Source organism: Bradyrhizobium sp. SZCCHNR1093, from assembly GCF_032381175.1.
Classification (GTDB): domain Bacteria; phylum Pseudomonadota; class Alphaproteobacteria; order Rhizobiales; family Xanthobacteraceae; genus Bradyrhizobium.
This window is the reverse complement of record NZ_JAUHJJ010000012.1, coordinates 1-55,414: the sequence shown is the minus strand read 5'-3', so window position 1 is coordinate 55,414 and position 55,414 is coordinate 1. Positions and strand designations below refer to the sequence as shown.

At 66.6% G+C, this 55,414-nt stretch carries 53 protein-coding genes, 1 tRNA gene and 1 pseudogene (1 of these 55 cut by a window edge); 24 read left to right on the top strand and 31 right to left on the bottom strand.

Annotated features, from left to right (window positions below; genetic code table 11):
* Nucleotides 1-711, bottom strand: the 5' portion of a protein-coding gene (gene leuS, locus QX070_RS28130; RefSeq protein ID WP_315740407.1) for a leucine--tRNA ligase. It extends 1,914 nt beyond the left edge of the window; the window shows 711 of its 2,625 coding nt (coding positions 1-711); the start codon lies at nt 709-711; its stop codon lies beyond the left edge, outside the window.
* Nucleotides 712-1,035: 324 nt separating this feature from the next.
* On the opposite strand from leuS, the gene QX070_RS28125 reads away from it, so the two are divergent.
* Nucleotides 1,036-2,022 carry a GGDEF domain-containing protein gene (locus QX070_RS28125; protein ID WP_315740505.1) on the top strand — a complete coding sequence of 329 codons (987 nt, stop codon included), beginning with the start codon at nt 1,036-1,038 and terminating at the stop codon, nt 2,020-2,022.
* 23 nt (nt 2,023-2,045) lie between these two features.
* Here the strand turns inward: QX070_RS28125 and QX070_RS28120 are convergent, their stop codons facing one another.
* Entirely contained in the window at nt 2,046-3,743 is a 1,698-nt protein-coding gene (locus tag QX070_RS28120; RefSeq protein ID WP_315740406.1) for a diguanylate cyclase domain-containing protein, read from the bottom strand.
* 112 nt (nt 3,744-3,855) lie between these two features.
* On the opposite strand from QX070_RS28120, the gene QX070_RS28115 reads away from it, so the two are divergent.
* A complete protein-coding gene (locus tag QX070_RS28115) occupies nt 3,856-4,539 on the top strand; it encodes a YggS family pyridoxal phosphate-dependent enzyme (RefSeq protein ID WP_315740405.1) in 684 nt (227 codons plus the stop codon).
* Between the two features lie 26 nt (nt 4,540-4,565).
* Here QX070_RS28115 and QX070_RS28110 read toward each other — a convergent pair whose 3' ends face one another.
* Nucleotides 4,566-5,351: a 2-keto-4-pentenoate hydratase gene (locus QX070_RS28110; protein ID WP_315740404.1), complete on the bottom strand. Its 786-nt coding sequence runs from the start codon at nt 5,349-5,351 to the stop codon at nt 4,566-4,568.
* 20 nt (nt 5,352-5,371) lie between these two features.
* Nucleotides 5,372-5,893 carry a L,D-transpeptidase gene (locus tag QX070_RS28105; RefSeq protein ID WP_315740403.1) on the bottom strand — a complete coding sequence of 174 codons (522 nt, stop codon included), beginning with the start codon at nt 5,891-5,893 and terminating at the stop codon, nt 5,372-5,374.
* 274 nt (nt 5,894-6,167) lie between these two features.
* Between QX070_RS28105 and QX070_RS28100 the strand changes: the two genes are divergently transcribed.
* Nucleotides 6,168-6,854, top strand: a complete 687-nt coding sequence (locus tag QX070_RS28100) for a response regulator transcription factor (protein ID WP_315716813.1) — start codon at nt 6,168-6,170, stop codon at nt 6,852-6,854.
* A 66-nt stretch (nt 6,855-6,920) separates the two neighbouring features.
* Nucleotides 6,921-7,364, top strand: a complete 444-nt coding sequence (locus QX070_RS28095) for a cyclic nucleotide-binding domain-containing protein (protein ID WP_315740402.1) — start codon at nt 6,921-6,923, stop codon at nt 7,362-7,364.
* Between the two features lie 33 nt (nt 7,365-7,397).
* Here QX070_RS28095 and QX070_RS28090 read toward each other — a convergent pair whose 3' ends face one another.
* The 4 genes from QX070_RS28090 to rsmI form a co-directional block, all read right to left on the bottom strand.
* The gene (locus tag QX070_RS28090) at nt 7,398-8,216 is read right to left on the bottom strand and encodes an exodeoxyribonuclease III (protein ID WP_315740401.1); all 819 of its coding nucleotides are present in this window, start codon (nt 8,214-8,216) and stop codon (nt 7,398-7,400) included.
* A 115-nt stretch (nt 8,217-8,331) separates the two neighbouring features.
* A complete protein-coding gene (gshB, locus tag QX070_RS28085) occupies nt 8,332-9,273 on the bottom strand; it encodes a glutathione synthase (protein ID WP_315740400.1) in 942 nt (313 codons plus the stop codon).
* Nucleotides 9,274-9,306: 33 nt separating this feature from the next.
* Nucleotides 9,307-9,717, bottom strand: a complete 411-nt coding sequence (locus QX070_RS28080) for a YraN family protein (protein WP_315740399.1) — start codon at nt 9,715-9,717, stop codon at nt 9,307-9,309.
* Nucleotides 9,704-10,663, bottom strand: a complete 960-nt coding sequence (gene rsmI / locus QX070_RS28075) for a 16S rRNA (cytidine(1402)-2'-O)-methyltransferase (protein ID WP_315740398.1) — start codon at nt 10,661-10,663, stop codon at nt 9,704-9,706. Before rsmI ends, QX070_RS28080 begins: the two co-directional genes overlap by 14 nt.
* 304 nt (nt 10,664-10,967) lie before the next feature.
* Here rsmI and QX070_RS28070 point away from each other — a divergent pair, with 304 nt between their 5' ends.
* Nucleotides 10,968-12,176, top strand: a complete 1,209-nt coding sequence (locus QX070_RS28070) for a penicillin-binding protein activator (protein ID WP_315740397.1) — start codon at nt 10,968-10,970, stop codon at nt 12,174-12,176.
* 13 nt (nt 12,177-12,189) lie between these two features.
* Here the strand turns inward: QX070_RS28070 and hemW are convergent, their stop codons facing one another.
* Genes hemW through rph form a run of 3 tightly spaced genes read right to left on the bottom strand, consistent with a single transcriptional unit; the run spans nt 12,190 to nt 14,688 of the window.
* Complete coding sequence (gene hemW, locus QX070_RS28065) at nt 12,190-13,347, bottom strand: radical SAM family heme chaperone HemW (protein WP_315740396.1); 1,158 nt, start codon at nt 13,345-13,347, stop codon at nt 12,190-12,192.
* The gene (rdgB, locus tag QX070_RS28060) at nt 13,334-13,978 is read right to left on the bottom strand and encodes an RdgB/HAM1 family non-canonical purine NTP pyrophosphatase (RefSeq protein ID WP_315740395.1); all 645 of its coding nucleotides are present in this window, start codon (nt 13,976-13,978) and stop codon (nt 13,334-13,336) included. The genes hemW and rdgB overlap by 14 nt, the downstream gene beginning before the upstream one ends.
* Nucleotides 13,975-14,688: a ribonuclease PH gene (gene rph / locus QX070_RS28055; RefSeq protein ID WP_315740394.1), complete on the bottom strand. Its 714-nt coding sequence runs from the start codon at nt 14,686-14,688 to the stop codon at nt 13,975-13,977. Before rph ends, rdgB begins: the two co-directional genes overlap by 4 nt.
* 184 nt (nt 14,689-14,872) lie before the next feature.
* Between rph and hrcA the strand changes: the two genes are divergently transcribed.
* Nucleotides 14,873-15,961: a heat-inducible transcriptional repressor HrcA gene (gene hrcA, locus QX070_RS28050; protein WP_315740393.1), complete on the top strand. Its 1,089-nt coding sequence runs from the start codon at nt 14,873-14,875 to the stop codon at nt 15,959-15,961.
* A 132-nt stretch (nt 15,962-16,093) separates the two neighbouring features.
* Entirely contained in the window at nt 16,094-16,714 is a 621-nt protein-coding gene (grpE, locus tag QX070_RS28045) for a nucleotide exchange factor GrpE (protein WP_315740392.1), read from the top strand.
* A 164-nt stretch (nt 16,715-16,878) separates the two neighbouring features.
* On the opposite strand, the gene QX070_RS28040 is transcribed toward grpE, so the two are convergent.
* Nucleotides 16,879-17,814 (bottom strand): hypothetical protein, encoded by a 936-nt coding sequence (locus QX070_RS28040; RefSeq protein ID WP_315740391.1) that lies wholly within the window; start codon nt 17,812-17,814, stop codon nt 16,879-16,881.
* A gap of 208 nt (nt 17,815-18,022) precedes the next feature.
* Nucleotides 18,023-19,531, bottom strand: coding sequence for a hypothetical protein (locus QX070_RS28035; protein WP_315740390.1), 1,509 nt, complete (start codon nt 19,529-19,531; stop codon nt 18,023-18,025).
* 421 nt (nt 19,532-19,952) lie between these two features.
* On the opposite strand from QX070_RS28035, the gene dnaK reads away from it, so the two are divergent.
* From dnaK to QX070_RS27995, 8 genes are all read left to right on the top strand, one after another.
* Nucleotides 19,953-21,848, top strand: a complete 1,896-nt coding sequence (gene dnaK, locus QX070_RS28030) for a molecular chaperone DnaK (protein WP_315740389.1) — start codon at nt 19,953-19,955, stop codon at nt 21,846-21,848.
* Nucleotides 21,849-21,992: 144 nt separating this feature from the next.
* Nucleotides 21,993-23,123: a molecular chaperone DnaJ gene (gene dnaJ, locus QX070_RS28025; protein ID WP_315740388.1), complete on the top strand. Its 1,131-nt coding sequence runs from the start codon at nt 21,993-21,995 to the stop codon at nt 23,121-23,123.
* Between the two features lie 236 nt (nt 23,124-23,359).
* Complete coding sequence (locus QX070_RS28020; RefSeq protein ID WP_315740387.1) at nt 23,360-23,962, top strand: class I SAM-dependent methyltransferase; 603 nt, start codon at nt 23,360-23,362, stop codon at nt 23,960-23,962.
* A gap of 45 nt (nt 23,963-24,007) precedes the next feature.
* A complete protein-coding gene (locus QX070_RS28015; RefSeq protein ID WP_315740504.1) occupies nt 24,008-24,586 on the top strand; it encodes an NAD(P)H-dependent oxidoreductase in 579 nt (192 codons plus the stop codon).
* A 6-nt stretch (nt 24,587-24,592) separates the two neighbouring features.
* Nucleotides 24,593-25,324, top strand: a complete 732-nt coding sequence (gene pyrF / locus QX070_RS28010) for an orotidine-5'-phosphate decarboxylase (RefSeq protein ID WP_315740386.1) — start codon at nt 24,593-24,595, stop codon at nt 25,322-25,324.
* A 33-nt stretch (nt 25,325-25,357) separates the two neighbouring features.
* On the top strand, nt 25,358-25,660 hold the full coding sequence (locus QX070_RS28005; RefSeq protein WP_315740385.1) for a DUF1330 domain-containing protein: 303 nt from the start codon (nt 25,358-25,360) through the stop codon (nt 25,658-25,660).
* Between the two features lie 94 nt (nt 25,661-25,754).
* Nucleotides 25,755-26,573 (top strand): 4-hydroxy-tetrahydrodipicolinate reductase, encoded by an 819-nt coding sequence (gene dapB, locus QX070_RS28000; protein ID WP_315740384.1) that lies wholly within the window; start codon nt 25,755-25,757, stop codon nt 26,571-26,573.
* 24 nt (nt 26,574-26,597) lie between these two features.
* Nucleotides 26,598-27,221 carry a 2,3-bisphosphoglycerate-dependent phosphoglycerate mutase gene (locus QX070_RS27995; RefSeq protein WP_315740383.1) on the top strand — a complete coding sequence of 208 codons (624 nt, stop codon included), beginning with the start codon at nt 26,598-26,600 and terminating at the stop codon, nt 27,219-27,221.
* Nucleotides 27,222-27,529: 308 nt separating this feature from the next.
* Here QX070_RS27995 and QX070_RS27990 read toward each other — a convergent pair whose 3' ends face one another.
* The 4 genes and pseudogenes from QX070_RS27990 to QX070_RS27975 all read right to left on the bottom strand — a co-directional run bounded on the left by QX070_RS27990 (nt 27,530) and on the right by QX070_RS27975 (nt 30,553).
* Entirely contained in the window at nt 27,530-27,952 is a 423-nt protein-coding gene (locus tag QX070_RS27990) for a hypothetical protein (protein ID WP_315740382.1), read from the bottom strand.
* Between the two features lie 443 nt (nt 27,953-28,395).
* A complete protein-coding gene (locus QX070_RS27985) occupies nt 28,396-29,295 on the bottom strand; it encodes a bifunctional helix-turn-helix domain-containing protein/methylated-DNA--[protein]-cysteine S-methyltransferase (RefSeq protein ID WP_315740381.1) in 900 nt (299 codons plus the stop codon).
* 229 nt (nt 29,296-29,524) lie between these two features.
* Nucleotides 29,525-29,861: pseudogene (locus QX070_RS27980) on the bottom strand (GIY-YIG nuclease family protein).
* Nucleotides 29,862-30,019: 158 nt separating this feature from the next.
* Nucleotides 30,020-30,553, bottom strand: coding sequence for a DUF2244 domain-containing protein (locus tag QX070_RS27975; RefSeq protein WP_315740380.1), 534 nt, complete (start codon nt 30,551-30,553; stop codon nt 30,020-30,022).
* Nucleotides 30,554-30,575: 22 nt separating this feature from the next.
* Between QX070_RS27975 and nth the strand changes: the two genes are divergently transcribed.
* The 4 genes from nth to QX070_RS27955 all read left to right on the top strand — a co-directional run bounded on the left by nth (nt 30,576) and on the right by QX070_RS27955 (nt 34,781).
* On the top strand, nt 30,576-31,400 hold the full coding sequence (gene nth, locus QX070_RS27970; RefSeq protein WP_315740379.1) for an endonuclease III: 825 nt from the start codon (nt 30,576-30,578) through the stop codon (nt 31,398-31,400).
* A 209-nt stretch (nt 31,401-31,609) separates the two neighbouring features.
* Complete coding sequence (locus tag QX070_RS27965) at nt 31,610-32,662, top strand: type III polyketide synthase (RefSeq protein WP_315740378.1); 1,053 nt, start codon at nt 31,610-31,612, stop codon at nt 32,660-32,662.
* Nucleotides 32,659-33,165 (top strand): isoprenylcysteine carboxyl methyltransferase family protein, encoded by a 507-nt coding sequence (locus QX070_RS27960; protein WP_315740377.1) that lies wholly within the window; start codon nt 32,659-32,661, stop codon nt 33,163-33,165. The genes QX070_RS27965 and QX070_RS27960 overlap by 4 nt, the downstream gene beginning before the upstream one ends.
* Complete coding sequence (locus QX070_RS27955) at nt 33,162-34,781, top strand: DHA2 family efflux MFS transporter permease subunit (RefSeq protein ID WP_315740376.1); 1,620 nt, start codon at nt 33,162-33,164, stop codon at nt 34,779-34,781. Before QX070_RS27960 ends, QX070_RS27955 begins: the two co-directional genes overlap by 4 nt.
* Here QX070_RS27955 and QX070_RS27950 read toward each other — a convergent pair.
* Together QX070_RS27950 and QX070_RS27945 are read right to left on the bottom strand one after the other, a co-directional pair.
* Nucleotides 34,719-35,471, bottom strand: coding sequence for a sulfate transporter family protein (locus QX070_RS27950; protein WP_315740375.1), 753 nt, complete (start codon nt 35,469-35,471; stop codon nt 34,719-34,721). The two genes, QX070_RS27955 and QX070_RS27950, sit on opposite strands and share 63 nt — an antisense overlap.
* A gap of 76 nt (nt 35,472-35,547) precedes the next feature.
* Nucleotides 35,548-38,241: a heavy metal translocating P-type ATPase gene (locus QX070_RS27945; RefSeq protein WP_315740374.1), complete on the bottom strand. Its 2,694-nt coding sequence runs from the start codon at nt 38,239-38,241 to the stop codon at nt 35,548-35,550.
* 46 nt (nt 38,242-38,287) lie between these two features.
* Between QX070_RS27945 and QX070_RS27940 the strand changes: the two genes are divergently transcribed.
* Nucleotides 38,288-38,563 (top strand): metal-sensitive transcriptional regulator, encoded by a 276-nt coding sequence (locus QX070_RS27940; protein WP_315716843.1) that lies wholly within the window; start codon nt 38,288-38,290, stop codon nt 38,561-38,563.
* 16 nt (nt 38,564-38,579) lie between these two features.
* On the opposite strand, the gene QX070_RS27935 is transcribed toward QX070_RS27940, so the two are convergent.
* Complete coding sequence (locus QX070_RS27935) at nt 38,580-39,557, bottom strand: YiiX/YebB-like N1pC/P60 family cysteine hydrolase (protein WP_315740373.1); 978 nt, start codon at nt 39,555-39,557, stop codon at nt 38,580-38,582.
* Nucleotides 39,558-39,749: 192 nt separating this feature from the next.
* Between QX070_RS27935 and QX070_RS27930 the strand changes: the two genes are divergently transcribed.
* Nucleotides 39,750-41,162 (top strand): flavin monoamine oxidase family protein, encoded by a 1,413-nt coding sequence (locus QX070_RS27930; protein WP_315740372.1) that lies wholly within the window; start codon nt 39,750-39,752, stop codon nt 41,160-41,162.
* A gap of 139 nt (nt 41,163-41,301) precedes the next feature.
* Here QX070_RS27930 and QX070_RS27925 read toward each other — a convergent pair whose 3' ends face one another.
* The 8 genes from QX070_RS27925 to infC form a co-directional block, all read right to left on the bottom strand.
* Nucleotides 41,302-42,246 (bottom strand): MBL fold metallo-hydrolase, encoded by a 945-nt coding sequence (locus QX070_RS27925; protein WP_315740371.1) that lies wholly within the window; start codon nt 42,244-42,246, stop codon nt 41,302-41,304.
* A 33-nt stretch (nt 42,247-42,279) separates the two neighbouring features.
* On the bottom strand, nt 42,280-43,056 hold the full coding sequence (locus QX070_RS27920; RefSeq protein ID WP_315740370.1) for a sulfite exporter TauE/SafE family protein: 777 nt from the start codon (nt 43,054-43,056) through the stop codon (nt 42,280-42,282).
* Nucleotides 43,053-45,461 carry a phenylalanine--tRNA ligase subunit beta gene (gene pheT, locus QX070_RS27915; protein ID WP_315740369.1) on the bottom strand — a complete coding sequence of 803 codons (2,409 nt, stop codon included), beginning with the start codon at nt 45,459-45,461 and terminating at the stop codon, nt 43,053-43,055. The genes QX070_RS27920 and pheT overlap by 4 nt, the downstream gene beginning before the upstream one ends.
* Entirely contained in the window at nt 45,458-45,958 is a 501-nt protein-coding gene (locus QX070_RS27910; protein WP_315740368.1) for an endonuclease domain-containing protein, read from the bottom strand. Before QX070_RS27910 ends, pheT begins: the two co-directional genes overlap by 4 nt.
* Before the next feature lie 155 nt (nt 45,959-46,113).
* Nucleotides 46,114-47,196, bottom strand: a complete 1,083-nt coding sequence (gene pheS / locus QX070_RS27905) for a phenylalanine--tRNA ligase subunit alpha (RefSeq protein WP_315740367.1) — start codon at nt 47,194-47,196, stop codon at nt 46,114-46,116.
* 143 nt (nt 47,197-47,339) lie between these two features.
* Nucleotides 47,340-47,699 carry a 50S ribosomal protein L20 gene (gene rplT / locus QX070_RS27900; RefSeq protein ID WP_012040570.1) on the bottom strand — a complete coding sequence of 120 codons (360 nt, stop codon included), beginning with the start codon at nt 47,697-47,699 and terminating at the stop codon, nt 47,340-47,342.
* Nucleotides 47,700-47,776: 77 nt separating this feature from the next.
* Nucleotides 47,777-47,977, bottom strand: coding sequence for a 50S ribosomal protein L35 (gene rpmI / locus QX070_RS27895; RefSeq protein WP_008539890.1), 201 nt, complete (start codon nt 47,975-47,977; stop codon nt 47,777-47,779).
* Nucleotides 47,978-48,430: 453 nt separating this feature from the next.
* Complete coding sequence (gene infC, locus QX070_RS27890) at nt 48,431-48,970, bottom strand: translation initiation factor IF-3 (protein ID WP_315740503.1); 540 nt, start codon at nt 48,968-48,970, stop codon at nt 48,431-48,433.
* A gap of 327 nt (nt 48,971-49,297) precedes the next feature.
* Here infC and QX070_RS27885 point away from each other — a divergent pair, with 327 nt between their 5' ends.
* Entirely contained in the window at nt 49,298-50,083 is a 786-nt protein-coding gene (locus tag QX070_RS27885) for an alpha/beta hydrolase (RefSeq protein ID WP_315740366.1), read from the top strand.
* 11 nt (nt 50,084-50,094) lie between these two features.
* Here the strand turns inward: QX070_RS27885 and queG are convergent, their stop codons facing one another.
* Together queG and QX070_RS27875 are read right to left on the bottom strand one after the other, a co-directional pair.
* On the bottom strand, nt 50,095-51,279 hold the full coding sequence (gene queG, locus QX070_RS27880) for a tRNA epoxyqueuosine(34) reductase QueG (RefSeq protein WP_315740502.1): 1,185 nt from the start codon (nt 51,277-51,279) through the stop codon (nt 50,095-50,097).
* Nucleotides 51,228-51,920 (bottom strand): glutathione S-transferase family protein, encoded by a 693-nt coding sequence (locus tag QX070_RS27875; RefSeq protein WP_315740365.1) that lies wholly within the window; start codon nt 51,918-51,920, stop codon nt 51,228-51,230. Before QX070_RS27875 ends, queG begins: the two co-directional genes overlap by 52 nt.
* 357 nt (nt 51,921-52,277) lie before the next feature.
* Here QX070_RS27875 and QX070_RS27870 point away from each other — a divergent pair, with 357 nt between their 5' ends.
* The gene (locus QX070_RS27870) at nt 52,278-53,084 is read left to right on the top strand and encodes an undecaprenyl-diphosphate phosphatase (RefSeq protein WP_315740364.1); all 807 of its coding nucleotides are present in this window, start codon (nt 52,278-52,280) and stop codon (nt 53,082-53,084) included.
* Between the two features lie 124 nt (nt 53,085-53,208).
* On the opposite strand, the gene QX070_RS27865 is transcribed toward QX070_RS27870, so the two are convergent.
* Complete coding sequence (locus QX070_RS27865; protein WP_315740363.1) at nt 53,209-54,177, bottom strand: complex I NDUFA9 subunit family protein; 969 nt, start codon at nt 54,175-54,177, stop codon at nt 53,209-53,211.
* A 222-nt stretch (nt 54,178-54,399) separates the two neighbouring features.
* Here QX070_RS27865 and QX070_RS27860 point away from each other — a divergent pair.
* Nucleotides 54,400-54,486, top strand: a tRNA-Leu gene (locus tag QX070_RS27860).
* Nucleotides 54,487-55,414: the final 928 nt, after the last annotated feature.

The following is a 55,414-nucleotide window of genomic DNA, read 5'->3' as shown; positions in this document are numbered from 1 at the left end:
CAGCGCAAAACGGATCAGCAGGCCTTCCGAGCGGCCGATCCAGTTGCGCTGCATCAGCCGCACCTTGTCGGGCCAGCGGTCGAGACCATCGAGCGCGTCCAGCAGCTCCTGCGAGTACTTCGTGATCTTGAACACCCACTGGTTCATCTCACGCTGTTCGACCACCGCACCGGAGCGCCAGCCGCGACCGTCGATGACCTGCTCGTTGGCGAGCACGGTCATGTCGACCGGATCCCAGTTCACCTTGCGCTTCTCGCGCTCGACCAGCCCCGCCTGCATGAAGTCGAGGAACATCTTCTGCTGGTGCTTGTAGTAGGACGGATCGCAGGTGGCGAACTCGCGCGCCCAGTCGAGCGACAGCCCGATCGAGCGCAGCTGCTTCTTCATCGCGGCGATGTTGTCGTAGGTCCACGCCTTCGGCGCCACCTTGCGCTCGATCGCGGCGTTCTCCGCCGGCAGGCCGAACGCATCCCAGCCCATCGGGTGCAGGACGTTGAAACCCTTGGCGCGCATAAAGCGGGCCAGCACGTCACCGAGCGTATAATTACGGACGTGGCCGATATGGATGCGTCCCGACGGATAGGGAAACATCTCGAGCACGTAGTATTTCGGACGCGGATCGTCGTTCTTCGTGGCGAAGATCGCCTTCTCGTCCCACTGGCGCTGCCAGCGCGGCTCGGCTTCACGGGCGTTGTAGCGTTCGGATGTCATGGAATCGCTTATAATTTTCGAGGATTCGCGTCGTTTGAAGACGGCGGACTAGGCCACAAAAGCGGCAGCCCGGTCAATGGGGCGACAGATGATGATACCATTTTGGGCATCTGCTAAGCGACGGTAATCGTGAGTTTTTTTGCGGGCTCTGCCGGCAGTGTCGAAGGTCCGATTGAGGCACGGTTAAGACTTGAATGGGAGACTGAGTGCATACATCCAGGCATCCGCCCGCATCTGGGGTCACTCCACATCGTGTCCGGCGCTACGTTCGACGAGCTTGACTTCGAGTACGCGACGACGGTCGCGGAAAAGGCCATGAAATCCATGGCTCAACAGCGCGTGCCACCGACGCCTAACAACTTCCATCTGTGGTTCAAGTACTCCCTGGGCTCGGCGTCGGACCTCAAGCGCGCCGTCGACATCCTGGTCAGCAACAAGCGCAAGTTCGACAAGACCACCAACCAGGCGCTGTTCGACACGTACATCGGCCAGCAGGGTACGGAAGCGGCCGTCGTCCACAAAGTCTCGCAGCAGTTGCATGGCGTGATGGACTCCGCCAAAAGTTATCTGACCGCCGCGATCGCCGACAACCGCACGCACATGGCGGCGATCGATGGCGTTGCCGAACGCAGCGAGCAGGGCGTCGATCCGAAGATCCTGATCGAGAACCTGGTCAGCGAGCTCGCCCAGGCGACCGCGCGTGCTGCGAAACTCGAAGTGAGCTTTGCCGAAAAGTCACGCGAGCTCGACACCATCAGGGACTCGCTCAACAAGTCCGAGCAGCGCGCGCGCACCGACACGCTGACCGGATTGCCGAACCGCCGCGCGCTCGAAGAGTTCTTCCGCCACGCGCAGATCGAGGCGATGGAGCGCGACGAGCCGCTCAGCATTCTCCTGATCGACGTCGACCACTTCAAGAAGTTCAACGACAATTACGGCCATGGCGTCGGCGATCAGGTGCTTCGCCTTGTCGCCAAAGCCTTGCGCGAGCGCGTCCGCGACAACGATCTTCCGGCGCGCTATGGCGGCGAGGAACTGATCGCGGTGCTGCCGCAGACCGACCTCGAAGGTTGCACTGTCATCGCGGAGCGGATCCGACGCACCATCGCCGACTGTCAGTTCACGCGTCGCTCGACCGGCGAGGTGTTGCCGCAGATCACGGTGTCGATCGGCGTCGGCCAGTTCCAGTTCGGCGAATCGATGGCTGATCTCATCGACCGTTGCGACCGCGCGTTGTATCTTGCCAAGAAGCTCGGTCGCAACCGCGTCGTCACCGAGCTCGAGCTCGACCGCAAGCTCGCGGTCGGCTGACTGCGGGCCGCGGCCGCAGCGCCCTATCCGGCGCGCACCACGCCGCTCCTGTCGTCAGCGAAATCCGCGAAGCCATGTGCAACCACCGTGTTGCGGCCGCGATGCTTGGCCGCATAGAGCGCGGCGTCGGCGGCTTCGATCAGATCGGAAGGCATCAGCGATTCGTTCGGCCGCGTCGAGGCGACGCCGACGCTCACGGTGACGCATTGATGCGCCGAGGTCGCATGCGGCAGCTCGAGCTCCAGCACCGCGGCGCGCACCTGCTCGCCGATCGCGAGCGCCTCTCTGGCACCCATGCCCGGCAACAACAGGCAGAACTCCTCACCGCCATAGCGGCCGGCGAAAGCCGTCATCGCGCCGGCGATCTGCGACAGCGTCTCGCCGAGACGTGACAGGCAGGCGTCACCCTCGGGGTGACCATAGGTGTCGTTGTAGAGCTTGAAGTGGTCGACATCGATCATCAGCAGCGACAGCTCGGTGCCGGCCTGCTGCGCGCGGCTCCATTCGACGTCGATGCGGTTCTGGAAGCCGCGGCGGTTGGCGAGCCCCGAGAGCATGTCGATCGACGCCATCACCGTCAGCCGGTCATTCGCGGCGACCAGCTCGCGCTCGCGCTGGCCGAGCTTGGCGGCCATCGCATTGAAGGACTTTGCCAGCGGCACGAACTCCGACGGCAGATGCTTGGTGGTAACGCGCGCCGACCAGTGGCCATGGCCGAAGCGCTTGGCAGTCGCGGCGAGCATGCTGACGGGCTTCACGATCAGCTTCTCGGCGGCGATCAGCGCGCCGAGCAGCACGATCAGGCACACAAGGCCGGCCTGCAGATAGGCGTTGCGGATCTCGCGGTCGATGGCGGCGGTGACGCGGGTCTCATCGATGCTGACGATCAGCCGCGAGCCGGTGTCGGCGATCCGGGTGAAGGTGATCGCGCGCTTGGATCCATCCGCCGCCGTGAAGCCCATCGTCTCGGTCGGCTTCCCCGAACTCAGCGCGGTCTCGGCAACGGCCGACAACAACGGCACGCTGTCGAGCGGCCGGCCGATCAGCTCGGTGCGGTCGACGGGCGCTGCCAGCACGGTTCCTTCGCTGTCGACCAGCACCGCCGTGATGCCGGGGCGGCCGCCAAGATTGTTCATGATCTTGGACATCCATTCCAGGTTCACGCTCGCCAGCATCACCGCGTCCGGCTCGCCGGTGATGGCGCCGACCGGATAGGCGGCCATGACGATCGGCACGTGCGACGGTTTCGACAGCAGGTAGTCGCTGAACACGAAATCGCGTGATTCCTGGGCGCCACGGAAATACGGCCGGTCGCTGAAATCGAGCCCGACATATTGGTTGTTGGTCGAGCACTGGATGCGGCCGTCGCGGCCGGCGATCATCAGGGTGCGGATCCAGGGCAGGGTCGCCGGCAGGCTGGCGCGCATCATGTCGCAACTGCGGCTCACGCCGGTGCTCGACGCCCGGACATAGGCGGTCGACTTCAGCACCGTCTCCACCGACATGATGACCTCGCGCTGCATGTCGGCGCTTTGCCGGGCGAGGCCGAAGAATTCCTCCGATGCGAGCGCGATCTGCCTTGTCCTGGCGCTTTCCAGGGAGCGCGCGCGTTCCAGCATCAGCGGCGCCACCAGGATCAGGGCGAGCAGCGCCAGCCGGGCGCGGATCCCCATCAACCGGTTCAGCTTCACTCTATTGCGATTGAAGCGGATGCTTGGCATTTCTTTCCCCTACCCCGGCCGTGCAGGGTAAGGAGAAGGGCTCAAGAACCCTTTCTCGAACTCTGTAAAATTGCAGCCAAACCCGCAAATCTACCGACCGACGGACGCCATCGTGCCTGAATTGAACGCCTCATCCCCGTCCTCGCCGTCTGCGCTCGCCGCCGTCGAGCAGGAGATTCTGCGCGCTTGCCGCGATGCCGAGCGCGATCGCGCCTCGGTCACGCTGATCGCCGTGTCGAAGACCTTCGATGCCGAGGCAATCGAGCCGGTGATCGCGGCCGGACAGCGCGTGTTCGGTGAAAATCGCGTTCAGGAAGCCAAAGCCAAGTGGCCGCCGCTGATGGCCGCGCATCCGGGGCTCGCACTGCACCTGATCGGGCCGCTGCAATCCAACAAGGCCAAGGAGGCGGTGGCGCTGTTCGACGCCATCCATTCGGTGGACCGGCCAAGCCTGTGCGTGGCGCTTGCCAAGGAGATTTCCGCCCAGGGCCGGCATCCGCAGCTGTTCGTCCAGATCAATACCGGCGAGGAGCCGCAGAAGGCGGGAATCGCGCCCGGCGACGCCGACGCCTTCATCGCCGCCTGCCGCACGGATTACGGGCTCGCGATTTCAGGGCTGATGTGCATTCCGCCGGTCGACGAAACACCGGGGCCGCATTTCGCGCTGACCGCCAAGATCGCCGCCCGCAACGGTCTCGCGCATCTGTCGATGGGCATGAGCGCCGATTTCGCCACCGCCATCCAGTTCGGCGCCACGCATGTCCGGGTCGGCTCGGCGATCTTCGGGCATCGCTGAAGAAGGGGCGCGGTCGCGGCCGGTCCCTACTCGAACCGCACCGATACCTGCCCCAGGTCGCCGAAATCGGCCTCCATGTGGTCCCCGCTGCCGATCGGCAGCGGCGGATGACAGGTGCCGGTCGTGACCACCTGCCCTGCCCGCGCGGGCACGCCGAGCGCGCTGAGCTCGTTGACCAGCCAGGCCAGCGCTATCAGCGGATCACCGAGCACGTTGCGGCCGTGGCCGATGAAGGTCTCGCCACGCAGCGCGATGCGCGGCCGCTCCGCGATCAGGTCGCGGCTGCGCCAGTCGGCGGTGGCGGCCTCGCCCAGCACGAACAGATGCGCGCAGGCATTGTCGGCGATCAGTTGCGCCTCGCCGGCGCTGACGAAGTCGGCGAACCGCGAATCGGGAATTTCGATCGCGGGGTGCAGGGTGTCGACCGCGGCCAGCACCTCCGCGACATCATAAGGTGTCGGTCTGGGCGGCAGATCGCGTCCGAGGCGGAAGGCGAATTCCGGCTCGGCGACCCGCATCGCGTTGCCGGCCATCGACGCGGTGCCGCCGACCGGCAGCACCGTTTCGACCAGGATCCGCCCGGCCATCGGACCGGCGACATTGATATGGCGCTGGCCGGCCTCGCTGGTCGCCGCAATCTTCCAGCCAAATAATGGCTTGGGCGAGTGGCGCTCGAGCTCGGCCTGGATGGCATAGCCCTCGGCGCGGTCCCTTGGACGCAGCTCCGGCGGCAGCGCTGCCAGCTTCCGGCCTTCGTTCCAATGCTGACGCAGAAGGCCCGCGGCGCTGGCTGGCTGATCCGGTGCGCGCATGCCGTCCTCCCCTTCTCTTGTTATTGGATGACGATCCTGGTCCGCGGGCCGATCCTTTGCAACAGACGCAGCATCGCTGGGCGGGTCATGGCCACGCAGCCTGCGGTCGGGCCGAAGTTCGGCCGCGCCAGATGCAGGAACACGGCACTGCCGCGGCCCGCGATCCGCGGCCGCGTGTTGTGGTCGATCTCGATGATGAAATCGTACAGATGGTCCTGGCGCGCCAGCCGGTCTCCGGGCCGGTCGCCGCGCAGCCGGATCGCCTGATTGTAATGCCGGTCGGCCGGGTCCTCGCACCAGGCATCCTCCGGACCGATCGGCCGAACCGGCAGGACCGTGTGTGGGCGCGGGTGACGGTCGGCCCGCCACCACAACCGCCGCGGCCGGAACACGCCTCGTGGCGTACCACCATCGCCTTCGCGCTTGTTGGCCAGGATGCCGCCGCGGCCGAGCGCCACCGGGATGACCTGGCCCCAGACATGGAGCCAGCCGCGCTGCCGCGACCCCGCCGTGGTGCGAATCGAGATCAGCGATGCTGGCATGCCACGCGTCCTCCTCGATAACGACATGAAACAACGTGCCTTTTCATTGCCCTTTATTGCCCGGTAATTGCCTTAATGTCGGCAAATGGTCCGCCGCGAGGGTCGAACGGGACAATCATCTCAATCCCTGCCCAATTCTGAAGTAGAGTCCGGGCGCTTGTGAATCGGTAACAGCCCCCTACTTCAAGACGGAACAGGGCTGATGAGCCTGTTTGCCCACCGTTTGACGGCGCCACCCATCCGATCCCGCCGGCGCCACCTAGAGGATTGTACAATGGCCAATGCCCGCAAGATCCTGATCGTGGATGACGACACCGATCTGCGCGATGCCCTGATGGAGCAGCTCTCGCTGCATGACGAGTTCGAAGCCCAGGCCGTCGATACCGGCGCCAAAGGCGCCACCGCCGCAAAGGCCAATTCACCCGACCTGGTTCTGATGGACGTCGGCCTGCCCGACACCGATGGCCGCGAAGTGGTGCGGTCCCTGCGCAAGGGCGGCTTCAAGGCGCCGATCATCATGCTGACCGGGCACGATACCGATTCCGATACGATTCTCGGGCTCGAATCCGGCGCCAACGACTATGTCGCCAAGCCCTTCCGCTTCGCCGTGCTGCTGGCCCGCATCCGCGCCCAGCTTCGCCAGCACGAGGCCAGCGAGGACGCGGTGTTCTCGGTCGGTCCCTACAGCTTCCGGCCGGGCTCGAAGATGCTGACGGGCGCCAACGCCCGCAAGGTCCGCCTGACGGAGAAGGAAACGGCGATCCTGCGCTTCCTGTACCGCGCCGGCCAGCAGCCGGTGTCGCGCGAGACCCTGCTCCAAGAGGTCTGGGGCTACAATTCCGGCGTCACCACCCACACGCTGGAAACGCACATTTACCGTCTGCGGCAGAAGATCGAGAAAGATGCCGCGAATCCAGAGATTCTGGTGACGGAGGCCGGTGGCTACAAGTTGGTACCGTGATAGGTTCGGGGATGGCGGTCTCGCCATTTATGATATTGGTTCCATTCCGCCTTCCCCGGGCCCTTGATGTCGATCGAAGACGATATTGCGCTGCTGGAGCGCGTCCCAACATTGCGCCTGCTGGGAAGCGACTCACTTCGCATGATCGCCATCGGCTCCGAGCAGCGTAACATCCAGAGCGGCGAGACCCTGTTCCGCGAAGGTGACACCGCCGATTGCGGCTATGTCGTCCAGCGCGGGTCATTGCGCATCAGCGACGAGGTCGGTGCCGAGATCGTCGCCACGCCGACCATGCTGATCGGCGAGCTGGCGCTGCTGGTCGAGATGCGGCGCCCGGCGACCGCGACGGCCCTGGAATATTCGACCGTGGTGCGGATTTCGCGCAGCCTGTTTCAGCGTGTGCTCGAGAGCGACGCCATGGCTGCGCGCCGGCTGCGCGACGAGTTCGCCCACCGCGCCAGCCGAATCGCCAATGACATCATGGCGGCCGGGACCAAGCTGACGTCGTGATCTTCGTGACCGGGCGGGTCAGCTTCGCTTTCGCTACGACACGTCCAGCGTCACCGTGACCGGCACATGATCCGACGGCCGCTCCCAGCTGCGGGCGTCGCGCAGGATCCTGAAGTCGCTGACCCGGTCCTTCAGTGCGCGTGACACCCAGATGTGGTCGAGCCTTCGGCCGCGATCACCGACGGTCCAGTCGGCGGCACGGTAGCTCCACCAAGTGTAGACCTTCTCCGACATCGGGATGCGCTCGCGGGCGACGTCGACCCATTCGCCATGGGTCTGCGCCGCCAACAGCTTCTCGCATTCGACCGGCGTGTGCGACACCACCTTCAGGAGCTGCTTGTGCGACCAGACATCGTGCTCATGCGGCGCGACGTTGAGATCGCCGACCAGGATGTGCCGGTCGTCGCCGCGCGGATGCAGTGGCTCGCACGCCTTCATCTCGTCGAGGAATTGCAGCTTGTGCTCGAATTTCGGGTTGAGCGCGGGGTCGGGAATGTCGCCGCCTGCGGGCACGTAGAAATTGTGCAGCACCAGCGGCTGCGCGAGCTGCGCCTTCTCGCCGAACGCCACCGTGATGTGGCGCGAATCCACCTTGTCGCAGAAGGTGCGGACGTTGGTCTCCTCGAACGGCCATTTCGAGATCACGGCGACGCCGTGATAGCCCTTCTGCCCGTTCAGCGCGACGTGCTCATAGCCGAGCCGCTTGAAACGCTTCAGCGGGAAAGCGTCGTCGATGCACTTGGTCTCCTGCAGGCACAGCACATCGGGCCTGACCTGCTTGATGAGCTTGGCGACGAGGTCGATGCGCAGGCGCACCGAATTGATGTTCCAGGTGGTCAGGACGAGACGCATGAGACCCGCGTCATATCATGAAATGCGTCGATGTCGGCGATTCCGCTCCGCTTCTGACGCATCGGAATGACCGCGTTGGCTGGCCTTATCCCCAGCCATGTGGGACGGTGCCTGATCAGCGCCGCTTGCTCTCGATGACGTCCCATACGCGGGCGGCGATGTCGGGGCCCCCGAGCCGCGAGATCGCGCGGATGCCGGTCGGCGACGTCACGTTGATCTCGGTGAGGTTGCCATCGATGACGTCGATGCCGACCAGCAGCAGGCCGCGCGCGCGCAATTCCGGACCCAGCGTGTCGCAGATCTCGCGCTCACGGGCGCTGAGATCGGTGGCCTGCGCGGCGCCGCCGCGCACCATGTTGGAGCGCAGATCGTCCGCCGCCGGCACGCGGTTGACGGCGCCGGCGAACTCGCCGTCGACCAGGATGATGCGCTTGTCGCCATGCTTCACTTCGGGGAGGAAGCGCTGGATCACCCAGGGCTCCTTGAACGTCACCGAGAACATGTCGAACAGCGAGCCGAAATTCATGTCCTGCGGCATGACGCGGAACACTGCCGCGCCGCCATGGCCATGCAGCGGCTTCATCACGACAGCGCCGTGCTGATCGCGGAAGGCGTTGATCTCGTCGAGATCGCGCGAGATCAAGGTCGGCGGCATCAATTTCGGGAAGTTCATCACGAACAGCTTTTCCGGCGCGTTGCGCACGCTGGCGGGATCGTTGATCACCAGCGTCTTCGGATGGATGCGCTCGAGGAAATGCGTCGAGGTGATGTAGGCGAGATCGAACGGCGGATCCTGGCGCAGCAGCACGACGTCGAACGAGGTCAGCGCCGTCGGCTTGGGCTCGCCGAGCGTGAAGTGGTCGCCGACCTGGTCGCGCACGGTCAGCGCCTGCACCGGCGCGTACAGCTCCTCGCCGCGCAGCGACAGCCTGTCCGGCGTGTAGTAGCACAGGCCATGTCCGCGCCGCTGTGCTTCGAGCAGCATCGCAAAGGTCGAGTCGCCGCGGATGTTGATGCGCGCGATCGGATCCATCTGGACGGCGACATTCAGTTTCATGGGCAGGTCCCTGCTCTCTGCAGTCAGTTCATGTCAGGTGCTGGCGTCGAAGGCCGCCATCAGATGGCGCGGCAGGCTGCGCGGCGCAACCAGAATCGCATCGAAGCGCAGCTCGAATTCGGCATGGTCCGGATGCGCCATCAACCAGGCCTGCGCGGCATCGATGATGCGCTGCTGCTGGCGAGGCGTCACGGCATAGGCCGCATCGTCGAGCGAGGCGCGCGCCTTGACCTCGACGAAGGCGACCAGGCTGCGCTTGCGCACTATGATGTCGATCTCGCCATGGGGCGTGCGGAAGCGTTTGGCGAGGATGCGGTAGCCCTTGGCGATCAGCAGTGCTGCGGCACGGGCTTCCGCCGACAATCCAGTGCGGAAGGCGGCGACGCGCTCGGGTGCCGCCGTCTTCGCCGGCTTGTCTGGGGAGGCACGCTCAGTCTTTGCCATCGGCCTCCCCCGACCGCGCGCCCTTCGAGAGCTCGAGCGCGCGCGCATACACCTCGCGTCGCGGCCGGCGCGACAGCTCGACGGCATGCATTACGGCGTCCTTGACGCTCGATCGCTGCAACAGATCCCTGAGCACGGCGTCCAGCGCGTCCTGGGTCAGCACCTCGGCATCGCGCGGCGGCGGACCGATCACCAGCACGAATTCGCCGCGCGTTTCGAGATCGCCGGCCCGTGCAGCGAGATCGCCGATTGCCCCGCGCAGCACCTCCTCGTGCAGCTTGGTGAGCTCGCGGCAGATCGCGGCCTGACGCCCAGCCATGGCATCGGCGAGATCGGCCAGCGTCTCCTGCACCCGGCTGCCCGCCTCGAACAGAACCAGCGTCGCCTCGATCCGCGCGAGCTCCGACAGCCGCGTGCGCCGCGCCTGCTGCTTGGCCGGCAGGAATCCCTCGAAGAAGAAGCGGTCGGTCGGCAACGCCGCCACGCTCAGCGCCGCGAGCACGGCGGAAGGTCCCGGCAGCGCGGTGACGGCGTGTCCGGCCTCACAGGCCTCGCGCACCAGCTTGTAGCCGGGATCGGAGATCAGCGGCGTGCCGGCGTCCGACACCAGCGCGATGGCTGCGCCTTGGGCCAGACGTTGCAGGATCCGCGGCCTGACCGCTTCGGCATTGTGCTCATGATAGGCTGCGAGTTCCGCGCCCAGTCCGTAGCGCTCGGTCAGGCGCCGCGTGATTCGCGTGTCCTCGCAGAAGATGATGTCGGCGCCGGCCAGGGTTTCCAGTGCACGCAGCGTGATGTCGCCGAGATTGCCGATCGGCGTCGCCACCAGATGCAATCCAGGCCGTGCCTTGGGCGCCACGACGATTTGACCCGCCACCAGGTAGGTCGACGTGGTGGAAGATTTGCCGTCGTCTAGCGACGTCTTGGGGATTGCCTTCGCGCCCATCGAGGTAATTTAAAGGGCATGCCGCGGGATTGCCACAGGGGAACAGCCGCGCAGCAATTTTGAAGTTCCGATCGGCATTGGGCGCGTGGCCGTTCATCGAACCTTCAAGTCCGAAACTGCACGTCAATGGGGATGTGTACGAGCAGGGGATAGGCCGTGCAAAACGTCGAATTGATCGGCTTTGTGGCGGTGACAGCCTTTTGTTTTGCTTAACTATTCGTCGACAATATGAGTGAATCAGCACGGCTTGGCGGACGTGCGTTTGGGGAACTTCTGGCCGGTCTTGGCCGAACGAAGAGATGCCATGGTGGGCCCGCGTCATCCCAACTCTCTCGGTCCGGGACCCCATGGGGTCGCCCGGCGAACGGCGCTGGGCCTGATCGTCGGCGCGCCGCTGCTGTCGGCGTGCTCCAACGTCCAGCAGGGCTTCAATCCGTTCGAGCAGCCGACGGCGCCGGCGGGACCGCCGCAGCAGCCGGCGGTTGCCGGTAACGGCCAGGTGAAGGTCGGGCTGATTCTGCCGCTGTCGGCGTCGGGCAATGCCGGCGTGGCTGCGCAATCGATGAAGAACGCGGCCGAGATGGCGCTCGCCGAGTTTCAGAACCCCAACATCCAGCTCCTGATCAAGGACGACGCCGGCAGCCCGCAAGGGGCGCAGCAGGGTGCGCAACAGGCCTGCGACGAAGGCGCCGAGATCATTCTCGGTCCGCTGTTCGCGGGCTCGGTACCGGCGACCGCCCAGGTGGCGCGCGCGCGCAACATCTCGGTCATCGCCTTCTCGACCGATTCGAGCGTGGCTGGGCGCGGCGTCTATCTGCTCAGCTTCCTGCCGGAGTCCGACGCCAGCCGCATCGTCGAATATTCCGCCAGCGTCGGCAAACGCTCGTTCGCGGCGCTGCTGCCCGACAATGCCTATGGAACCGTCGTCGAGGGTGCGTTCAAGACCGCGGTCAGCCGCCGTGGCGGACGCATCGTGGCGTTCGAGAAATATTCCAGCGACCGCGCCGGGCCTGCGCGCACGGTGGCGCAGGCGCTCGGCGGCGCCGATGCGCTGCTGCTGGCCGACGACGGCGAATCGGTCGCGGCGACGGCCGATGCGCTGACCGCTGCCGGCGCCAATCTGCGCAACATTCAGTTGCTCGGCACGGGGCTGTGGGACAATCCGCGCGTTTATGCCAGCGCCAGCCTGCAGGGTGGCCTCTATGCTGCGCCGGATCCCTCCGGCTTCCGCGCCTTCGCCGGTCGCTACCGGACGCGGTTCGGTGGCGATCCCGTGCGCACGGCAACCCTCGCCTACGATGCGGTGGCGCTCGTGGCCGCTTTGGCGCGCACCCAGGGCAACCAGCGCTTCGCGCCCGATGTCCTGACCAATGCATCGGGCTTTGCCGGCATCGATGGGCTGTTCCGGTTCCGCAGCGACGGCACCAATGAGCGCGGGCTTGCCGTGATGCGCGTCGGTTCGGGTGGCGGACAGACGGTCGCCGGCGCGCCGAAGAGCTTCAGCGCGACGTGAGTCGCAGCATCCTTCAGGCGGCGAGATCGGCGACGACCGCGTCGAGCACCGGAAAGCCATCCTGAGTCACGCGCAGCCGTCCATCCGGATCGACCGCGATGGCGCCCTCCTCGCGCAGCAGCGCGATGCGGCGCGGATCGAGCGCACGGCCGGAGATCGCGGCATACCGCCTGGGGTCGATGCCTTCGGCCAAACGCAGCCCCATCAGCAGGAATTCGTCGGCGCGCTCCTCGCGGTTGAGCTCGTCGTCGGTCATCACACCATGACCGTTGGACTCCACCCGCATCAGCCAGGCCTCCGGCCGCTTGTCGGTCGCGGTCGCATGCCTGATGCCGCCGATGTCGAGACGACCATGGGCGCCGGGGCCGATGCCGGCATATTCGTGGCCGCGCCAATAGATCAGATTGTGCCGGCACTCCGCGCCCGGGCGGGCATGATTGGAGATCTCATAGGCCGGCAGTCCGTGACGGCCACAGATCTCCTGCGTGACGTCGTACAAGGTGCGGGCCAGGCCTTCATCCGGCGTCTTCAGCTTGCCTGCGGCGTGCAGGCCGAAGAACGGCGTGCCTTCCTCGATCGTCAGTTGATACAGCGACAGGTGCTCAGCCGCCTCACCGATCGCGCGCGTCAGCTCCTCGGTCCACATCGCCGGCGTCTGGTCGGGCCGGGCGTAGATCAGATCGAACGAATAACGCTCGAACGCATTGCGCGCGATCGCCACCGCCTTCATCGCCTCCTCGGCGGTGTGCAGGCGTCCCAGCATCTTGAGCGACGCATCGTCCATCGCCTGGACGCCGAGCGAGACCCGGTTGACGCCGGCGGCGCGATAGCCGGCAAAGCGTGTCGCCTCGACGCTGGTCGGATTGGCTTCGAGCGACACCTCGACATCGCCAGCGACGTGCCAGTGCTTGCCGATCGCGTCGAGAATGGCGCCGACCGTCTGCGGCTGCATCAGCGACGGCGTGCCGCCGCCGAGAAAAATCGACGTGACGGTGCGCGGCCCGATGCGGGCGGCCGTGGTCGCGATCTCCTGCGCGAAGGCGCGGGCGAAGCGGTCCTGATCGATGGCGGCATGCCGGACGTGGCTGTTGAAGTCGCAATACGGACATTTCGACAGGCAGAACGGCCAGTGCACATAGACGCCGAACGCTTCGCTGTCAGCGCTGGTCAAGGCAGATCTCCGCGAGCTTCACGAAGGCGCGCGCCCGGTGCGACAGGCCGAGCCCGAGCGGCGGCAGGCCATGCTTCTCGATGCTGGTCATCTCGCCGAAGGTCCGGTCGTGCCCCTCGGGCAGGAACATCGGGTCGTAGCCGAAGCCCGCCGTGCCGCGCGGCGGCCAGACCAGGGCGCCGTCGACCCGCGCCTCGACCTCCTCGACATGACCGTCCGGCCACGCCACGCACAGCGCCGAGACGAAATGCGCGGTGCGCTTGTCGGCACTCCTCGCGTCCCGCTCCTGCAGCAGGCGCTCGATCCGCGCCATCGCGCTGGTGAAATCCTTGTCCGGTCCGGCCCAGCGCGCCGAATAGATCCCCGGCGCCCCATCGAGCGCATGAACCACGATGCCGGAATCGTCGGCAAAGGCAGGAAGCTGCGCGGCCTTGGCCGCGGCGACCGCCTTGATGCGGGCGTTGGCCTGGAAGGTCTCGCCGGTCTCGTCCGGCTCGTCCAGGCCGAGATCGCCGGCCGACACCGCCTCGACGCCATGGGGAGCGAGCAGCTCGCGCATCTCGGCAAGCTTGCCGGGATTGTGGGTCGCGATGACGAGGCGCCCGGTGAGCTTGCGATGACCGCTACTCACGCGACCGCCATCTTCTGCAGGTCGACCAGTCGCGCCACGCCCTTGCGGGCCAGTGCCATCAGCGCCAGGAGCTCGGCCTCGGTGAACGGCGTCTTCTCCGCCGTGCCCTGCACCTCGATGATGCGGCCGTCGCCGGTCATGACGAAATTGGCGTCGGTCTCCGCCTCGGAATCCTCGGCGTAGTCGAGATCCAGCACCGGCGTGCCGTTGTAGATGCCGCAGGAGATCGCGGCGACGTTGGTGCGCAGCACCTCGGTCTTGATCATGTTGCGCGACTTCATCCACTTGATGCAGTCGGCCAGCGCCACCCAGGCGCCGGTGATCGACGCCGTGCGCGTGCCGCCGTCGGCCTGCAGCACGTCGCAATCGACCGTGATCTGGCGCTCGCCGAGCGCTTCCAGGTCGATCGCGGTGCGCAGCGAGCGGCCGATCAGACGCTGGATCTCGACGGTGCGACCGGTCTGCTTGCCGGCGGAGGCCTCGCGCCGGGTCCGTTCCAGCGTGGCGCGCGGCAGCATGCCGTATTCGGCCGTGATCCAGCCGCGCCCCTGGCCCTTGAGCCAGGGCGGCAGCCGGTCTTCCAGCGTGGCGGTGACCAGCACATGGGTGTCGCCGAACTTCACCAGGCAGGAGCCCTCGGCGTATTTGACGACGCCGCGTTCCAGGCTCACGGCCCGCAGTTCATCCGGTGCACGGCGGCTCGGCCGCATGATTCTCTCCGTGAAAGCGCGCGAAAGACCGACTTTGACCGGCCTTGTAGGAGCCGCGACCGGCAGCGGCAAGGGCTTATCAAGGGTTTATCATGGCCTCGTCGCGCCCGAGAGCGCGCGACGACCGGCTTGCCACCGAGCCGCCGCATGGACACATTATAGGCAGCTGCGAGGAGAGCATCTGGTGGCCCACCACGATCCGATCAACCTGATGACACCGCCGGCCGGTCTGGCGCAGCTCAACGAGCGCTCGCGCGAGATCTTCCGGCAGATCGTCGAAAGCTATCTGGCGACCGGCGAGCCGGTCGGCTCGCGCAACATTTCGCGGCTGATCGCGGTTCCGCTGTCGCCGGCCTCGGTGCGCAACGTCATGGCCGATCTCGAGCAGCTCGGCCTGATCTACGCGCCGCACACCTCGGCCGGCCGGCTGCCGACCGAGGCCGGCCTGCGTTTCTTCGTGGACGCCCTGATGCAGGTCGGCGACATGACCGAGGCTGAGCAGCAATCGATCCAGAGCCAGCTCGCCGCGGTCGGGCGGGCGCAATCGGTCGAGGCCGCCCTGGACGAGGCGCTGACCCGGCTGTCGGGTCTGACCCGTGCCGCTGCCGTGGTGCTGACCGCAAAATCCAACACCCGGCTGAAGCACATCGAGTTCGTGCGGCTCGAGCCCGAGCGTGCGCTGGTCGTGCTGGTGGGCGAGGACGGGCAGGTCGAGAACCGGGTTCTGGTTCTGCCGCCGGGCGTGCCGTCCTCGGCGCTGACCGAGGCGTCGAATTTCCTCAATGCCCGCATCAGAGGCCGGACGCTGGCGGAAGCACGGCTCGAGCTCGAGACGGCGCTGGCGCATGATCGCGCCGAGCTCGACCTGCTGACGCAGAAGGTGATCGCCGCCGGTGTCGCGAGCTGGTCCGGAGGGGACAGCGACGAGCGGCAGCTCATCGTGCGCGGCCACGCCAACCTGCTCGAGGACCTGCATGCGCTCGAAGATCTCGAGCGCGTGCGGCGGCTGTTCGACGATCTCGAGACCAAGCGCGGCGTCGTCGATCTGCTTGGACGGGCAGAGAGCGCGGAAGGTGTCCGCATCTTCATCGGCTCGGAGAACAAGCTGTTCTCGCTGTCGGGCTCGTCGACGATCGTGTCGCCCTATTCCGACGCCACGGGTCGCATCGTCGGCGTGCTCGGTGTCATCGGTCCGACCCGGCTCAACTATGCCCGGGTGATCCCGACGGTCGATTATGCCGCGCGTCTGGTCAGCCGGCTGCTGGGTGGCTGACGCGTGGCATGGTTAACCCGCGGACAGCGCCTCCGGGCGCGATGGTCAGGCTGCGCTTGATTTTCGACGCCCAAAGCACGATATCCCGCCCCATACCCCCAAAACCCGTCAGCCGAACTTGCGAGTCTGTCCATGACCGATCCCGACCTGCACAAGAATGATCCGGAAAACCCGGCGCAGGCCAGCGACCCCGTCGTCTCCAAGCCCTACATCATGCCCGACGATCCTGAGACCGGCTCGGCCGAGGCCCTTGCCAAGGAGGCGGCCGACGCGCGCGACAAGATGCTGCGCACGCTGGCGGAGATGGAGAACCTGCGCAAGCGGACGGCCCGTGAAGTCGCCGATGCACGCATGTACGGCATCACCGGCTTCGCGCGCGACGTGCTCGACATCGCCGACAATCTGCAGCGCGCGCTCGATGCCGTGCCGGCCGAGACACGCGCCAATGCCGATGCAGGCCTCAAATCGTTGATCGAGGGCGTCGAGCTCACCGAGCGCTCGCTGCTCAACACGCTGGAGAAGAACGGCGTCAAGAAGTTCGATCCGACGGGACAGAAGTTCGACCCCAACTTCCAGCAGGCGATGTACGAGGTCCCGGATTCGTCGGTGCCGTCGGGCACCGTGGTGCAGGTCGTGCAGGCCGGCTTCATGATCGGCGAGCGCATCCTGCGTCCCGCGCTGGTCGGCGTGTCCAAGGGTGGCGCGAAGGCTGCGCCCGCGCCGAGCAACGATCAGTCGAACAGCGCCGCGTGACGGCCAGCATAGGCAGGTCTTCTCCTGCCGTCCTGTCAGTCCAACGAAGAAGCCACGGGCGGTGATGCCCGTGGCTTCTTGTTTGTCGGCGCGAGTTTGTAGTTCGTGTCGCGGCAAGTGGACCGCGGCCGATGAGACCGCGGCGTCCGGATACCGAGTTGGGCTTAGCCTCTCGGCTGGATGCCGTCGCGGACGGCGCGGAAGCGCGGGAAGGCTACCGACCACTGATCGCGCGGCGCGCTGCCGATGATCCGCAGCGTATTCGGCCCGCCGAAGCGCAGCCATTGCACCACGGTCACCGGCGTATTGTCCTTGCCGCTGGTGGCTTCGAGCCGGGTCTCGTAGGCCGGCTGGCCGTCGATGCGGATCGGCTCGGACATCGTGATGCGCGCTTCGCGGACGCCCGGAATGGTGGTGGCCGCCTGCTGGGCGACACGCGCGCGGTCGCCCGCCTCCGGGGCCACCCCGGCCACGAGCCCGATCACCACGAAGGGCGCGGCTTCGAAGCCCTTGTCCTCTTCGCCGTCGGCCAGGATCAAGGCACCCGGCCCGAGCGTGCGGATGGTTTTGAACCCGGAGAGCTCGGTCACCTTGAACGGCATCATCGCGAGCTGCTCGTCGACGGGAACGTCCTTGCGGACGACGGCGGAGGCGAACATCTGACGCACGGCATCGTCGGTGTAGATCCGGCTCGCGGTCTCCGGGATCTGCACGGCCACGTAGCCGGAGAAGCCGTTGCCGGGCAGGATCATCGAGTAGCGCCGCACCGGCGTGGCGCCATCCCGACCGTTCTCAACCGTGTAGTAGGCGGTGCCGGCGGCGGTCTCGATGCTCTCCGGCTTGACGCTGCCGGTCCCGGCGGGATTGGCGGTAAACGCATTCTTCACCTCGCCATAGGCGGCCGCCGGCAGTTCGGTCAGCAGCACCTTGACGCTCTGGTCCTCGGTTTCGAAGCCGGAAAACGTCTTGGCCTTGGCGAGCCCCACCAGCGGCGCGAGCCCGATGCGGACGCCGGGCGGAAATATGGCTTCGGCGGCCATGGCGGAGTGCAGCAGCGACATCAGCAGGGTAGCCGCGGCGAAGAGTCGAACGATCATCATCAAACATTGCCTCGTTGACCGAGGCCTCGCGCCGAGGCGGTGGGGGGTCCTCGCCAGCGTGGTCGTCGGCGGCACGCTTTTAGCGGCTTTGCGCCCCCCGCAACAGGCCGGGCGCGCGGTTTTGATCGCCTGCGGCGATCAGCGCGCCCTGCGGGTCGCATTTCCCAGGTCATTTCGCCTCGAAAGGCGGGCTGATGACGGTGCCGTGCTAGCCGCGCTTCAGGATTTCGACGCCATCGACGGTCTGCACCAGCACATAGGGCGCGAGCAGAGCCCTGATCTCGGGGTCGGAACGCGCCCAGTCGCCCCAGTCGCTGTTCTGATTGTCGATCAGGACGACGTCGGGCGGTTGCCTCCGGAAGTCGGCGATGATCCCGGCGCGTTCACGTTCCACATAGGGCGCGAGCCTCTGCGCAGTTTGTGAATCGATGGTTCCGTCTTGTTGCGACCGGCGAACGATTTCCCGGACCCAGAACGCCTCCTGGCGCGAGATCCAGGTGCCATCAAGGGTCCGCACCATGGGGTGCCCGATGACCGCCGCCGCGCTGAGCACCAGCATGCTCGGGCGCGGCCCGAGCCGGGCCACCTGGGCTTCGATCTGCTGGACGTCGACACTACCATTGAACCAGAAGCAGGTCTGCACGAAGAGCACGGCGCCGGCGAGAGCGGTGGCGGCACGCGGCCAGCGTCGCGCGTCGCGGCTGGCGTCGATCGCCGACACGGCAAGGCCGGCGGCAAGCAGCGCCAGCGCCACCATCGGATAGGCATGGTAGCCCCAGCCCTTTTGCTGCGCGACGAATGACACCAGGAACCCGAGTGATGCGGCCAATGTGGTGAACGATGCGGCGTCGCGCTCGTGCTGCGTGCGCTGAAGAATGAGGACGATGACTGCTGCAGCCAGCCACAGGCCCATCGGCAGGGTCACGAGGATGGTCGGCACGGGCGCCTTCAGAAGCAGATAGACGTCGCGGACCAGCGGATAGATGACCGTGAAATATTCGGGAAAGAACAGATAGATGCACGCCGCGTTGATCAGCACCAGGGCCGCGGCGATCCAGTTCTCCAGCGCGAACAGCACGCGCCAGTCGCGCGCCTGAGCCGCGGCGGCGAGTATGCAGAAGCCGACGCTGAAGGCGAAATAAGGCTTGAAGCTCATCGTGAGACCGGCGCTGAGACCGGCGATGAGCATGGCCGCCGGGGCCACCCGCTCGCGCCTGGCGCGCAGGATGTACACCGCGATCGCCGGCAATATCGTGATCAGGGCCAGATGTTCCCGCTGGCCGAAATCATACATCGGCGCGATCAGAAGCAGGGCGGTCGTCCACGCCGCCAGCCTGCCGTCGGCGAGGCGATGGCGCAGGGCCGATGTCCGCAGCAGCAGCCATACCAGCGTCAGGGATGCCGCGGTCAGCACGAAGATCAGGATATTCGTCGCCAGCTCGGGCCTGAGATGGATCGCACGCGCCAGCGCGACGGCCAGCAGATAGACCGACCCAGCCATCGGCGGGTTCGTCTCGAGGATGTCGACGTAGAGCCGCTGTCCATCGAGCATGCGCTCGCTGACGAGGAGCCACCAGCTGACATCGACATTGAGGGGAAGGACGTACCGCAGCCACGCCGCTGCAACCACGATGGCACAGATCAGCAGTCCCGGGAACGTGGCTTGGCCGGCTTCGCGCGCGCGCTGCGGAAAGCCCCAATCGGAGTCGATGACCATGCCTCATTCCCGTCCCAGGAGTGCGGCAGGCTAGGGCCCGTGGGTTAACAACGCATTTCGGTCATTGGGGCAGATCAGCGGTACCGGATGTGTCGCACTTGCCCGCGATCGCACCCTCCTATTTCGCACGGGGCCATTCGACGTGCCGGCAGGTGGATTCGCGCAGTCGCCTCCGGTCCGAGCCGCCGTTTCGCGTCGCCGCCAATTCCGATGGGCCGCTCTGATGTCTCCATGAGGTCGTTCGGCGACGGCCGTGATTTTCGTTGGGTCGAACCCCTGGTCCGGTCCTTGCGGGCCAGTCCCCCCCTCCTATATGACGCTCATCGTCGCAATATCGCGAGCATTTGATCTGAGGGGGTTTTGGATGGGGGCGCCGTCAGGGCCCCACCCAACCTGCCGCAAAAAGAAGGAATATGAGACCATGGGAAAGGTCATCGGGATCGATCTCGGCACCACGAATTCGTGCGTGGCCGTCATGGACGGCAAATCGTCGAAAGTCATCGAGAACGCCGAGGGCATGCGCACGACGCCGTCGATCGTCGCGTTCAGTGACGATGGCGAACGCCTGGTCGGCCAGCCGGCCAAGCGCCAGGCCGTGACCAACCCCGAGCGCACCTTCTTCGCGGTCAAGCGACTGATCGGCCGCCGCTACGACGACCCGATGGTCGAGAAGGACAAGAAGCTCGTCCCCTACAAGATCGTCAAAGCCGGCAACGGCGACGCCTGGGTCGAGGCCGACGGCAAGACCTATTCGCCCTCGCAGGTCTCCGCCTTCATCCTGCAGAAGATGAAGGAGACCGCGGAAGCCCATCTCGGCCAGAAGGTCGATCAGGCCGTCATCACCGTCCCCGCCTACTTCAACGACGCCCAGCGCCAGGCCACCAAGGACGCGGGCAAGATCGCGGGCCTCGAGGTTCTGCGCATCATCAACGAGCCGACCGCGGCTGCGCTCGCCTACGGCCTCGACAAGACGAAGGCCGGCACCATCGCCGTGTACGACCTCGGCGGCGGCACCTTCGACGTCTCGATCCTGGAGATCGGCGACGGCGTGTTCGAGGTGAAGTCGACCAACGGCGACACCTTCCTCGGCGGTGAAGACTTCGACATGCGTCTGGTCAGCTACCTCGCTGACGAATTCCAGAAGGAGCAGGGCATCAACCTGCGCAACGACAAGCTCGCCCTGCAGCGCCTCAAGGAAGCTGCCGAGAAGGCCAAGATCGAGCTGTCGTCGACCACGCAGACCGAGATCAACCTGCCCTTCATCACCGCGGACCAGTCCGGTCCGAAGCATCTGACGATGAAGCTGACCCGTGCCAAGTTCGAGGCGCTGGTGGCCGACCTCGTCGAGAAGACCATCGAGCCGTGCCGCAAGGCGCTGAAGGATGCCGGCCTGACCGCCGGCGAGATCGGCGAAGTGGTGCTGGTCGGCGGCATGACCCGCATGCCGAAGATCCAGGAGATGGTGAAGCAGTTCTTTGGCAAGGAGCCGCATAAGGGCGTCAACCCCGACGAGGTGGTGGCGATCGGTGCGGCGATTCAGGCCGGCGTGCTGCAGGGCGACGTCAAGGACGTGCTGCTGCTCGACGTGACGCCGCTGTCCCTCGGCATCGAAACCTTGGGCGGCGTGTTCACCCGCATCATCGACCGCAACACCACGATCCCGACCAAGAAGAGCCAGGTGTTCTCGACCGCCGAGGACAATCAGAACGCGGTCACCATCCGGGTCTTCCAGGGTGAGCGCGAGATGGCGGCCGACAACAAGATGCTCGGTCAGTTCGACCTGATGGGCATTCCGCCGGCCCCGCGCGGCATGCCGCAGATCGAGGTGACGTTCGACATCGACGCGAACGGCATCGTCAACGTCTCGGCCAAGGACAAGGCCACCGGCAAGGAGCAGCAGATCCGCATCCAGGCCTCGGGTGGTCTGTCGGAAGCCGACATCGACAAGATGGTCAAGGACGCCGAGGCCAATGCCGCGGCGGACAAGAAGCGCCGCGAGGCGGTCGACGCCAAGAACCATGCGGACGCGCTGGTGCACTCCACCGAGAAGGCGCTGGCCGAGCATGGCTCGAAGGTCGCCGACACCGAGCGCCGCGCCATCGAGGATGCCGTCAGCGATCTCAAGGAAGCGCTGAAGGGCGACGATGCCGAGGCGATCAAGGCCAAGACCAACACGCTGGCCCAGGCGTCGATGAAGCTCGGCGAGGCCATGTACAAGCAGCAGGCCGAGACCGATGCGGCCCGCGACGCCGCCAAGGATGACGTGGTCGACGCGGAGTTCACCGAGGTCGACGACGACAAGAAGAAATCTGCTTAACTGAGGCAGAGGTAGTGACCATGACCCCCATGCCAAAGAGCGCACTTTGCGGCTCGTTGGATGGGGGTCATTTTCATTGACCGGAACGCGCGCGGCGATCGCGCCAGCCGTTCCTATTGGGCGAAGTTCGGGCGGGTTTGATTGATGTCCACCAAGCGCTGCTACTACGAGACCCTGGAAGTCGAGCGCGACGCCGACGAGACCAAGCTCAAGGCCGCCTTCCGCAAGCTGGCCATGAAGTGGCATCCGGACAAGAATCCGGGCGATGCCTCCAGCGAAGTGAAATTCAAGGAAATCAACGAGGCCTACGAGGTGCTGCGCGACGCCGACAAGCGCGCCGCCTACGACCGCTATGGCCACGCCGCCTTCGAGCAGGGCGGCATGGGTGGCGCGCACGGCTTCGGCGCCGGCTTTGCCTCCTCGTTCTCTGACATCTTCGAGGACCTGTTCGGCATGGCCGGGCAGCGACGCGGCGGCACCGGGCGCGAGCGCGGCGCCGATCTGCGCTACAACATGGAAATCACCTTGGAAGAGGCGTTCCAGGGCAAGACGGCGCAGATCGAGATTCCGGTCTCGGTGACCTGCGAATCCTGCTCCGGCACCGGCGCCAAGGCCGGCACCAAGCCGAAGACCTGCTCGATGTGCGGCGGCGCCGGCCGCGTGCGGCAGGCGCAGGGCTTCTTCACCCTGGAGCGGACCTGCCCCGGCTGTCACGGCCGTGGCCAGATGATCGAGGACCCCTGTCCGTCCTGCTCCGGCTCCGGCCGCGTCACCCGTGACCGCACGCTGTCCGTCAACATTCCCCAGGGCGTCGAGGACGGCACCCGCATTCGTCTTGCCGGCGAGGGCGAGGCGGGGTTGCGCGGCGGACCACCCGGCGATCTCTACATCTTCCTGTCGCTGACCCAGCACGAGTTCTTCCAGCGCGACGGCGCCGACCTGCATTGTCGGGTGCCGATCTCAATGGTGACGGCGGCGCTTGGCGGCGAGTTCGAGGTGCCGACGATCGACAAGGGCAAGACCAAGGTTAAGATTCCCGCCGGTGCGCAGTCCGGGCGCCGGTTCCGGATCGCGGCCAAGGGCATGCCGGTGCTGCGCTCGCGCCAGACCGGCGACATGTATGTCCAGATCGTGGTCGAGACGCCGCAGAACCTGACCAAGAAGCAGCAAGAGCTGCTGGCCGAGTTCGAGAAGCTGTCCTCGGGAGCGACCCAGCCCGAGGCGGCTGGCTTCTTCACCAAGGTCAAGGATTTCTTCGGCAAGGCGGCGAGCTGAGCCGTGAGTTCAAGCAAGCACGGCCGGGTGGTTTCGCCGAATGACTTCGGGATTCATGTGTCGAGCCAATTTGCTGCTTTGCACATGCAAAAAATTATCGAATGCAACTGTAAGAGCGCGGACCCGCCAGCCTTAATCGTACGTTACGGTTCGGCTTGACCGCCCCGCCTGCGCCCTATACGTCTTTGTGACTCTTTTCTGACATCGCCGTGAAGACGGTCCCGTCTGGTACTGAGATGCCCTTGCAAACGTCCGTGCGTGCGTCGAAAAAGCCTCTCCGTCTGGACGACGAAGTGCGCTTCCTCCGCTCATGGATCGAAAAGCCGCTGCACATGGGCGCCGTCATGCCGTCGAGTCGGCTGCTGGCCCGCACGATGGCGCAGTACGTCGATCCGCACGGGACAGGCCCCGTCATCGAGCTCGGACCGGGCACCGGCGCGATCACCAATGCGCTGGTCGAACATGGGATCGATCAGAAGCGGCTGGTGCTGGTCGAGTACAATCCGAGTTTCTGCGCCCTGCTGCGCGATCGCTACCCGCAGGCCAAGGTGGTCCAGGGCGACGCCTATCGCCTTCGTGACACGCTCTGGAACGTGCTGGGCGCCCCGGCCTCCGCCGTCGTCTCCGGCCTGCCGCTCGTGACCAAGCCGATGCTGACCCGCATGAAGCTGATCCGCGATGCGTTCGCGGCCATGTCGCCGAATGCGCCGTTCGTGCAGTTCACCTATTCCGTCGTGCCGCCGATTCCGAAGTCGCTGCCCGGCGTCACCACGCAGGCGTCCGAGCGCATCTGGATGAACCTTCCGCCGGCGCGCGTCTGGGTGTATCGCAAGCCCTGACCGGCGGCCGCGATCCTTCGTGGCGGGTCGTTGACCGACCTCACGATGTCCGCGCTGAAGATCCTCATCATCCCCGGTTCGACGCGGGTCGGCTCGCACAACGCGAAGCTCGCCGCGGCAGCCGCCTATCAGTTCGTGCAGGCCGGCGCCGAAATCACCCGCATCTCGCTCGCCGACTTCCCGCTGCCGATCTACGACGCCGACCTCGAGGCGCAATCGGGCATTCCATTTCACGCCGTGAATCTGACGCGCATGATCGGCGTTCATCATGCCGTGCTGCTGGTGACGCCGGAATACAACGCCTCGGTGCCGCCGCTGCTGAGCAACGCCATCACCTGGATCTCGCGCGTCGACGAGCCGCCGGGCAGCCGCGGCGCGGTGTTCCGCAGCCGGCCGTTTGCGATCGCCGCCGCCTCCGAGAACCGCTTCGGCGGCGTGCGTGCACTCTCGGCGTTGCGGCTGATGCTGACTGCCTGCAACGCGACGGTGATCCCGGGCCAGCTTGCGCTGGCCTGCGCCGACAAGGCCTACAACGACATGGACCGGCTCAAACTGCCCGCCGACATCACGGCGCTCGACGCCCTGGTGCGGGAGCTGATCGTTGTCGCGCAACATACGATGTGAGGTGACATGCCGACCGAGATTGCTCCCCGCGACCGCCTGATCGTGGCGCTCGATTTGCCGAGCGTGGCGGATGCCGAAGCCATGATCATCAGGCTCGGCGACGCCGTGACATTCTACAAGATCGGCATGGAGCTGACCTATGCCGGCGGCCTCGGCCTCGCCGAACGGCTTGCGGCCGAGGGCAAGCACGTGTTCATGGACCTCAAGCTGCACGACATCCCGACCACCGTCGAGCGCGCCACCCGCCAGATCGCCAGGCTCGGCGCGCGCTTCCTCACCGTGCACGGCTTCTCCCAGAGCATGAAGGCCGCGCTCGCCGGCGCCGCCGGCTCCAGCCTCGAGCTGCTCGCCGTCACCGTGATGACGTCCTACGACGATGCCGACCTCGCCGCCGCCGGCTACGCCATGGGCGTCAAGGAGCTCGTGGCGCACCGCGCCAGGCAGGCCAAGGAGATCGGCATCCACGGCCTGATCCTGTCGCCCGAGGAGACCCAGCTGGTCCGGCCGCTGGTCGGCCCCGACATGCAGCTCGTGACTCCCGGGATCCGCCCGGCGGGATCAGACGTTGGCGACCAGAAGCGCATCATGACCCCGGCGCTGGCGATCGCCGGCGGCGCCGACCGCCTCGTCGTCGGCCGCCCGGTCACCGCCGCCGCCGATCCGGCAGCGGCCGCCGAGAGCATCGTCGCCGACATCGCCAGCGCCGTCGCGCTGGTCGGTAAGACCAACCGAGCTTGAGCAAGAGGGCCAGAGAGCAAGGAGACGACAGGGATGCCCAAGGCCTATTGGATCGCGCGGATCGACGTGCACAACATGGACGGCTACAAGGACTACGTCGCGCAGAACGGCGCCGTGTTCCACCAGTACGGCGCCAAATTCCTGGTCCGTGGCGGCCAGTACGAGACCAAGGAAGGCACCTCGCGCTCGCGCAACGTCGTGATCGAGTTCAAGGACTACGCCACCGCGCTGGCGTGTTACAATTCTGCCGAATACCAGCGGCTGGTGGCGATGCGCGCGCCGTATTCGCAAGGCGACCTGGTGATCATCGAGGGCTATGACGGACCGCAGCCCTGATCGCCGCCCGCCCCGGCCACCCGCGACTTGGCCTCGCTCGGTTGCCGCCGCTATCAGCCCCGGCTATAGCCCTTGAAGGGGCGGAGGAGTTGACATGTCAAAGATGCGCTTGATCGTTGCCGGAGCCGGCGGCCGCATGGGCCGCGCCTTGGTGCGTGCGATCGCCGAGACCGACGGCGCCGTGCTGGCGGGCGCGCTTGAAGCCCCCGGCTCGGAGCTGATCGGCAAGGACTCCGGCGCCCTCGCCGGCCTGCCTGCCAACGGCATCACACTGTCGGGCGACCTCTGGGCCATGTCCGCCGAGGCCGACGGCATCCTCGACTTCACCGTCCCGGCCGCGACCATCGCCAACGTCGCGATCGCCGCCGAGCGCGGCATCGTCCACGTCGTCGGCACCACCGGCCTGTCCGCGTCCGACGACGCCGTCATCAAGAGCGTCACCAAGCGCGCCGTCGTCGTGCAGTCCGGCAATATGAGCCTCGGCGTCAACCTGCTGGCGGCGCTGGTGAAGCAGGTGGCGAAGTCGCTCGATGCCGGCTTCGACATCGAGATCCTCGAGATGCATCACAAGCACAAGGTCGACGCGCCCTCGGGCACCGCGCTGATGCTCGGCCGCGCCGCCGCCGACGGCCGCGGCATCGCGCTCGAGGAGCATTCCGCCCGTGGCCGCGACGGCATCACCGGCGAGCGCCGCAGCGGCGACATCGGCTTCGCCTCGCTGCGCGGCGGCACGGCGGCGGGCGATCACAGCGTCATCTTCGCCGGTCCCTCGGAGCGGCTGGTGCTGTCGCACCAGGCCGAGGACCGCATGATCTTCGCCCATGGCGCGCTGAAGGCGGCGCTGTGGGCGCATGGCAAGCCGCCGGGTTACTACACGATGGACGACGTGCTCGGCCTCAAGGACCTTTTCTAGTTCAACGTCGATGGAAGCGAACTGATGAGCGAACGTCTCCTGGTGCTGGTGCGCCACGGCCAGAGCGAGTGGAATCTGAAGAACCTGTTCACCGGCTGGAAGGATCCGGACCTGACCGAGCAGGGCGTGGCCGAGGCCAAGGAGGCCGGGCGCAAGCTGAAGGCGCAGGGACTGGTCTTCGACGTCGCCTTCACCTCGGTGCTGACGCGCGCCCAGCACACGCTCGATCTGATCCTGACCGAGCTCGGCCAGACCGGCCTGCCGATAGCCAAGAACCTCGCGCTCAACGAGCGCGACTATGGCGACCTCTCCGGCCTCAACAAGGACGACGCCCGCGCCAGATGGGGCGAGGAGCAGGTCCACGTCTGGCGCCGCTCCTACGACGTCCCGCCGCCCGGCGGCGAGAGCCTCAAGGATACGCTGGCCCGCGCGCTGCCCTACTACGTCCAGGAAATCCTCCCCGGCGTCCTCCGCGGACAGCGCACCCTGGTCGCCGCCCACGGCAACTCGCTCCGCGCGCTGATCATGGTGCTGGAGAAGCTGACGCCCGAAGGCATCCTGAAGCGCGAGCTGGCGACGGGCGTGCCGATCATCTACCGGCTGAATGCGGACTCGACGGTGGAGTCGAAGCTGGATCTGGCGGGCTGATCGCGCGCCCAAAGCGTTCCGTCTCCGATGCTCCCGCATCGCCTTGAGAACCAAGAGGCCAAGGTCCGGGCCTCGCCCTTCGAGACGCCCGCCTGCGGCGGGCTCCTCAGGGTGAGGGGCGTAAGTTGCTCCGGAGCTCGACCCTTCCATGAGCACGCTGCTCGTCGTCAATTCGCAGCTCCGAATGCGAAGCCGCCCCTCATGGTGAGGAGCGTCGCCCTTGCGACGCGTCTCGAACCATGAGGCCCGCGACGATGCGGAGGGAATCGGCCAGTGCGATCACCGGCACGCCGATCTTTCTCCCCGATTCACATCTCAAACAGCCCCGCCCACGGCTTCACGATCTCGCGGCGCATCTCGCCCGAGTCCTGCTGCAACCATGTCCCTCCGAAATCCGAGAGGGCGCGGGGAATGCCGGATGCTGGCCGCACCCATGGCCCGCCTGCAGAAAAAAAGCAGGCGGCAGTCACCACAGGTCCAGCCGGAACAACCGGCATTCCCCGCGCGACGGTCTTCACGCTTATACGCAGTCTCCCTGGTGCGCCGGGCTTGTTGGCCACCATCACCACGCGGCGCGCTCTGGCGCCCTCGCGGCTTGATACCAGCATCGGGGTATCAGGACCCTGCGACTTCACGTCCGCAGCCAGCCGTTCGTCGGCGCGTCCGAAGACACGCTGCGGCAGATCGCGGCCATCGCTCCCCGCCTCGCGTGTCGTGACGATCGCGCGCAACGCCCCTCTCGTCGAGGCGGGATGGGCGGAGATAATCATAAATTCTGTAAAAGCGCAATAGGATTATTTTTATCCGAAGTTGTCGCCATGCCAGTCCGTGTTTGACCGCCCCGATTACTTTCGCCGCGTTCGCTCGGCCTTTCCGTCAGGGTGCGTTGCGAGTAGGGCCGACGTCGTATCAATGGACAGCCTCACCAACCGATGAGGTTACTAGATGCAACTCGCCCCTTGGTTAACCGCCCTGTCGACTGTCCAGAACGGTTGGTCGTTCGCCGCGTTTCTCGTCCTGCTAGCCATCTGGCTTGCATTACGTCGGACCTGACGGCGGTGGCCGCCGCGTCTTCTGACGTCAGATTCCGGGGCTCGTACGTCCGCCTTCGCTCTTCGAGCTACGGTGGACGCGGCGTGTGCCCCGGAATGACGGTGGATGTGACGCAGGAGGACTACCCCATCCCCACCTGCCCAGCCTCCCACCCAAGCATCGCCTGCTTGCGTGTCAGCCCCCAGTGATAGCCCGTCAGCGCTCCGCTCTTGCCGAGCGCGCGATGGCACGGCACGACGAACGAGATCGGGTTCTTGCCGACCGCGGCGCCCACGGCGCGCGAGGCCTTCGGGGACTCCAGTCGCGTCGCGATGTCGGAGTAGCAGACGGCGCGGCCCATGGGGATCTTGAGCAGGGTCTCCCAGACGCGGACCTCGAAATCGGTGCCGATCAGCACGACGCGGAGCGGCTGGTCGGGGCGCCACAGGCTCTTGTCGAAGATACGCTGGGCCAGCGCGGCCGTGCCGGCGACGTCCTCGACGTAAGCCGCGCGGGGCCAGCGGCTCTTCATGTCGGCGAGCGCGGAGGCCTCCTCGCCGGGATCGGCGAAGGCGAGGCCGGCGAGGCCGCGCGGGGTGGCCATCACCAGCGCGATGCCGAACGGGCAGGGGTGGAAGCCGTAACGAAGCGTGGTGCCGGCGCCGCCGGTCTTCCATTCGCCGGGCGACATCGCTTCGTGGGTGACGAACAGGTCGTGCAGGCGGCCGGGGCCTGAGAGGCCCGAGTCGAGCGCGGCGTCGAGCACGCTGGCCGAGCCCTTGAGCAGGCCCTTGGCGTGGTCGAGCGTCAGCGCCTGCATGAACGCCTTCGGCGTCAGCCCGGCCCAGCGGCGGAACAGATGGTGCAGCTCGTCGGGCGTCAGGCTGGCGGCGTCGGCCATGTCCTCGATGGCCGGCTGCCGGCGCCAATGCTCGGAGATGAAGGCGATGGCGCGGCGCACCGCGTCGTAGTCGCGCAGCGCCGCCGTCTGTTGCGGGCCCGGCTTGGCCAGGGCGGAATCGTGAATGGCGAGGGTCATCATGGGCTTGGATGTAGGGCGGCCGGGGCGGGTACTCCACCCGATTTCTGATCGGGGGGCTATGGCGAATGTGATCGGCTGGGCTGATCGTTTCGGGCCTCATGGTTCGAGACGCGCCGCTTGGGCGGCGCTCCTCACCATGAGGGTCAAGCGCCGCAAACGGCCGCTGCACACAAAACCACGAACACGCCGACAGCGTGTTCATGGCGAGGGAATGGACCACTGCTTCATCTTATCGCCTTGGGGCCTCTTTGCGGGCGAAGGTCTTCCCCCCGAAAGCCGTTCTGCGCGCTGAGAGAGCCTGCAGCGCATCGAGATCGCCGCGGATCAAGGCCTCTTTCTTGGCGCGACTCCATTTTCTTCAGGCGGCGTTCGCTTTCGATGGCATCCGTGATCCGCTCGAACCACTGCGAGTAGAGCAGTTTGACGGGACGCCGGGTCAACGTGTACCCGCCGAAGGTCCCGTCATTATGCTGGGCGACCCTCAGCTCCAGCGATGTCCTCGTGGTTCCGACGTACAGGCGTCCGTCGGCGCAGAGCACGATGTAGAGATACGCGCGTTCGGTCATGACGATCCTCGTGCCCTGTCTCTCCTCACCCTGAGGAGCCCGCCGAAGGCGGGCGTCTCGAAGGGCGAGGCCCGTGCTGTGGCCTCATGGTGCGAGACCCAAGGACGGCCGCGGGGTTGCTCCTCGTTCCCCAGGGGAGTGCTGGCCGAGATAACGCCCTATAGCGGATTATACACCGGCCCGCGTTTCGCGGCCTGCAGCCCCGCCGTCAGCGCCTTGGCGAAGCTGGCCTTTTCCTCCGGGCCCAGGAAGCTCGCGATCGCCACGCGCTGGCCGCGGGCGACGAGGTAGAGGCGCTCGATGCCGAACTCCTCGTGGGTTTCCTGGTCGAGCCGCACCCAGAGCGGGTTGAAGCGCCATTCCATGACGTGGCCCTTGTGGCTGACGCGGCGCAGGCGCAGCTCGGTCAGGGTGATCGAGACGTCCTCATAGGCGTTGGCGCGGCGGAAGTTGACCTTGAAGGCCCAGTAGATCGCCAGCGCATCCAGGCCGAAGAAGCCCAGCACGGGCCAAGCGCCCATCAGCAGCGAGGCGAGGCCGCCGATGAAGCTGATGGCGCAGACCACGACCATCAGCACCAGAAACCCGGTGCGGTTGAGCGAGCGATGCGGCGTCAGCCGAGCCGCGAACAGCTCGGGATCAGCGGCGTCGGTGCCGGTCTCCTGATACGCAAAAGCATTGCCTGGCGTCATGGGGCCTCAGTATACCCGGATCATGGCCAAAATCACCCGCCCCCAACGCGCCAAGCCGGCGCCGGTTCGCAGCCCCTTGAAGAAGGCCGCTCCCAAGGCCGCTCCCAAGTCAGCCCCTAAGGCCGAATCGAAACGGGCCGCCAAGAAGGCTCCGACGGCCAAGCCGAAGAGCCCTGCCCGGCCAGTCAAGAAAGCGTTGAGCGCGACCAGGCCCTGGACCCCGGCCGAGATCCGCGAGGCCTTCAGCCGCTTCGCTCAGGCCAATCCGGAGCCGAAGGGCGAGCTCGAGCACCTCAACCCCTACACCCTGCTGGTGGCCGTGGTGCTGTCGGCGCAGGCGACCGACGCCGGCGTCAACAAGGCGACGCGGCCGCTGTTCGCCGTCGCCGACACGCCGCAAAAGATGATCGCGCTCGGCGAGGACAAGCTCCGCGACACCATCAAGACCGTCGGCCTCTACCGCACCAAGGCCAGGAACGTGATCGCGCTGTCGCAGAAGCTGATCAGCGAATTCGGCGGCGAGGTGCCGCGCACGCGCGCTGAACTGGAATCGCTGCCGGGCGCCGGCCGCAAGACCGCGAACGTCGTGCTCAACATGGCGTTCGGCGAGCACACGATGGCGGTCGACACCCATGTGTTCCGCGTCGGCAACCGCACCGGCTTGGCCCCCGGCAAGACGCCGCTGGAGGTCGAGCTCGGGTTGGAGAAGGTGATCCCGGCCGAGTTCATGCTGCACGCGCATCACTGGCTGATCCTGCACGGCCGCTACACGTGTCTGGCGCGCAAGCCGCGCTGCGAGCTGTGCCTGATCAAGGACCTCTGCCGCTGGCCCGAGAAGACGGCCTGATACGTTGTGCGTGACGAACGGTTTCGCCTGAGAACGCGTTTGACAGTCACTATTGTGTCACGGCGCGACGCCGTCTCACCATGGCCGGGCCACATCGCCGCCCGCATTGGACATAAGATGACACCCATAATCCGGGGCGATGTGAGTGGCGCGTGACGATTCCCGCGTTCTCGGACCTTTCTGCGCCGGGACGTTGAAGGATCAGCCGCATGGACCATACCGCCGCACTCGTGTCGCTCGCGACCTCGGTGCCACCGCATCAGTTCCGCCAGAACGTGGTGATGGAGGCCGCCCGCGTGGTGCTGTCGCCGCGCTTTCCGCAGTTCGACACGATGGCGAGCCTGTTCGCCAACACCGGCATCCGCCAGCGCTACGGCGTCAAGCCGATCGAATGGTACATGGAGCGCCGCGGCTGGCCTGAGCGCACCGAGGCCTATCTCGAAGGTGCCGAGGCGCTGTTCATCGATGCGACCAACAAGGCCCTGGCGCAGGCCGATCTCGCAGCCGCCAACATCGACACCATCGTCACCGTGAGCTCGACGGGCATCGCGACGCCGACGCTGGAAGCGCGTGTCGCCGGCCGCCTGGGTTTCCGCGCGGACGTGTCGCGCGTGCCGGTGTTCGGGCTTGGCTGCGCCGGCGGCGTCTCGGGCCTGTCGATCGCTGCGCGGCTGGCGCAGGCCCGGCCCGGCACCAATGTGCTGTTGGTGACCTTCGAATTGTGCACGCTCGCGGTGCGCCATGATGAGTTGACGAAAGCCAACATCGTCGCGCTGAGCCTGTTCGGCGATGGTGCCGCAGCGGCGATCCTGCGCGCCGGCGATGGCGGCGCTATCAGGGTCGAGGCGACCGGCGAGAAGCTGTGGCCGGATACGCTGGATATCATGGGCTGGAGCGTCGATCCCGAGGGCTTCGGCGTGATCTTCCAGCGCACCATTCCCGATTTCGTCACCGAGAACATGGGCCCGGCGGTCACCGAGATATTGGAGCGGATGAAGCTCGCGCCTGCCGACGTCGACCGCTTCGTCTGCCATCCCGGCGGCGCCAAGGTGATCACGGCGCTGGAGCGCGCGCTGTCGCTCGGCCAGGGCACGCTAGATCATGAGCGCGAGATCATCGCCGACTACGGCAACATGTCCGCGCCGACGGTGCTGTTCGTGCTGGAGCGCGCCCGCGCCCGGGGCTTGCCGCCGCGCTCGGTGCTCACAGCGCTCGGACCTGGTTTCACCGCAAGCTGCGTTTCATTGAGGCACGCCGCATGACCTTCGCCGCCTTCGTCCTCGCCCTCGTCACCATGCAACGGCTCGGCGAGCTCGTGCTCGCCCGCCACAACACCAAGCGCCTGCGCGCCATGGGCGCGATCGAGGTCGGGGCGGATCATTATCCGCTGATGATCTCGATGCATGCGGCCTGGCTGGTGTCACTGTGGCTGCTCGGCGCCGACCAGGAGGTCGACCCGTGGCTCTTGAGCGCCTTCGTGCTGCTGCAGGGGCTGCGCTGGTGGGTGCTGGCGACGCTCGGCCCGCGCTGGACCACGCGCATCATCATCCTGCCCGGTGCGCCGCTGGTGACCGATGGTCCCTATCGTTACATCTCGCATCCGAACTATCTGGTGGTCGCAGCCGAGATCGCGCTGCTGCCGCTGGCGCTGCATCTGCCGCTGATCGCGCTGATCTTCTCAGGCCTGAATGCGGCGGTGCTGTTCATCCGCATCCGCGCCGAATCGGAAGCACTCACCGGCATCGGCGGCGGCCAGACCGCATGAGCGCATCGGCCGCGCCGCAGGATCGTCCGAGCCTCGCCACCTGGCTCGGCTTCATCCTGATGTGCGTCGGCATGTTCATGGCGATCCTGGACATCCAGGTGGTAGCGACGTCGCTGCCGACCATCCAGGAGGCGCTCGGCATCACGCCGGAGGCGATGAGCTGGATCCAGACGGCGTATCTGATCGCCGAGATCATCGCCATTCCGCTCACCGGGCTGCTCACGCGCGTGTTCACGTTGCGCTGGCTGTTCGTCGGCGCCGTCGGCATCTTCACCGCCGCCTCGCTCGGCTGCGCGTTCAGCGGCGATTTTCACACGCTGCTGGCGTTTCGCGTGCTGCAGGGCTTCTTCGGGGGTCTCCTGATCCCCGTCGTGTTCTCCGCCGTGTTCCTGCTGTTTCCACCGCGCCTGCACGCGGTCGCGACGACGATCGGCGGCGTGGTCGCGGTGCTCGCACCGACCATCGGCCCGGTCGTCGGCGGCTTCATCACCAACACCTGGTCGTGGCCCTGGCTGTTCCTGATCAACATCGTGCCCGGCATCATCGCCGCGTTGATGACGCCAAGCCTGCTGCCGAAGCAGCGCATGGATCTCGCGGAGCTCGACAAGCTCGACCTGGTTGCGCTGTTGCTGCTCGCGGTGTCCCTGGCCAGCCTCGAGCTCGGGCTGAAGGAGGCCCCGAAGGGCGGCTGGCTGTCGTCGAACTGCATTGCGTTTCTGGTGCTGAGCGCGTCATGCCTCACTTTGCTGATCCAGCGCCTGCTGGCCTCGCCGCATCCGATCCTGCGGCTCGGCAGCTTTCAGCGGCGGTCGTTCACGCTCGGCTGCCTGTCGAGCTTCTGTCTGGGCATCGGGCTGTTCGGCTCGGTCTATCTGATGCCGGTGTTCCTCGCCTTCGTGCGCGGCCACGATGCGTTCGAGATCGGCAAGGTCATGCTGGTCACCGGCGTAGCGCAACTGATCGCCGCTCCGCTGGTGACGGCGCTGGACGGCAAGGTCGACGCGCGTCTCCTGACGGCGTTCGGCTTCGTGTTGTTCGGCTTCGGTCTGGCCGCGAGCGCGTTCCAGCCGCCGACCGCGGACTATCAGGAAATGTTCTGGCCGCAGGTGGTGCGCGGCGTCGGCATCATGTTCTGCCTGCTGCCGCCGACGCGGATCGCGCTCGGCGACCTGCCGCAGGCCGAGGTCGCTGATGCCAGCGGGCTGTTCAACCTGATGCGCAATCTCGGCGGCGCCATCGGCATCGCGCTGATCGACACCATCATCTATGGCCGCGTCGCCATGCATGCCCAGGCGTTTCGCGACCGCCTGCTGGCCGGCGATACCGCGGCGGCCAAGGCGATCGGGCTCGCGCCGGAGCTGCTGCGCAACCGGCCGCGCGGCGTCTCGGAGGAGCAGGCGATCGCCTATGTCCGGCCGCTGGTCGAGAAGGCCTCGCTGGCGCTGTGCGTCAACGAGGCGTGGTCGCTGCTCGCCGGTGTCGCGCTGCTCGGCTTCCTGCTGATCCCCTTCGCCCGCAGCAAGGCGGCGAGCCTGTCGCCGCGGATGATGGCGCTAGAGGCTGCGCAGCCGGCGCTCCGGCGACGGCTCGATCAGTTCGGGCCGCGGTCCGGATAGGCGCTTGTGCAGGTGGACCATGAAGGCCATGCCGAACAGCGGCGTCGCCAGGTTCACGATCGGGATGGTGACGAAGGCCGCGATGATCAGCCCCGCGGTGAACACGGTCACCGCATTGTCGCGCCGCATCGCCTTGGCCTCCGCCGGCGGCCGGAAGCGCATCGCGGCCAGCTCGAAATATTCGCGGCCGAGCAGCCACGCGGTGGCGAGGAAGAAGATCACGAAGCCGGCGCCGGCCAGGAACACGAAGGGCAGGGCGACCAGATAGATCAGGATGGTGAGGCCGGCGGCCTTGAGGCCCTCGATGATGGCGACGCCGAAGGGCAGGGCGACGCCGGGGCGCTCGGCTGGATAATGCTCGCGCTCGACGAGGTCCGCGACGTCGTCGACGAACAGGCTCGCGATCACCGAGGTGATCGCCGGCATCAGCATGATGCCGCCGAACACGACGCCGAAGCCGGCGGCGATCGAGATGATCCAGGTGAGCACCTCCAGGGTGCCGTGCGAGTTCGGCCCGAGCATGGCCTCCGCCCAGCCCTCGCCGGCGGTCGCGAGCCAGGTCAAGAGCCGCTGCAGCCCGATCGCGAGCACCGTGACCAGCACCAGCGCCAGCCCGATCGCGCGCCACAGGATCGAGCGCATCGGCGGCGACAAAATCTGCGAAATCGCCTTGATGGCGGCGTCGATCATGGCGGGGTCCCTCGCTGCAAAGCCCGCGGCAGAGGTAGACATGCCGGCGGGCTTCGGCAAGTCCGCCGGCATCGTATCAAAGTTCGGTCGCCCGCAGTCGCAGCGCGTTGCCGACCACGCTGACCGACGACAGCGACATCGCGGCGGCGGCGATGATCGGCGACAGCAGGATGCCGAACAGGGGATAGAGGACGCCCGCGGCGATCGGGATGCCGGCGGCGTTGTAGATGAACGCGAAGAACAGGTTCTGGCGGATGTTGCGCATCGTCGCCGCCGACAGCTTTCGCGCCCGCGCGATACCGCCGAGGTCGCCCTGGAGAAGCGTAATGCCGGCGCTCTCCATGGCGACGTCGGTGCCGGTGCCCATCGCGATGCCGACGTCGGCCGCGGCGAGCGCCGGCGCGTCGTTGACGCCGTCGCCGGCCATCGCGACGATCTTGCCGCTGGCGCGCAGACGCGCGACCACCGCGCTCTTCTGCTCGGGCAGCACCTCGGCCTCGACCTCGGTGATGCCGATCTTGCGCGCGACCGCGGTGGCCGTGGTGCGGTTGTCGCCGGTCAGCATGATCACCTTGATGCCGTCGGCCGCGAGGGCCTTCAGCGCCTCCGGCGTCGAGGCCTTGACCGGATCGGCGATCGCAAACAGCGCTGCCGGCTTGCCGTCGACGGCCATCGTGATCACGGTGGCGCCTTCGCTGCGCAGCCGCTTGCTCTCGACGCCCAGCGTATCGGTGATGATGCCGAGTGAGGCCAGGTAGGTGGCGGTGCCGAGCACGATGGCTTTGCCGTCGACCTCGCCGCGGGCGCCCTTGCCGGTCGGCGCGTCGAAGCCCTTGACGTCGGCGAGCTTGATGTTGCGCTCGGTGGCATGACGGACGACGGCCGCGGCGAGCGGATGTTCGCTGGCGCGCTCCACGCTTGCCGCGAGTCGCAGCGCCTCGGTCTCGTCGAAACCATCGGCGGTGACGATCGCCGTCACCTTCGGCTTGCCCTCGGTCAAGGTGCCGGTCTTGTCGACGACCAGCGTATCGACCTTCTCCATCCGCTCCAGCGCCTCGGCGCTCTTGATCAGCACGCCCGCCTGGGCGCCGCGACCGACGCCGACCATGATCGACATCGGCGTCGCGAGACCGAGTGCGCAGGGACAGGCGATGATCAGCACGCTCACGGCGGCGACGAGGCCGAAGGCGAAGCGCGGATCGGGACCGAACGCGTACCACGCGACGAAGGCGGCAATGGCTGCTGCGATCACCATCGGCACGAACCAGCCCGCGACCTGGTCGGCGAGGCGCTGGATCGGCGCGCGCGAGCGCTGCGCGTCGGCGACCATCTGCACGATCTGCGACAACAGGGTCTCGCGGCCGACCTTGTCGGCGCGCATCACGAAGCTGCCGGTCTGGTTCAAGGTGCCGGCGATGACGCGCTCGCTTTCGGCCTTGGTCACGGGCATCGACTCGCCCGTCACCAACGATTCGTCGAGCGAGGAGCGGCCTTCGAGAATGATGCCGTCGACCGGCACCTTCTCGCCCGGGCGCACGCGCAGGCGATCGCCGACCGCGAGTTCGGCGATCTCCACCTCGTGGTCGTTGCCGTCGGCATCGAGCCGCCGCGCCGTCTTCGGCGCCAGCTGCAGCAGCGCCTTGATCGCGCCCGACGTCGCGTCGCGCGCGCGCAGCTCCAGCACCTGGCCGAGCAGGACGAGAACGGTGATCACGGCGGCCGCCTCGAAATACGCCGCGACCGCGCCGCCGTGGCCGCGGAACGCCGGCGGAAACGCCTGCGGCGCTAGGGTCGCGACCACGCTGTAGACATAGGCGACGCCCGTGCCCATGGCGATCAGGGTAAACATGTTGAGATTGCGGGTCTGGACCGATTGCCAGCCGCGGACAAAGAACGGCCAGCCGGCCCACAGCACGACTGGTGTCGCCAACGCGAGCTGGATCCAGTTCGACAACATCGGATCGACAAAGCCATGGCCGCCGACGAGGTGGCCGCCCATCTCGAGCACGACGACGGGAGCGGCGAGCAAGGTGCCGATCCAGAATCGCCGTGTCATGTCGGCGAGCTCGGGATTGGGCGCGTCGTCGAGGCTGATGACGTCGGGCTCCAGCGCCATGCCGCAGATCGGGCAGGTGCCCGGGCCCACCTGCCGGATCTCGGGATGCATCGGGCAGGTGTAGATCGTGCCTGCCGGCATCGCGGGCGGCGACTCGCGTTCGCCGCGATATTTGTCGGGATCAGCCGCGAACTTGGTGCGGCAGCCGGCCGAGCAGAAATGGAAGGTGTGACCCTCGTGCTCGAAGCGATGCTTCGAGGTCGCGGGATCGACGCTCATGCCGCAGACGGGATCGATGACCTTTGCCTGGTCATGCTGATGCGCATGGTGCTCATGACCGCCACAGCACGACTGCGCGGCTGCAGGTGCGGCTGCGAGATACTTGGCGGGATCGGCGGCGAACTTGGTGCGACACCCGGCCGAGCAGAAATGGAAGGTGTGACCCTGATGCTCGAAGCGATGCGTCGAGGTCGCCGGATCGACCGACATGCCGCAGACCGGATCCGTGACCTTCGCCGGTTCAGGCGCAGCGTGGTCCGAGCCGCCGCAGCAGGCCCCCGAATCGCCGTCAGGCGCCGCGCCGGCACGATCGCTGCAACAGTTGTCCGCGGATGCTTGGTTGTGTCCGGTTTCCACCGCGCGCGCGTGCGATCCACAGCCGCATCCGCCCTCGCCGGCCGCCGCGCTACCATGCTCGTGTTTGGTTTCCGACATCGCCCAGCCTCTTGAAACCTATACCCTGTAGGGGTATATAGGCTCCATGCGCGAGGACATCAAGACATCCTGTCAGAAACGTTTGAGCCGGATCGAAGGGCAGGTCAGGGGCCTGTCGAAGATGGTCGAGGACAACCGCTACTGCATCGACATCGTGACCCAGATCTCCGCTGTGCGGGCGGCGCTGCGCCGGGTCGAGGAGGAGATCCTGCGCGACCACGTCGCCCATTGCGTCGAGCACGCGATCGCCTCTGGCGACAAGGCCGATCAGCGGCAGAAGATCGCGGAGCTGATGGACGTGATCGGCCGGTCGGATCGCTGAGCAGAATGGATGACGATCAAACCGCGACCTTGCGCCGTCGGGCAGCCGCGCGCGGCGCGACCTGCCGCACCGGCTCGGTGACGAGGTAGTGCTCGTTGACGACGAGCCGTTCGCTGACTTCCTCGATCATCATTTCCTCAGCCGGAACCGGCTGCGCCGCCTCTTCGTCAGCCGCCTCAGGAACGAGCGGCGGCGCTGTGACGGAGCCTGGAAACACGGCGAACTCGCCCGCTACCTCCGCGAGCGGCTTCTGCTTGTCGGCCCAGTGCAGCGTCGTGTAGTCGAATCCATTGACGATGGTCGGCTTGATGATCTCGAAATAGGGCGAGATGTCGAAGTCGCGCGGCATGTAGAGCGACGAATCGCGGATGTGCAGGATCTCGCGCTTGGCGCGCCGTGAGGGGGCCCGCGTGATCTTCGGCAGGATCGGATAGCGGACCGCGTCGAACGCCTGCGCGATCAGCGCCGAGCAGATCATCTTGGTCGGATCGCCCGAACCCAGCGCGATCATACGCCGCCGCCAGCGTTGCGGAACCGGCATCGGGATCAGATAGCGCATCAGGTCGATGATGTTCTTGGTGTCGTAGCCGAAGCCGATGCGATTGATGGCGTAGCGGCACACCGTATGCCGGTCCTCATAGGTCAGGCCGACCGGACGGCACACGCGGGTATGATAGGCGAAGTATTTCGACAGCGGCGCCGAGATCACGCCGTCGCCGACATAGGCTTCGACCAGCACATGCGGCTCCCCGTCGGGCTCGACGGCGCCATCGATGGGGCCGACATAGAGCGCGGCGTGCGACCAGGTCGACTGCGTGAGATATTTGATGATGCCGGAGATGCGGCTGTTGCCCTCGACCAGCAGCACGTCGCCGGGCTGGACGTCCTTGCGCAGGTAGTCCGGATCGCTCGGCGTGAACGGCTCATAGCCGGGGATCTCCTTCTGGAGATAGGCGGCAATCAGCTTGCCGATCTGGTCGAGCACGATACCCATAACGCTCCCCGGGCGACCTTGGCCGGTCGCCGGCTTTTCCCTTCTTCCATGATGGTCGATTGCGGTTGCAATTTGGTTCATAGTCGAAGCAGTCCGCACGGTATTGCGTTTACCATCCCGGTTGCCGCAGCGCAGCAGATACGGCAAATTCGGTCGGTATTCGTTTCGTTCAAAGCTTTCGGAAACCATGTCATGAACTTCACGCGCCGCGGCTTCCTCTCCGCTTCCGCGGCGCTGGCCGCGCTGCCCATCTCAGGCCGCGCCGCGCAGGCGGCTGTTCCGCGCGAGGCTGACATTGTCGTGATCGGGGCGGGTGCGGCGGGAATCGCCGCGGCCCGCCGGATCGTGGCCGCCAACCGCAAGGTCGTGGTGCTGGAGGCCGCGCCGCAGATCGGCGGTCGCTGCAGCACGGATGTCGCCACCTTCGGCGTGCCGTTCGATCGCGGCGCCCGCTGGCTGCTCAGCGCCGACAGCAATCCCATCGGAAGGCTCGCGCGCGGCGTCGGACTCGATCTCGTCGCGGCTCCCGTCGGGCAGAAGATCCGGGTCGGCCGGCGCAATGCGCGGCCCGGCGAGACCGAGCAGTTCCTGGCCGGGCTGGTGCGCGCCAATCGCGCCATCGACGAGGCGGCGCGCGGCAAGCTCGATACCTCCTGCGCCGCGGCGCTGCCGAAAGATCTGGGCGACTGGACCAGCACCACCGCGTTCGTGCTCGGCGCCAGCGCGACCGGAAAGGATCTCGCCGATCTCTCCGCGATGGACAAGGCGCGCGCACAGGGTCGCAGCGCTCCGCTGGCCTGCCGGCAGGGGCTGGGCACGTTCCTCGCCAAGCTCGGCGAATCGTTGCCGTCATCGCTGTCGACTCCGGCAACGCGCGTCGTGTGGACCAACCGCGACGTCGCGGTGGAAACGCCGGCGGGGCGAATCGCGACGCGCGCCGTCATCCTCACGGTGTCGACCAACGTGCTGACGTCAGGCGCCATCAAGTTCGCGCCCGAGCTGCCGAAGCGGCAGCTCGACGCCGCCGCCAAGCTCAGCCTCGGCAGCTACGATCACATTGCGCTGATGCTGGCGGGCAATCCGCTCGGCCTGTCGCGGGACGAGGTCATCATCGAGCAGAGCAATTCCAACCGCACGGGTCTGCTGCTTGCCAATATCGGTGGATCGTCGCTTTGTACCGTCGATGTTGCCGGCGCCTTCGGCCGCGAACTATCAGCGCAGGGCGAGGCGGCGATGGCCGACTTCGCCAGGGAGTGGATCGGCAAGCTGTTTGGAAGTGAAGCCGCCGCAGCGGTGAAGTCGTCAGCAGCCACGCGCTGGAACCAGGTGCCGGGCGTGCTCGGCGCGATGTCGGCGGCCACGCCCGGCAGCCAGGGCGCCCGCAAAATTCTGGGCGAACCGTTGGGCCCGCTGTTCCTGGCCGGCGAGGCCACGCACGAAACGCTGTGGGGCACGGTCGACGGCGCCTGGGACTCCGGCGAGCGCGCCGCGGAAGCCGCGCTGCGCCGGATCGGCGCGATCAAGGACGCCGAGCCGGAGCCGAGCAGTGAGCGGCAACGACCGCGCCGTCGCGGCAAGGTGCGCTCGGCCTCGCCGGAGGATTGACCGTCGATCCGCAAACTCATCAGCAAGATGGTGGGCACGGCGCAACTGCGATCTCAAGCGTTGAAATGGCACGGCTGCGCCTTTGCCCACCCTACGGCTGATGCAGGCGAGCTGCCGATTGAAGCACGCCCAGCCTTGGCTACACAGGCAGCTTCAATTCCATCAGGTCTTTCGCGACCACGATGCGGCCCGTGTAGTTCTTCTTCACGTCCCGCGTCCAGTCCTCGTCCGTCACTTCGGGATCATCACCGGGTACGAAGTGGCTGAGCGCCAGCACTTTCACGCCTGCAGCCGCGGCGATGCGTCCGACGTCTTCCGTGGTCGTGTGGCTGTCGAGCAGGTGCTTCTTCAGCGTCGAGCCGTTCTTCGTCTTGGCGACCAGCCGATCGACCGCGGGCACATAGAGGCATTCATGCACGAGCACATCGGCGCCCTTGGCAAACTCTGCAAGCTTCGGGTTATAGGCGGTGTCGCTCGAGAACACGATCGTGCCGTCGGGCGTCTCGAACTTGTACGCGAAGTTGTCGGTGATCGGCGGATGTGGCGTGCGGAACGCGGTTACCGTCACGTTCGCTGTCTTCAGCACGACGCCGTCCGCGTCGATATCCTTCGCGACCAGGAGTGGCCGCGGATCTGGCCGGCCTTCGTCCGCGATGCGGGTGTCGACGTCGAACTTGTTAGTTTCCCAGAAGCTCCTGGTCATCGCCTCCAGGCCCCTCGGTCCGAACGACTGGATCGGCGTCGACAATCCTGCGGCCCAGGCGTTGTAGAACAGGTTGCCGTATTCGAGATTGTGATCGGAATGGTGGTGGCTGATCAGGATGTACTTGATCGATGGGATCGGAACCCCAGCACTGACGAGCTGACGGCTGACGCCCATGCCGCAATCGATCACGAACGGCGTGCCGTTGACGACGACGAGGTTGGCCGGATTTGAAGCGCCCACGCCGACGCGTGGGCCGCCCTTGGTGCCGAGGAAGACGATGCGCGTGCCCGTCTTCGCGCCTTGCGCGAACGCCGCGGGCGCCGCGATGGCGCCGGCCGTTCCCAGCGCGAGCTTGAGCATTGTTCGCCGATGGATCACGGTGGCCTCCCTGTCTGCTTCGTTGCAGGAAGGCTAACCCCGCCCGAGCACGCCGTCGAGGGCCGGCAGGCCGGCGATCACGGCGATTGCGATCAGCGCATAGCAGATGGCGCGAAACACCTGCTCGCTGGCACGGCCGAACAGCGACGCGCCGAACGCGACACCAAGCGCGTAGACCGGACCGATCAGCAGCGAAAGCTTCAGCGAATCCCAGGTGATCAGCCCGCTCATTGCGTAGCTCACCATCGCGAAGAAGTCCGATGCGCCGAAGAACAGCACGATATTCGCTCGCGCGATCTTTGGCGGGATCGGGCGTCCCAGCCAGTAGCCGACGATCGGCGGGCCCCCGGTCTGCGCCAGTCCGCTGCAGAATCCGGAGATATAGCCGACAGCGACCGACAGCGCGGTGTACTCCCTGCCGCGATAGCGCCAGCCGGACAGCAGCAGCGCAAGCAGCGCGATCACGAAACCGGTGATGATCCAGCGTACGGTGACAGGGTCCAGCCGGCTGAGGAAATAGGTGCCCACGGGCACGCCGACCAACGCACCCGCGACGATCACGGCGGTGGCCTTGCGGTCGGCCTCGCGCCAGGCCGGCGCCACCATTGGGGCCATCGATACGAAGTCGATCACCAGCAGCAGCGGCGCGACCAGACGGGGCGTCGCAAAGCTGCTCGCGAGCGGCATGAAGATCAGCGCCGCGCCGAAGCCGGAGAAGCCGCGCGCGGTTGCGGCGATGAAAGCGACGATCGCCAGCGCGACCGCCGCGAACAGGCTGAGATCGGCAGGGATGAGCCCGGACAGGCTCATCCGCGCAACGTGCCGCCGGTCTTCTTGCCAACGTCGGCCGTGATCTTTGCCGCGACGGCGTCGATCTCCTCGTCCGTCATCGTCCTCTCGCGCGGCTGCAGGGTGACGGCGATCGCTACCGACTTCTTGCCGTCCTCGATGCCCTTGCCCTCGTAGACGTCGAACACGGCGACATCGGTGATCAGCTTCTTGTCGACGCCCTGCGCGGCGCGCACGATATCGCCGGCCTTGACCTTGCGATCGACGATGAAGGCGAAGTCGCGCGACACCGGCTGGAATGCGGACAGCTCCAGCACCGGCTTGGCGCGCGTCGGCTTCGCCTTGGCGGCCGGAATGCGATCCAGGATCACCTCGAAGGCGACGAGCGGCCCGTCGGCTTTCAGCGCCTCGAGCGTGCGCGGATGCAGCTCGCCGAAATGGCCGAGCACGTTCTGCGGTCCCATCTGGATCGTGCCGGAGCGTCCCGGATGCATCCAGGCGGGGCCGCCGGCGACGATCTGCAGCGACGCCATCGGCGCGCCGGCGGCCGCCAGCACGGCGAGTGCATCGGCCTTCGCGTCGTAAGCGCTCGCCGCCTGAGATCCCGTCCAATGTCGGCCGAGACCCTTCGCCGACGCGACGCCACGGCGGATGCCGCTCGCCGCCATGAGCTGGTCCGCGGGGCCATCGCCCTTGAAGATCTGCCCGACCTCGAAGATCGCGGCATCGCCGAAGCCACGATCGGCGTTGGCCTGCACGGTTGCGATCAGTCCCGGCAGCAGGCTCGGCCGCATGTCGGAGAGATCGGCGGCAATCGGGTTCGCAAGCGCGAGCTCGGCCTTGCCGCCGCCGAACAGCTCGGCCGCCGGCTTGGAGATGAACGACCAGGTCACGGCCTCGACCATGCCGCGCGCCGCCAGCGCGCGCTTGGCGCGCCGGGTGCGCAGCTGGATCGGCGTCAGCACCGGCTTGCGCGGGGCATCGCCGCGCTCGAACGGCGTCATCGGCACCTTGTCGACGCCGACGATGCGCACGACCTCCTCGACGATGTCGGCCTTGCCATGCACGTCGCTGCGCCAGGAGGGCACCGCGACCTTCACGACCGGGCCGTTGCCGGCGACCACGAAGCCGAGATGCGTCAGGATCCGCCGCATCTCGGTCAGCGGCACCTCGATGCCCGCCAGCCGCTTCACCTCGGTCAGTGGGAAATCGATGATACGGTCATCACCAAACGGATTGCCGACGACGACGGTCTCCGACGGCGTGCCGCCGCAAAGCTCGAGCACGAGCCTGGTCGCCATCTCCAGGCCCGGCACCATGAAGGCCGGATCGACGCCGCGCTCGAAGCGGTAGCGCGCGTCGGAATTGATGCCGAGCTTGCGGCCGGTCTGGGCGATGTTGATCTCGTTCCACAGCGCCGATTCGATCAGCACGTCGGTGGTGCCTTCGTCGCAGCCGGAGGCTTCGCCGCCCATGATGCCGGCGAGCGATTCGACGCCGGAATCGTCGGCGATGACGCACATCGAATGGTCGAGCGTGTAGGTCCGGCCGTCGAGCGCGAGCAGGGTCTCGCCGTCACGCGCGCGGCGGACGACCAGATTGCCCTTCACCTTCTTGGCGTCGAACACGTGCAGCGGACGCGCGCGGTCGAAGGTCATGTAGTTGGTGATGTCGACCAGCGCGTTGATCGGGCGCAGGCCGATCGATGTGAGGCGCTGCTGCAGCCACTTCGGCGACGGGCCGTTCTTGACGCCGCGCACCAGTCGCAGCGCGAAGCCCGGACAAAGCTTCTCGTCCTCGACCGTGACCTTCACCGGGCAGGGGAGCTCGCCCTTCGCCGGCTTGATGCCGGGGTCCTTCAGCTTGCCCATGTCGGCGGCGGCGAGGTCGCGGGCGATGCCGTGCACGCCGGTGCAGTCCTGGCGGTTCGGCGTCAGGTTGATCTCGAACATGGGATCGCCGAGGCCGGCCCACTCCGCGTAAGGAGTGCCGATCGGCGCATCCGCCGGCAGCTCCATGATGCCGTCGTGATCGTCGGAAATCTGCAGCTCGGCCGCCGAGCACAGCATGCCACGGCTCTCGACGCCGCGGATCGTGCCGACCGAGAGCGTGATGTTCTTGCCGGGGATGTAGGTGCCGGGCGGCGAGAACACCGACACCAGGCCCGCGCGCGCGTTCGGCGCACCGCACACCACCTGCACCGGCGCGCCACCGTCACCGGTGTCGACCATGCAGACGCGTAAGCGGTCGGCGTTCGGGTGCTGCTCGGCGGAAACGACGCGCGCGATTCGATAGGGCGCGAGCAGCTTCGCTTTGTCCTCGAGATGCTCGACCTCGAGGCCGATCATGGTGAGCTTCTCGGCGAGCCTCTCCACCGGCTCATCGGTGTCGAGATGGTCCTTCAGCCAGGACAAAGTGAATTTCATGGCTGCATGCCTCGGATCTTGCTGGTGTTTGTATCGTGTGTGTTGGCTTCGTATGTGCCGTCTTGGCCGCTTGCACAGCTCTCTCCGCTCCCTCCCCCCTTGTGGGGGAGGGTTGGGGAGGGGGGTAAGCCACGGGCGCGGACGGCGAGAGCCTGACGGATGGCTTCAACGACGCCTTCCAAGTTCGAAGTCACCTGCTCGTTGGTGAAGCGGTGGACTTCAAAGCCTTCGGCTGCGAAGAATGCGTCGCGTTGGGCGTCTCTTGCCTGCCGTTCGGCGAAATCATGCGATTCCCCGTCGAGTTCGATGACAAGCTTTGCCGAGAAGCAGACGAAGTCAGCAATGTAGTTACGAAACGGGACTTGGCGGCGAAAGCTGGCGCCATCGATCCGGTTCGCCTTGATGTAGCGCCAGAGCAGTGTCTCGGCGCGCGTCATCGCCTGGCGAAGTTGCTTCGCCCGGCGGCGATGGCGCTCGCTGACAACTGCGTGCGGCATCCGGGGCTACCCCCCTCCCTGACCCTCCCCCACAAGGGGGGAGGGAACGGAGAAACCGGTGGTTGTCGAAGCGCGCGCGCGGGGGATCCAGCTCTCCCCCGCAAGCGGGAGAGGGAGTCCTACCGCCCGAGCGGAGACAGCGAGGCCGGCAACGCTCACGCGCTCAATCCCCCCGCGAGCGTCGGCACATCCAGCGGCTTGAAGCCGTAGTGGGACAGCCAGCGGACGTCGCCTTCGAACAATTGGCGCAGGTCGCTCATGCCGTATTTCAGCATCGCAATGCGGTCGATGCCCATGCCCCAGGCAAAACCCTGGTACTCGTCGGGATCGATGCCACAGGCGCGCAGCACGTTCGGATGCACCATGCCGCAGCCGAGAATCTCCAGCCAGTCCTCGCCTTCGCCGAAGCGGATCTCGCCCTTGTCGCGGCGGCACTGGATATCGACCTCGAGCGACGGCTCGGTGAACGGGAAGAACGACGGCCGGAATTTCATGTTGATGTGGTCGACCTCGAAGAACGCCTTGCAGAACTCGTGCAGGATCCATTTGAGGTGGCCGAGATGCGAGCCCTTGTCGATGACGAGGCCTTCGACCTGGTGGAATTGCGGCGTGTGGGTCGCGTCCGAATCGATGCGGTAGGTGCGGCCCGGGCAGATCACGCGGATCGGCGGCTTCTGGCTCAGCATCGTCCGCACCTGCACCGGCGAGGTGTGGGTCCGCAGCAGCATGCGCGAGCCGTCCGGCTTCGGATTGAAGAAGAACGTGTCGTGCATCTCCCGCGCCGGATGGCCTTCCGGGAAGTTCAGCTTGGTGAAGTTGTAGTCGTCGGTCTCGACATCGGGGCCCTCCGCGATCGAGAAGCCCATGTCGGCGAAAATCGTGGTCAATTCGTCCATCACCTGGCTGAGCGGATGGATGCGGCCGGTCTCGGCCGGCGAATCCTGCAGCGGCAGGGTGACGTCGATGGTCTCGGCCGCGAGCCTCGCGTCCAGCGCTGCGGCCTTGAGCACCTCGCGGCGCGCGGTCAGCGCCTGCGTGACCTTGTCCTTGGCAAGGTTGATTGCCGCGCCTTGCGTCTTGCGCTCGTCGGGAGACATCTTGCCGAGCGTGGCCAGCAGCGCCGAGATCGAGCCCTTCTTGCCGAGGGCTGCGACGCGCACGGCTTCCAGCGCGGCTTCATCGCCGGCGGTGGCGATCTGGTCGAGGATCGAGGTCTCGAGCGAGGCGAGGTCGGACACGGTCAAAATCTCCGCGGGACAAAGGCGGCTGGGTTGTCGCCGCGCGGGCGACAGGGGTCAAGCGAAAGGATCGATGTCGCCGAACAGCAAAAAGCGGCCGAGATCGTCGGCCGCTTTGCAGTCCTCGCGATGAGGAAGGGCGATCAGGCGGCGAGCGCCGCCTTGGCCTTCTCAACGATCGCCTGGAACGCGGCGGGCTCGTTGATCGCGAGATCCGACAGCACCTTGCGGTCGACGGTGATGCCGGACTTGGACAGGCCGTCGATAAATCGGCTGTAGGTCAGCTCGAACGGACGCACAGCGGCGTTCAGGCGCTGGATCCAGAGCGCGCGGAAGGTGCGCTTCTTGCGCTTGCGATCGCGGAACGCATACTGGCCGGCCTTCTCGACGGCCTGCTTGGCGGTGCGGATCGTGTTCTTGCGGCGGCCGTAATAGCCCTTGGCGGCCTTGAAGACTTTCTTGTGCTTGGCGTGGGCGGTCACACCGCGTTTGACGCGAGACATGCCGGGTATCCTTGGATTCAGAGATGGCGATCAGCCGCGGCTTGGAGGCGGCCAGGGTTTCGGAAGCGAGAGGCCGGTCAGGCGTTCGGCAAGAAGTACTTCTTGACGTTGTCGCCGTCGGTCTTGAACAGCACGCGGGTGCCGCGCAGCTGCCGGATCTGCTTCTTCGTCCGCTTGATCATGCCGTGGCGCTTGCCGCGCTGGGCGTGCATCACTTTGCCGGTGGCAGTCACCTTGAAGCGCTTTTTGGCGCCGGATTTGGTCTTCAGCTTGGGCATTTGGCTCTCCTTCATGCCAACGGCAAGCCGCCCGCTAGAGCGGCGCCATCCGGCGAAAATGCTCGTTAGAGCGTTGGTTGTGCTCAGGTTTCGGGTCCAAACGAGGACCCACCCGCACAGGGACATCGCCACGGCAGCCCTTGATCAGCCGGGCGACGAAGGCCGCGCTTATGCCAGAGACGGTGGCTCTTGGCAACGCTGAACCGCCGAATCGGCTCGTCCGAGCCATGGTCAGCCGACATGCGAGCCGCGGGTACAGGTATCCCAGGGCGGCCCTCGGCCACCAGCACCGGCCGGCTCCGTTCGGTGGAGCCGCAAAGGCTCCTCCGGCAGCTGCAGCGGGCGGTGGCAGGTCCTGATCCGCGCCCGCAAAGAGCGGTTCTGACGGGGGCCTCAAGAGAAAAGCCCGCCAGACGTGTGGCGGGCTCGGTTTGGTGCGTCGGTGGCTGGCGACTAGCGCGGGGCCAGAACCATGACCACCTGGCGTCCCTCGAACCGCGCGTCCTGCTCGACCTTGGCGAAAGCCGCGACGTCGGACTTGACCTTGTCGAGCAGCTTGGTGCCGATCTCCTGGTGCGCCATTTCGCGGCCGCGATAGCGCAGCGTGATCTTGACCTTGTCGCCCTCTTCGAAGAAGCGCTGCATCGCCCGCATCTTCACGTCGTAGTCGTGGTCATCGATCATCGGGCGGAGCTTGATCTCCTTGATCTCGACGACCTTCTGCTTCTTGCGGGCCTCGGCGGCCTTCTTCTGCGCCGAATACTTGTACTTCCCGTAGTCCATGATCTTACAGACGGGAGGATTGTTGTTCGGCGAAATCTCGACCAGATCCATGCCGGCATCAGCGGCCATCTTGATCGCAACCACGGTCTCGACAGTGCCGCGGTTGGTACCTTCTGAATCGATCAGCTGGATCTGCGCATTGCGAATCTCATCATTTGTGCGCGGCCCGTCTTTGACGGCAGCGGGCGGGGCTCGATTGGGGCGGCGAATGGGTAGTTCTCCAAGGTTGTGGAAGAAGGCGACTATTTTGAAGGAAGATGCCCTCGCGGGCAAGACAGCTGGCGTCCCGTGCGTCGAATTAACATCCGGCCGTCATGGCTCTTGCGTCGCACGCGCAGGACTTCGGCGCGGCCGTGCATTCCCCCAAAGGGACCACATGGTCAAGAATGGCGATCAAAACCGCACTTTCGAGGCCTCGTGGTTCCGCTCGCGGACATAGAGTGCGCAGGGCCCTTTCGCAAGCGGCAGTGCCCGGTCGAGCGGATTGACGCGACCGGCTGGTTCGCCCACACAGCCCCCGAAATCGAGTAACGATCCATGAACCCTGCTGCAGAAAATGCCGATACGCCCGTCTTCGTCACCGTCGGCGCGGGCGAATCGTCGCGCCGGATCGCGGTGCGGGCGCGGCCAGGCCGCCCGCCCGGGCTGTTCTGGCTCGGTGGCTTCAATTCCGACATGAAAGGCACCAAGGCGCTGGCGCTCGACGCCTGGGCCGCCGAGCGCGGCCGCGCCTGCGTCCGTTTCGACTATTCCGGTCACGGTGAATCCGGCGGCCGCTTCGTCGACGGCACTATCGGCCGCTGGCTCGAGGAGAGTGTTGCGGTGTTCCGGCAATTCTGCCGCGGACCGCAGGTCGTGATCGGTTCCTCGATGGGCGGCTGGATGGCGCTGCTGCTGGCGCGCGAGCTGCTCAAGGACCCGGCAGAGGCGACGCTGGCCGGCCTGGTCCTGATCGCCCCGGCGCCCGATTTCACCGAGGAGCTGATGTGGAAGGGCTTCCCGCCGGTGGTCCGGACCGAGATCGAGTCCAAGGGCGTCTGGATGCGTCCGTCGGAGTATGGCGAGCCCTATCCCATCACCAGGGCGCTGATCGAGGACGGGCGCAATCATCTCCTGCTCGGCGGTGCCATCAAGGTCGGCTGCCCGGTGCGCATCCTGCAGGGCGCGCAGGACCGCGACGTCCCCTGGCAGCATGCGTTCGCACTGACCCACCGCCTGCCGGCCGAAGACGTGGTGCTGACCATGATCCAGGACGGCGACCACCGGCTGTCGCGTCCGCAGGACATCACGCGCATGCTGGCCGCCGTCGGCGAGATGGGCTGACGCGGCCCGCCTCAGCATCGCGCCTGCCATTCCGCGCGGACGCTCTCGTCGGTCTCCGACGTCAGCGCCGCCTCCGCATGTCGCGCGTAAGCAGCCTCGTCGAGCAGCCAAGCGAGCGCCCAGGCGGCGGCACCGCGCACCAGCGGACTCGGATCGGCGGCCAGCCGCTCGGCGGCCGGCGTCAGCGCCGCATCGCCGGAGTTGCCGATCGCGATCAGCACGTTGCGCAGGAAGCGGTCGCGGCCGATGCGCTTGATCGGCGATTTCGTGAACAGTGCGCGAAACGCGGCGTCGTCGAGCGCAGCCAGCTCGGCGAGATCGGGGGACCGCAGCGATTCGCGGGCTGCCAGCTTCGCCTCGCGCCCCGCTTGCGCGAACTTGTTCCACGGGCAGGCGGCGAGGCAGTCGTCGCAGCCGTAGATGCGGTTGCCCAGCGCCCTGCGGAACTCGCGCGGGATCGGCCCCTTGTTCTCGATGGTGAGATACGAGATGCAGCGCCGCGCATCGAGACTGTAGGGGGCCGGGAACGCCGCGGTCGGGCAGCTGTCGAGGCAGGCCCGGCACGAGCCGCAATGATCGCGCTCCGGCGCATCGGCGGGCAGGTCCAGCGTGGTGTAGATGGCGCCGAGGAACAGCCAGGAGCCGAAACCGCGCGACACCAGGTTGGTGTGCTTGCCCTGCCAGCCGAGCCCGGCCGCTTCGGCCAGCGGCTTCTCCATGACGGCCGCGGTGTCGACGAACACCTTCACGTCGCCGCCGGATTGCGCGACCAGCCAGCGGGCGAGCGTCTTGAGGTTCTTCTTGATGACGTCGTGATAGTCGTCGCCGCGGGCATAGACCGAAATCGCAGCGTTGCTGCGCTGGGACAGGACCGCGCGCGGATCCTCGTCGGGGCCGTAATTGACGCCGAGGATGATGATGCTGCGGACCTCGCGCCACAGCGTGGTGGGATCGGTGCGGCGGGACGGCTCGCGCGCCAGCCAGTCCATGTCGCCGTGCTGGCCGGCGGCGAGAAAGCGTTCGAACGCGGCGGCCCGCTCGGCGCTCACGACCGGGGCGGTGATGCCGATGGCATCGAAGCCCAGCCGTTGCGCCTCGACGGTCAGCGCCGCCTTCAACGTCTCCGGCGTGGGCCTATCGGCGCTCAGAAGTCCAGGTCCACATAGGTCCGCGACGCCGGGACGCCCGCCAGCCAGTCGGAGAGCAGCGGCCGGAACGACGGCCGCGACTTCACCCGCGCGTACCACGCCTTCGCTGCGTCGTCCTCGATCCATGGCACGTCGCCCAGATAGTCGATCGCCGACAGATGCGCGGCGGCGGCCAGGTCGGCATAGGTCAGCCGGTCGCCGGCCAGGAAATTGCGCCGCTGCGCCAGCCAGCCGATATAGGCGAGATGATAGCGCACATTGGTCTTGGCGGCGCGAATCACGTCGGTCGACGGCGGCCCGCCGCCATCCTCCTCGCTCATGAAGCGCTTGTAGATGCGCTCGGTGACCAGCAGGTTCGAGGCCTCCTCGAAGAACTTGGTGTTGAACCAGTCCATCAGCCGGCGCACCTCGACGCGCTCGGCCGCCGACGCCGGCATCAGCCGGCGATCGCCCATCTCGGGCCCGCAGGTCTCGTCGATGAACTCGGCGATCACGCCGACACCGGGCACCGGCGGCAGGCCTTCGACCGACAGCACCGGCGTGATGGCCGCGGGATTGAGCACGAGAAACGCCTCGCGGCGCTCCCAGGCGCGTTCCTCCACCAGGCGCAGATCGAGCCCGTATTCGCCGAGCACCAGCCGGACGAAGCGTGAATGCGGGCAGAAGGGATGGTGGTAGAGCGTGTACATGGAGCCTTTCGACGATTCCGCGGCTACGGCGCTTAACGAACAATCAACCATCGGTTCGCACCGACGCCTCGTCCCGATACCGGCGCGCGGGTGCGCTCGCGAATCGGACCATTAGCGCATGGTCGGCGAAAGTGTAAGCAGTAGGGCGACGGGCGGTCATGCGGGAAACGGCGCTTTCGGGAACAGCGATCAGCGCGCCCGATCCGCTGTCCGGCATTGCCTCGTTCTGATTCGCATGGCCGATCACACGCCGGTTCATTCATCGGATGTGGCCGGTTCGAGCGCTTTTTGCAATTGCGGGCGGGAGCCGAATAGGCGAGAAGGGCCGCGTTTTGCCGGCAATCCAGGATCCGATCAATGATGTCAGATACGCTGCGGGCGGTGCTTCTCGGCATAATCGAGGGCGTCACCGAGTTTCTTCCCGTATCCTCGACCGGCCATCTGTTGCTGGCGGAACGCTTCTTCGGGCTCGGCGACGAGGGGTTCTGGAAGAGTTTTGCGATCCTGATCCAGCTCGGCGCCATCCTCGCCATCGTCGCGCTGTACTTCTTCAAGCTGTCGCGCGTCGCCATCGGCGCGATGTCGAACGCTGACGACCGCCGATTCATCATCGGCGTGCTGATCGCCTTCCTGCCCGCCGTCATCATCGGCCTCATCGCCGGCAAGTACATCAAGGCGCTCCTGTTCGATCCCTGGGTCGTGTGCTTCTCGCTGATCGTCGGCGGCGCCATCCTGCTGTGGGTCGATCAGATCGATCTCAAGCCGCGGGAGCACGACGCCACGCGCTATCCGCTCATGATGTATCTGTGGATCGGCGTCGCGCAGTGCTTGGCCATGATCCCAGGCGTGTCGCGCTCCGGCGCCACCATCGTGGCGGCGATGCTGCTCGGCGGCGACAAGCGCTCGGCCGCGGAGTTCTCCTTCTTCCTGGCGATCCCGACCATGGTCGGCGCCTTCGTCTACGACTTCTACAAGAGCCGCGCCGAGATGACGTCCGATCACCTCGGCCTCATCGCGATCGGCTTCGTCGTCTCCTTCATCACCGCCATGATCGTGGTGAAGGCCTTCCTCGGCTACGTCACCCGCCACGGCTTCGTGCTGTTCGCCTGGTGGCGCGTGATCGTCGGCACCCTCGGCCTGATCGCGCTGGCGCTGGGGAAGTGAGCTGAGCCCCAGCTCCATCCACCGTCATTGCGAGCGTAAGCGAAGCAATCCAGTTTGGTGGGCGAGACTCTGGATTGCTTCGTCGCTTCGCTCCTCGCAATGACGTGGAGAGGCCGGTGGCCCCTCACGCGTTCTTGCGCTGGAACTGCCCGGACGGACGGAAGCGCCAGAGATATTGCGGGGCGACCGCCTCGAGCGAGTCCGGCGTGATGCCGAGGCCCTGCAAGGTCAGCCCGGCCGCCTTCGCGGCTTCCGACACCACGTTGTCGTAGCGCAAGAGCTCGACCTGGTCGGGCGTCAGCTTCAGCGGCCCCGGCGCGAACTGCAGGATTGCGGCCTGCAGCTTGGCGAGCCCGAACGGCAGCGGCAGCAGCGCGCGGTCGCGGTCGGTGATGTCGAGGATGATTTTCAGGATCTCCCGGAAGCTCAGCACCTCCGGCCCGCCGAGCTCGTAGGTCGCGCCCGGCTGCGCCTTGCCGTCGACCGCATCGGCCACCGCGGTGGCGACGTCGCCGACATAGACCGGCTGCATCTTCGTCTCGCCGCCGCCGATCAGCGGCAGGAACGGCGAGACCCGCGCGAGCGCCGCAAAGCGGTTGGTGAACTGGTCCTCGGGGCCGAACACGACCGAGGGGCGCATGATCACGGCCTCGGGCACCGCGGCCAGCACGGCGGTCTCGCCGGCCGCCTTGGCGCGGGCATAGCTCGAGGCCGACTCCGCGTCGGCGCCGATCGCTGAGACGTGCACCATGCGGGCGCCAGCGGCGGCCGCCGCCTTGGCGACGGTGGCGGCACCCTCGGCCTGCACGGCCTCGAAGGTCTGCGCGCCGCTCTCGGTCAGGACGCCGACCAGGTTGATCGCGACATGGCTGTCACGCAGCGCTGATGCGACCGAGTCGGGATAGCGCAGATTGGCCTGTACGGCGTGGATCTGGCCGACCCGGCCGAGCGGCTGCAGGTGGCCGGCGAGCTCCGGCCGGCGCACCGCGACACGGATGCGGTAGTCGCGCTTGGCCAGCGCCCGGACCACGTTGCGCCCGACGAAGCCGGAGCCGCCGAAGACGGTAACCAATGTGTCCAGATTCGATGCCATGGAATGAGTCCTGGGATTGCCGGGCGGTCGGTCCGCCCCGGACGAGATAGCTGTCAGCGGCGATTCGCACTCCGCGGCCCGCCATCCTGGGCCGCTGTATAGCCCATCGCCCGCACCGCGGAAAAGGGAGCCGTGTTTTTGCGCATGGCTTCAGAAAAATTGTCATCTTGGGCGTTCAGCGGTTTGACAAGCGCCCGTTCGATCCGTACACAGCGCCCCCATGCCCAGGTGGCGGAATTGGTAGACGCGCTGGCTTCAGGTGCCAGTGGCTTAACGGCCGTGAAGGTTCGAGTCCTTTCCTGGGCACCATTTTGGTGGTGACCTCCCCCGCACAGAACTCTGTGACAGACGACGGCGCTGATGCGCCTCCGGATCTGATTGGGTGGCATCGATTTAGCTGATGTCTTCGGGACATCAGCGACACGCTCGTCCCCGAGCCAGCCGATAATCCTCCTTTCAACGCCCGTGATGTAGCCGCTGCTGCCGGCTGCGAGCCTCCACCCTCCCCTGGAGGGGGAGGGTCGATCGCACGCGAAGCGGGCGAGCGGGGTGGGGTGATCTCTCCACGCACGCCAGCGCCAGAGGAGAGATCACCCCACCCCGCCTCACGTTTCGCTTCGCTCTCCGTGAGGCGACCCTCCCCCTTCAGGGGAGGGTGGGCACCGCCTTCGTGTTGAGTGATCACCATGACCGCCGTGGTCCTTCTCGTTTAGGGCAAGACCTATCAGCCTCGCGGCGCGCTTTGCGCCCGAGCTGTGCCGATCGTCTCGCCCTCGAAATCATGAGGGCGCAGGGAGAGCCGGGTGCCGACCGCACCCATGGCCCGCCAGCGAAGGAAAATGCTGGCGGCAGGAACCACAGGTACGCGCCGGATCATCCGGCCCTCCCTGCGCGATTGGTTTTAACGGCTGCTTCGCGTTCTCCCTGGTGCGCCGGGCTTGTTGGCCACCATCCCCACGCGAAGCGAAAGCTTCGACATGAGTTGATATCAGCATCGGGATATCAGGACCGCGCGACTTGACCGTGCGTGCATCGCCGTTCGTCCGCGCGAACTAATTCACGCTGCGTCGACACACGCCCATCGCATCCCACTGCCAACGATCCGTGACGGTCGCGAAACGCCCCTCATGCGGCAGCAGGGACGCGCGGAAATGTGCAGGTGATTTGCCCGACGAGGCTGGGCAAGAATCCGAATTAGGGGGGTGAGAGGGCTCGGCGCGGTGCAATTTCGAGCCAT

Excerpts from the sequence above, each read along its gene's own strand:
- QX070_RS28125 (WP_315740505.1), top strand. The coding sequence starts at position 1,036 with ATGGCTCAACAGCGCGTGCCACCGACGCCTAACAACTTCCATCTGTGG.
- QX070_RS28120 (WP_315740406.1), bottom strand. The coding sequence starts at position 3,743 with ATGCCAAGCATCCGCTTCAATCGCAATAGAGTGAAGCTGAACCGGTTG.
- QX070_RS28110 (WP_315740404.1), bottom strand. The coding sequence starts at position 5,351 with ATGCGCGCACCGGATCAGCCAGCCAGCGCCGCGGGCCTTCTGCGTCAG.
- QX070_RS28105 (WP_315740403.1), bottom strand. The coding sequence starts at position 5,893 with ATGCCAGCATCGCTGATCTCGATTCGCACCACGGCGGGGTCGCGGCAG.
- QX070_RS28100 (WP_315716813.1), top strand. The coding sequence starts at position 6,168 with ATGGCCAATGCCCGCAAGATCCTGATCGTGGATGACGACACCGATCTG.
- QX070_RS28095 (WP_315740402.1), top strand. The coding sequence starts at position 6,921 with ATGTCGATCGAAGACGATATTGCGCTGCTGGAGCGCGTCCCAACATTG.
- QX070_RS28090 (WP_315740401.1), bottom strand. The coding sequence starts at position 8,216 with ATGCGTCTCGTCCTGACCACCTGGAACATCAATTCGGTGCGCCTGCGC.
- gshB (WP_315740400.1), bottom strand. The coding sequence starts at position 9,273 with ATGAAACTGAATGTCGCCGTCCAGATGGATCCGATCGCGCGCATCAAC.
- QX070_RS28080 (WP_315740399.1), bottom strand. The coding sequence starts at position 9,717 with ATGGCAAAGACTGAGCGTGCCTCCCCAGACAAGCCGGCGAAGACGGCG.
- rsmI (WP_315740398.1), bottom strand. The coding sequence starts at position 10,663 with ATGGGCGCGAAGGCAATCCCCAAGACGTCGCTAGACGACGGCAAATCT.
- QX070_RS28070 (WP_315740397.1), top strand. The coding sequence starts at position 10,968 with ATGGTGGGCCCGCGTCATCCCAACTCTCTCGGTCCGGGACCCCATGGG.
- rph (WP_315740394.1), bottom strand. The coding sequence starts at position 14,688 with ATGCGGCCGAGCCGCCGTGCACCGGATGAACTGCGGGCCGTGAGCCTG.
- grpE (WP_315740392.1), top strand. The coding sequence starts at position 16,094 with ATGACCGATCCCGACCTGCACAAGAATGATCCGGAAAACCCGGCGCAG.
- QX070_RS28040 (WP_315740391.1), bottom strand. The coding sequence starts at position 17,814 with ATGATGATCGTTCGACTCTTCGCCGCGGCTACCCTGCTGATGTCGCTG.
- QX070_RS28035 (WP_315740390.1), bottom strand. The coding sequence starts at position 19,531 with ATGGTCATCGACTCCGATTGGGGCTTTCCGCAGCGCGCGCGCGAAGCC.
- dnaK (WP_315740389.1), top strand. The coding sequence starts at position 19,953 with ATGGGAAAGGTCATCGGGATCGATCTCGGCACCACGAATTCGTGCGTG.
- dnaJ (WP_315740388.1), top strand. The coding sequence starts at position 21,993 with ATGTCCACCAAGCGCTGCTACTACGAGACCCTGGAAGTCGAGCGCGAC.
- QX070_RS28020 (WP_315740387.1), top strand. The coding sequence starts at position 23,360 with ATGCCCTTGCAAACGTCCGTGCGTGCGTCGAAAAAGCCTCTCCGTCTG.
- QX070_RS28015 (WP_315740504.1), top strand. The coding sequence starts at position 24,008 with ATGTCCGCGCTGAAGATCCTCATCATCCCCGGTTCGACGCGGGTCGGC.
- pyrF (WP_315740386.1), top strand. The coding sequence starts at position 24,593 with ATGCCGACCGAGATTGCTCCCCGCGACCGCCTGATCGTGGCGCTCGAT.
- QX070_RS28005 (WP_315740385.1), top strand. The coding sequence starts at position 25,358 with ATGCCCAAGGCCTATTGGATCGCGCGGATCGACGTGCACAACATGGAC.
- dapB (WP_315740384.1), top strand. The coding sequence starts at position 25,755 with ATGTCAAAGATGCGCTTGATCGTTGCCGGAGCCGGCGGCCGCATGGGC.
- QX070_RS27995 (WP_315740383.1), top strand. The coding sequence starts at position 26,598 with ATGAGCGAACGTCTCCTGGTGCTGGTGCGCCACGGCCAGAGCGAGTGG.
- QX070_RS27985 (WP_315740381.1), bottom strand. The coding sequence starts at position 29,295 with ATGATGACCCTCGCCATTCACGATTCCGCCCTGGCCAAGCCGGGCCCG.
- QX070_RS27975 (WP_315740380.1), bottom strand. The coding sequence starts at position 30,553 with ATGACGCCAGGCAATGCTTTTGCGTATCAGGAGACCGGCACCGACGCC.
- nth (WP_315740379.1), top strand. The coding sequence starts at position 30,576 with ATGGCCAAAATCACCCGCCCCCAACGCGCCAAGCCGGCGCCGGTTCGC.
- QX070_RS27965 (WP_315740378.1), top strand. The coding sequence starts at position 31,610 with ATGGACCATACCGCCGCACTCGTGTCGCTCGCGACCTCGGTGCCACCG.
- QX070_RS27960 (WP_315740377.1), top strand. The coding sequence starts at position 32,659 with ATGACCTTCGCCGCCTTCGTCCTCGCCCTCGTCACCATGCAACGGCTC.
- QX070_RS27955 (WP_315740376.1), top strand. The coding sequence starts at position 33,162 with ATGAGCGCATCGGCCGCGCCGCAGGATCGTCCGAGCCTCGCCACCTGG.
- QX070_RS27950 (WP_315740375.1), bottom strand. The coding sequence starts at position 35,471 with ATGATCGACGCCGCCATCAAGGCGATTTCGCAGATTTTGTCGCCGCCG.
- QX070_RS27945 (WP_315740374.1), bottom strand. The coding sequence starts at position 38,241 with ATGTCGGAAACCAAACACGAGCATGGTAGCGCGGCGGCCGGCGAGGGC.
- QX070_RS27940 (WP_315716843.1), top strand. The coding sequence starts at position 38,288 with ATGCGCGAGGACATCAAGACATCCTGTCAGAAACGTTTGAGCCGGATC.
- QX070_RS27935 (WP_315740373.1), bottom strand. The coding sequence starts at position 39,557 with ATGGGTATCGTGCTCGACCAGATCGGCAAGCTGATTGCCGCCTATCTC.
- QX070_RS27930 (WP_315740372.1), top strand. The coding sequence starts at position 39,750 with ATGAACTTCACGCGCCGCGGCTTCCTCTCCGCTTCCGCGGCGCTGGCC.
- QX070_RS27920 (WP_315740370.1), bottom strand. The coding sequence starts at position 43,056 with ATGAGCCTGTCCGGGCTCATCCCTGCCGATCTCAGCCTGTTCGCGGCG.
- pheT (WP_315740369.1), bottom strand. The coding sequence starts at position 45,461 with ATGAAATTCACTTTGTCCTGGCTGAAGGACCATCTCGACACCGATGAG.
- QX070_RS27910 (WP_315740368.1), bottom strand. The coding sequence starts at position 45,958 with ATGCCGCACGCAGTTGTCAGCGAGCGCCATCGCCGCCGGGCGAAGCAA.
- rplT (WP_012040570.1), bottom strand. The coding sequence starts at position 47,699 with ATGTCTCGCGTCAAACGCGGTGTGACCGCCCACGCCAAGCACAAGAAA.
- rpmI (WP_008539890.1), bottom strand. The coding sequence starts at position 47,977 with ATGCCCAAGCTGAAGACCAAATCCGGCGCCAAAAAGCGCTTCAAGGTG.
- QX070_RS27885 (WP_315740366.1), top strand. The coding sequence starts at position 49,298 with ATGAACCCTGCTGCAGAAAATGCCGATACGCCCGTCTTCGTCACCGTC.
- QX070_RS27875 (WP_315740365.1), bottom strand. The coding sequence starts at position 51,920 with ATGTACACGCTCTACCACCATCCCTTCTGCCCGCATTCACGCTTCGTC.
- QX070_RS27870 (WP_315740364.1), top strand. The coding sequence starts at position 52,278 with ATGATGTCAGATACGCTGCGGGCGGTGCTTCTCGGCATAATCGAGGGC.
- QX070_RS27865 (WP_315740363.1), bottom strand. The coding sequence starts at position 54,177 with ATGGCATCGAATCTGGACACATTGGTTACCGTCTTCGGCGGCTCCGGC.